The 57,671-nt window shown below is 64.5% G+C and carries 51 protein-coding genes and 1 pseudogene; 23 read left to right on the plus strand and 29 right to left on the minus strand.

What is annotated here, in order from left to right; all coding sequences use genetic code 11:
* From AB4099_RS30905 to AB4099_RS30915, 3 genes are all read right to left on the minus strand, one after another.
* Positions 1-95, minus strand: a 95-nt coding sequence (locus AB4099_RS30905; protein WP_441480949.1) for a YjiS-like domain-containing protein, incomplete at its 3' end; no start/stop codon positions are given.
* Positions 96-477: 382 nt separating this feature from the next.
* Positions 478-1,503: a ribosome small subunit-dependent GTPase A gene (gene rsgA, locus AB4099_RS30910; RefSeq protein WP_441480896.1), complete on the minus strand. Its 1,026-nt coding sequence runs from the start codon at positions 1,501-1,503 to the stop codon at positions 478-480.
* Positions 1,504-1,531: 28 nt separating this feature from the next.
* Positions 1,532-1,714, minus strand: a complete 183-nt coding sequence (locus AB4099_RS30915; RefSeq protein ID WP_441480897.1) for a hypothetical protein — start codon at positions 1,712-1,714, stop codon at positions 1,532-1,534.
* 646 nt (positions 1,715-2,360) lie between these two features.
* Between AB4099_RS30915 and AB4099_RS30920 the strand changes: the two genes are divergently transcribed.
* The 5 genes from AB4099_RS30920 (at position 2,361) to AB4099_RS30940 (ending at position 8,554) form a co-directional block, all read left to right on the plus strand.
* Positions 2,361-3,242: an AAA family ATPase gene (locus tag AB4099_RS30920; protein WP_441480898.1), complete on the plus strand. Its 882-nt coding sequence runs from the start codon at positions 2,361-2,363 to the stop codon at positions 3,240-3,242.
* Positions 3,224-4,213: an ATP-dependent nuclease gene (locus AB4099_RS30925; protein ID WP_441480899.1), complete on the plus strand. Its 990-nt coding sequence runs from the start codon at positions 3,224-3,226 to the stop codon at positions 4,211-4,213. The genes AB4099_RS30920 and AB4099_RS30925 overlap by 19 nt, the downstream gene beginning before the upstream one ends.
* A 4-nt stretch (positions 4,214-4,217) precedes the next feature.
* Positions 4,218-4,658: a hypothetical protein gene (locus AB4099_RS30930; RefSeq protein ID WP_441480900.1), complete on the plus strand. Its 441-nt coding sequence runs from the start codon at positions 4,218-4,220 to the stop codon at positions 4,656-4,658.
* A gap of 6 nt (positions 4,659-4,664) precedes the next feature.
* The gene (locus tag AB4099_RS30935) at positions 4,665-5,771 is read left to right on the plus strand and encodes a DUF3800 domain-containing protein (RefSeq protein ID WP_441480901.1); all 1,107 of its coding nucleotides are present in this window, start codon (positions 4,665-4,667) and stop codon (positions 5,769-5,771) included.
* Between the two features lie 518 nt (positions 5,772-6,289).
* Positions 6,290-8,554, plus strand: coding sequence for an ATP-binding protein (locus AB4099_RS30940; RefSeq protein WP_441480902.1), 2,265 nt, complete (start codon positions 6,290-6,292; stop codon positions 8,552-8,554).
* A 307-nt stretch (positions 8,555-8,861) separates the two neighbouring features.
* On the opposite strand, the gene AB4099_RS30945 is transcribed toward AB4099_RS30940, so the two are convergent.
* From AB4099_RS30945 to hisD, 6 genes are all read right to left on the minus strand, one after another.
* Positions 8,862-10,445: an ABC transporter substrate-binding protein gene (locus tag AB4099_RS30945; RefSeq protein ID WP_441480903.1), complete on the minus strand. Its 1,584-nt coding sequence runs from the start codon at positions 10,443-10,445 to the stop codon at positions 8,862-8,864.
* 8 nt (positions 10,446-10,453) lie between these two features.
* The gene (locus AB4099_RS30950; RefSeq protein ID WP_441480904.1) at positions 10,454-11,431 is read right to left on the minus strand and encodes an aminotransferase class IV; all 978 of its coding nucleotides are present in this window, start codon (positions 11,429-11,431) and stop codon (positions 10,454-10,456) included.
* Positions 11,424-12,917, minus strand: coding sequence for a M81 family metallopeptidase (locus AB4099_RS30955; protein WP_441480905.1), 1,494 nt, complete (start codon positions 12,915-12,917; stop codon positions 11,424-11,426). The genes AB4099_RS30950 and AB4099_RS30955 overlap by 8 nt, the downstream gene beginning before the upstream one ends.
* Positions 12,918-13,023: 106 nt before the next feature.
* Entirely contained in the window at positions 13,024-13,917 is an 894-nt protein-coding gene (locus AB4099_RS30960; protein WP_441480906.1) for an ABC transporter permease, read from the minus strand.
* Positions 13,914-14,855, minus strand: coding sequence for an ABC transporter permease (locus AB4099_RS30965; RefSeq protein WP_441480907.1), 942 nt, complete (start codon positions 14,853-14,855; stop codon positions 13,914-13,916). The genes AB4099_RS30960 and AB4099_RS30965 overlap by 4 nt, the downstream gene beginning before the upstream one ends.
* Before the next feature lie 5 nt (positions 14,856-14,860).
* Complete coding sequence (gene hisD / locus AB4099_RS30970) at positions 14,861-16,165, minus strand: histidinol dehydrogenase (RefSeq protein ID WP_441480908.1); 1,305 nt, start codon at positions 16,163-16,165, stop codon at positions 14,861-14,863.
* A gap of 156 nt (positions 16,166-16,321) precedes the next feature.
* Here hisD and AB4099_RS30975 point away from each other — a divergent pair, with 156 nt between their 5' ends.
* Positions 16,322-17,125: an XRE family transcriptional regulator gene (locus AB4099_RS30975; RefSeq protein ID WP_441480909.1), complete on the plus strand. Its 804-nt coding sequence runs from the start codon at positions 16,322-16,324 to the stop codon at positions 17,123-17,125.
* Between the two features lie 399 nt (positions 17,126-17,524).
* Here the strand turns inward: AB4099_RS30975 and AB4099_RS30980 are convergent, their stop codons facing one another.
* From AB4099_RS30980 to AB4099_RS30990, 3 genes and pseudogenes are all read right to left on the minus strand, one after another.
* Positions 17,525-20,395 carry an autotransporter family protein gene (locus tag AB4099_RS30980; protein WP_441480910.1) on the minus strand — a complete coding sequence of 957 codons (2,871 nt, stop codon included), beginning with the start codon at positions 20,393-20,395 and terminating at the stop codon, positions 17,525-17,527.
* A gap of 192 nt (positions 20,396-20,587) precedes the next feature.
* Positions 20,588-20,704 (minus strand): annotated as a pseudogene (locus AB4099_RS30985) (SDR family oxidoreductase); the annotation flags it as partial.
* 165 nt (positions 20,705-20,869) lie between these two features.
* Positions 20,870-21,769: a LysR family transcriptional regulator gene (locus AB4099_RS30990; RefSeq protein ID WP_441480911.1), complete on the minus strand. Its 900-nt coding sequence runs from the start codon at positions 21,767-21,769 to the stop codon at positions 20,870-20,872.
* 143 nt (positions 21,770-21,912) lie between these two features.
* On the opposite strand from AB4099_RS30990, the gene AB4099_RS30995 reads away from it, so the two are divergent.
* From AB4099_RS30995 to AB4099_RS31030, 8 genes are all read left to right on the plus strand, one after another.
* Positions 21,913-22,686, plus strand: a complete 774-nt coding sequence (locus AB4099_RS30995; RefSeq protein ID WP_441480912.1) for an SDR family oxidoreductase — start codon at positions 21,913-21,915, stop codon at positions 22,684-22,686.
* A gap of 109 nt (positions 22,687-22,795) precedes the next feature.
* Positions 22,796-23,062, plus strand: coding sequence for a hypothetical protein (locus AB4099_RS31000; RefSeq protein ID WP_113512016.1), 267 nt, complete (start codon positions 22,796-22,798; stop codon positions 23,060-23,062).
* Between the two features lie 10 nt (positions 23,063-23,072).
* Positions 23,073-24,275 carry a low temperature requirement protein A gene (locus AB4099_RS31005; protein WP_441480913.1) on the plus strand — a complete coding sequence of 401 codons (1,203 nt, stop codon included), beginning with the start codon at positions 23,073-23,075 and terminating at the stop codon, positions 24,273-24,275.
* A gap of 13 nt (positions 24,276-24,288) precedes the next feature.
* Positions 24,289-24,876 (plus strand): DUF924 family protein, encoded by a 588-nt coding sequence (locus tag AB4099_RS31010; RefSeq protein ID WP_441480950.1) that lies wholly within the window; start codon positions 24,289-24,291, stop codon positions 24,874-24,876.
* 78 nt (positions 24,877-24,954) lie between these two features.
* Positions 24,955-26,226: a GGDEF domain-containing protein gene (locus tag AB4099_RS31015; RefSeq protein WP_441480914.1), complete on the plus strand. Its 1,272-nt coding sequence runs from the start codon at positions 24,955-24,957 to the stop codon at positions 26,224-26,226.
* A 268-nt stretch (positions 26,227-26,494) separates the two neighbouring features.
* Positions 26,495-27,334 (plus strand): MurR/RpiR family transcriptional regulator, encoded by an 840-nt coding sequence (locus AB4099_RS31020; protein WP_113512039.1) that lies wholly within the window; start codon positions 26,495-26,497, stop codon positions 27,332-27,334.
* 350 nt (positions 27,335-27,684) lie between these two features.
* A complete protein-coding gene (locus AB4099_RS31025) occupies positions 27,685-29,154 on the plus strand; it encodes an MFS transporter (RefSeq protein WP_441480915.1) in 1,470 nt (489 codons plus the stop codon).
* The gene (locus AB4099_RS31030) at positions 29,151-29,846 is read left to right on the plus strand and encodes an aspartate/glutamate racemase family protein (protein ID WP_441480916.1); all 696 of its coding nucleotides are present in this window, start codon (positions 29,151-29,153) and stop codon (positions 29,844-29,846) included. The genes AB4099_RS31025 and AB4099_RS31030 overlap by 4 nt, the downstream gene beginning before the upstream one ends.
* Before the next feature lie 86 nt (positions 29,847-29,932).
* Here the strand turns inward: AB4099_RS31030 and AB4099_RS31035 are convergent, their stop codons facing one another.
* Genes AB4099_RS31035 through AB4099_RS31050 form a run of 4 tightly spaced genes read right to left on the minus strand, consistent with a single transcriptional unit; the run spans position 29,933 to position 32,951 of the window.
* The gene (locus AB4099_RS31035) at positions 29,933-30,721 is read right to left on the minus strand and encodes an amino acid ABC transporter ATP-binding protein (RefSeq protein WP_113512008.1); all 789 of its coding nucleotides are present in this window, start codon (positions 30,719-30,721) and stop codon (positions 29,933-29,935) included.
* Entirely contained in the window at positions 30,718-31,395 is a 678-nt protein-coding gene (locus tag AB4099_RS31040) for an amino acid ABC transporter permease (protein WP_113512006.1), read from the minus strand. Before AB4099_RS31040 ends, AB4099_RS31035 begins: the two co-directional genes overlap by 4 nt.
* A gap of 30 nt (positions 31,396-31,425) precedes the next feature.
* Positions 31,426-32,250: a substrate-binding periplasmic protein gene (locus AB4099_RS31045; protein WP_113512004.1), complete on the minus strand. Its 825-nt coding sequence runs from the start codon at positions 32,248-32,250 to the stop codon at positions 31,426-31,428.
* 56 nt (positions 32,251-32,306) lie between these two features.
* A complete protein-coding gene (locus tag AB4099_RS31050; RefSeq protein WP_113512002.1) occupies positions 32,307-32,951 on the minus strand; it encodes an HD domain-containing protein in 645 nt (214 codons plus the stop codon).
* A gap of 129 nt (positions 32,952-33,080) precedes the next feature.
* On the opposite strand from AB4099_RS31050, the gene AB4099_RS31055 reads away from it, so the two are divergent.
* Positions 33,081-33,983 (plus strand): LysR family transcriptional regulator, encoded by a 903-nt coding sequence (locus AB4099_RS31055; protein WP_441480917.1) that lies wholly within the window; start codon positions 33,081-33,083, stop codon positions 33,981-33,983.
* A 499-nt stretch (positions 33,984-34,482) separates the two neighbouring features.
* On the opposite strand, the gene AB4099_RS31060 is transcribed toward AB4099_RS31055, so the two are convergent.
* The 12 genes from AB4099_RS31060 to AB4099_RS31115 form a co-directional block, all read right to left on the minus strand.
* Positions 34,483-37,308, minus strand: a complete 2,826-nt coding sequence (locus AB4099_RS31060; protein ID WP_441480918.1) for an autotransporter family protein — start codon at positions 37,306-37,308, stop codon at positions 34,483-34,485.
* Positions 37,309-37,810: 502 nt separating this feature from the next.
* Positions 37,811-38,392, minus strand: coding sequence for a hypothetical protein (locus AB4099_RS31065; protein WP_441480919.1), 582 nt, complete (start codon positions 38,390-38,392; stop codon positions 37,811-37,813).
* 285 nt (positions 38,393-38,677) lie between these two features.
* On the minus strand, positions 38,678-39,724 hold the full coding sequence (locus tag AB4099_RS31070) for an extracellular solute-binding protein (protein WP_441480920.1): 1,047 nt from the start codon (positions 39,722-39,724) through the stop codon (positions 38,678-38,680).
* A gap of 5 nt (positions 39,725-39,729) precedes the next feature.
* On the minus strand, positions 39,730-40,536 hold the full coding sequence (locus AB4099_RS31075; protein ID WP_441480921.1) for an ABC transporter permease: 807 nt from the start codon (positions 40,534-40,536) through the stop codon (positions 39,730-39,732).
* A complete protein-coding gene (locus AB4099_RS31080) occupies positions 40,533-41,417 on the minus strand; it encodes an ABC transporter permease (RefSeq protein WP_113519260.1) in 885 nt (294 codons plus the stop codon). The genes AB4099_RS31075 and AB4099_RS31080 overlap by 4 nt, the downstream gene beginning before the upstream one ends.
* Positions 41,414-42,499 (minus strand): ABC transporter ATP-binding protein, encoded by a 1,086-nt coding sequence (locus AB4099_RS31085; RefSeq protein ID WP_441480922.1) that lies wholly within the window; start codon positions 42,497-42,499, stop codon positions 41,414-41,416. The genes AB4099_RS31080 and AB4099_RS31085 overlap by 4 nt, the downstream gene beginning before the upstream one ends.
* Positions 42,496-43,803, minus strand: coding sequence for an NAD(P)/FAD-dependent oxidoreductase (locus AB4099_RS31090; protein ID WP_441480923.1), 1,308 nt, complete (start codon positions 43,801-43,803; stop codon positions 42,496-42,498). The genes AB4099_RS31085 and AB4099_RS31090 overlap by 4 nt, the downstream gene beginning before the upstream one ends.
* 2 nt (positions 43,804-43,805) lie before the next feature.
* Positions 43,806-44,639 carry an IclR family transcriptional regulator gene (locus tag AB4099_RS31095; RefSeq protein WP_441480924.1) on the minus strand — a complete coding sequence of 278 codons (834 nt, stop codon included), beginning with the start codon at positions 44,637-44,639 and terminating at the stop codon, positions 43,806-43,808.
* Between the two features lie 315 nt (positions 44,640-44,954).
* On the minus strand, positions 44,955-45,278 hold the full coding sequence (locus AB4099_RS31100; protein WP_113518976.1) for a DUF4387 domain-containing protein: 324 nt from the start codon (positions 45,276-45,278) through the stop codon (positions 44,955-44,957).
* Position 45,279: 1 nt separating this feature from the next.
* A complete protein-coding gene (locus AB4099_RS31105; protein ID WP_113518977.1) occupies positions 45,280-46,623 on the minus strand; it encodes an acyclic terpene utilization AtuA family protein in 1,344 nt (447 codons plus the stop codon).
* Positions 46,624-46,725: 102 nt separating this feature from the next.
* A complete protein-coding gene (locus AB4099_RS31110; protein ID WP_441480925.1) occupies positions 46,726-47,649 on the minus strand; it encodes a LysR family transcriptional regulator in 924 nt (307 codons plus the stop codon).
* Positions 47,646-48,599 carry a LysR substrate-binding domain-containing protein gene (locus AB4099_RS31115; protein ID WP_441480926.1) on the minus strand — a complete coding sequence of 318 codons (954 nt, stop codon included), beginning with the start codon at positions 48,597-48,599 and terminating at the stop codon, positions 47,646-47,648. The genes AB4099_RS31110 and AB4099_RS31115 overlap by 4 nt, the downstream gene beginning before the upstream one ends.
* Positions 48,600-48,738: 139 nt before the next feature.
* Here AB4099_RS31115 and AB4099_RS31120 point away from each other — a divergent pair, with 139 nt between their 5' ends.
* The 7 genes from AB4099_RS31120 to AB4099_RS31150 are packed head-to-tail and all read left to right on the plus strand — an operon-like array spanning position 48,739 to position 54,865.
* The gene (locus tag AB4099_RS31120) at positions 48,739-49,629 is read left to right on the plus strand and encodes a transporter substrate-binding domain-containing protein (RefSeq protein WP_441480927.1); all 891 of its coding nucleotides are present in this window, start codon (positions 48,739-48,741) and stop codon (positions 49,627-49,629) included.
* Between the two features lie 32 nt (positions 49,630-49,661).
* Entirely contained in the window at positions 49,662-50,861 is a 1,200-nt protein-coding gene (locus AB4099_RS31125; RefSeq protein WP_441480928.1) for an alpha-hydroxy acid oxidase, read from the plus strand.
* A complete protein-coding gene (locus AB4099_RS31130) occupies positions 50,858-51,574 on the plus strand; it encodes an amino acid ABC transporter permease (RefSeq protein ID WP_441480929.1) in 717 nt (238 codons plus the stop codon). Before AB4099_RS31125 ends, AB4099_RS31130 begins: the two co-directional genes overlap by 4 nt.
* A complete protein-coding gene (locus AB4099_RS31135) occupies positions 51,571-52,368 on the plus strand; it encodes an ABC transporter permease subunit (protein ID WP_441480930.1) in 798 nt (265 codons plus the stop codon). Before AB4099_RS31130 ends, AB4099_RS31135 begins: the two co-directional genes overlap by 4 nt.
* Positions 52,369-52,370: 2 nt before the next feature.
* Positions 52,371-53,123: an amino acid ABC transporter ATP-binding protein gene (locus AB4099_RS31140; protein ID WP_113518983.1), complete on the plus strand. Its 753-nt coding sequence runs from the start codon at positions 52,371-52,373 to the stop codon at positions 53,121-53,123.
* Positions 53,124-53,148: 25 nt separating this feature from the next.
* Complete coding sequence (locus AB4099_RS31145) at positions 53,149-54,174, plus strand: C-terminal binding protein (RefSeq protein WP_441480931.1); 1,026 nt, start codon at positions 53,149-53,151, stop codon at positions 54,172-54,174.
* 37 nt (positions 54,175-54,211) lie between these two features.
* Positions 54,212-54,865 (plus strand): RraA family protein, encoded by a 654-nt coding sequence (locus AB4099_RS31150; RefSeq protein WP_441480932.1) that lies wholly within the window; start codon positions 54,212-54,214, stop codon positions 54,863-54,865.
* Positions 54,866-55,071: 206 nt separating this feature from the next.
* Here AB4099_RS31150 and AB4099_RS31155 read toward each other — a convergent pair whose 3' ends face one another.
* Positions 55,072-56,673, minus strand: coding sequence for an ABC transporter substrate-binding protein (locus AB4099_RS31155; RefSeq protein WP_441480933.1), 1,602 nt, complete (start codon positions 56,671-56,673; stop codon positions 55,072-55,074).
* 416 nt (positions 56,674-57,089) lie between these two features.
* Here AB4099_RS31155 and AB4099_RS31160 point away from each other — a divergent pair, with 416 nt between their 5' ends.
* Positions 57,090-57,509, plus strand: a complete 420-nt coding sequence (locus AB4099_RS31160; protein ID WP_113518986.1) for an OsmC family protein — start codon at positions 57,090-57,092, stop codon at positions 57,507-57,509.
* The last annotated feature ends 162 nt before the right edge of the window (positions 57,510-57,671 follow it).

A 57,671-nucleotide genomic window follows, 5' to 3' on the forward strand; every position in this document is an offset into this window, starting at 1 on the left:
TCGAGCTCACGGTTGGTCAGGCGCGACAGCTCGCGAACCGTCTCGCGATAGCGCAGGAAGGCGCGGATTTTGGCGGCAATCATGGTGACGAACATGGTGATATTCCTCTGGCGGATATTCCGGACCGGGGCGGTGCCCACAGCGACAATTTCGTTGTGCACTGCACATAAGCCGATCGGGCCGCCGCAATTAGGGGCTTTACTTCAGTTCCGATATGCATCCAGAGCATGAATCATTTGTTAATCAGTAATTTGCTGGTTTCATCATGCGTTAAGCGCAGTCATTGTTTCAAATGAAACCGATATTCTGCCTAGAAAATGGGCTGCGCGGCGGCAGGGTCACCGAGAGGTGTCGCATCCGGACGCCGGGCCACATGGTCGTCCGGATAGTCGTCGATCGTCGGGCGCTGGCGGGCGAGGGGCCGTATCACCGGCGTCAGCTCCAGGATGAACAGGCTGAGGTTTGGGCTCGGCCGAATCAGACGCCCCGCCTACCGCCCCTTCCCCTCGGCCCCTTCGCCTCCGGCGTCTTTGCCCTGTTCTCTAGATCGAGCTTGCGCCAGCGTGCCAGACGCTCAGGGTCGATCACGCCCTTGGAGACTGCCTCCTGAACCGCGCAGCCGGGTTCGTGCTCATGGGTGCAGTCGCGGAAGCGGCAGAGCGGGCTTAGTTCCGTGATCTCGGCGAACAGCGTTTCGAGACCAGACGCCGCATCGCTGACATGGAGCGTGCGCATGCCCGGCGTATCAATCACCCAGCCGCCGCAGACAATCGCATGCAGCGAGCGCGACGTCGTGGTGTGGCGCCCCTTGGCGTCGTGGTCGCGGATGTCGCCCGTCTGCTGCGGTTCGCCCTCGATGGTGCCGGCAAGCGCGTTCACAAGAGTCGATTTGCCGACGCCGGACGAACCGACCAGCGCGAGGGTGCGGCCTTCGCCACACCAGGACGCGAACGCAGCCGCCGCGTGAGAGCTGCGCGGATTGACGGTTGCAACAGCCAGCCCGCGCTGCAGGGCGGCGGCCTGGTCGAGATAGGGCTGCACGTCCGGCACGAGATCGGCCTTGGTCAGCAGGATGACAGGTTCGGCTCCGCTCTCATTGGCCAGCGCAAGATAGCGCTCCAGGCGCGCGACGTTGAAATCAGCATTGCAGGAGGTGACGATGAACAGTGTGTCGATGTTGGCCCCGGCAAGCTGCGGCGTCATGCTGCCCTCGGTGCGCCGCGCCAACACCGTCGCGCGCTCCAGCCGGCGCCGTAGCAGATGTGTGCTGGGCTCCACCAGAACCCAGTCACCCACCGTGAAGTCGCCTGTATTGGTATGGACCGGCAGCTTGAGCCTGATCGGCCCATCGGGCGTGATTGCGCTCATGCGGGTGCGGTGCACCGAGTCGATGCGCACAGGCCGGAGGCAGGCGTCATCCGGTCCGCATTGATCTGCAAAGAAATCCGTCCAGCCCAGCGCCGCAAGGGACAGTGGTGCGGAGGCAGTGTCACCTTGCGTCACAGTATCGCCCCACCGCTCGGCGTCCTCGTCATGGGCGACGATAGAGCGGGGTTTGGGCCGGGTTGCAAGCGCCGGAAGACGGAAAGTGAGCGTAGTCCGTGACGCCGATCGAGCGGATCGCGTCCGCTACGGGCTGGCCCCGCGAGACCAGAATATCGGCAGGGCGCAGCTTCGCGACGATCGCTGCGGGCTTATGACGCTTCTTCGACATTGTGGTCCACGTGTCTGCCGCTAGACATATGTCATCCTGATTGCAGATCTCCATTCGGCTCAGTCTCGTACGAGTGGCACTCGCCCTAGCCATGGCATCTTTGCTGGTCGCTGCGAAATGCAGCAGATTCTCAACCGGCGACACGAGCCTTCGCGGCATCTTCGCTAAGCTGTGTCGCAATGGAAGAGCTGGTTCGACGGGCTGTAATCCGATTTAGCGCTCCAGAAAGCTGGCAGCCGCGCTGCGCCACTTTCGGACGTTAGCGTGTTGCTCGAAAGCAGACCTTGCCGTGTGGCGCCTCTCGGTCGAAATCGACTTCAGCGTGTTGTTCGGACCGATAGTGGCTCGTAGCCGGGTAAGGCCGCCCGTCAGGCAGCCATAGTCTTTACTTCGCCGCCCTGAGCTTACTTTTCCTCAGGCTCCTCGAGGATCCGTTGTGCTTGAAGAGGCTAATTGTGCGTGTATCGGCCGTCACATGCCGGCATTTCACACAGCGAAATCGCAAAGAGCGCACTTCGGCGGCCTAGGATCACGGCTGCTTGGCCGCAAATCAGGCAGCTTGCAGGCTCCGCGTGCATGGCCATTACTTTACGTTGTATGCCATCTTTGCCTACGGCAGATTAGGCCCAATGGCCTGGGGGAAACGATGGCAAAGCCACCTGCAAAAGCAGAAGAACCATTCGCGCTGTCGAAATCGAAGCTTAAGAGACTGATCGTCAAGAATTTCAGGTGCATCGGGCCGAATCCCGTCAGCATCGATCTGGATGACATCGTCGTGCTCGTCGGCCCCAACAATGCGGGCAAGAGCACCATTTTGCGCGCCTATGAAGTGGTGATGTCGCACGGCAGCACCGACGGCCGCCTCAAGATCGAAGATTTTCCTCGCGAGATGGTCGATCCGGACAATCTGCCGGAGATCGAGCTGCAGACCTATGTCTGGGACGATCTTCCGGCAGCACAATGGCTCCATAAAGAGGAGGATACGGGCCATATTTACATCCGTGAGCGCTGGCGCTGGGAGACGCAGGACAAGGATCCGAAGCGCCAGGGCCGCCGTGCTGCTGCCGAGGACTGGGATGAGCAGGTACCATGGGGCGCACCAAACATAGCGAATGCCCATAGGCCGTATCCGCACCGTGTCGATGCATTTGCGAGCCCGGACGAGCAAGGTGAGAAGATCTCCAAGATCATGCAGGAGATCCTCACCGAACGGGCAACCCGCACAGCAGGTGAAGAGGCGTCGACGATCGAAACCCTGTCCAACGAGATCCGCCGCATCCAGCGCGAGATCGTCGAGCAGAGCAGGGAAGACATTACTGGGCTCGAGGCATCCTTGAGCTCCTATATCGGCGAGATCTTCGGTGGATTCAAAGTCCAGCTCGACACACGGCCCGACCAGTTGGCGAGCAACCCGGTCAGCCTGTTCTCAGCGAAGCCCGTCATCCGGATGGGGCCGGACGGTGGCCATATGGCGCCGCTCGACAAACAGGGAAGTGTGCGCGCCGCACCTTGCTGTGGTCGGCGCTGAAGCTGGCCGCTGAGCGCCAGCCTGCGCCTGCCAAGAGGGGCAAGAAGGCAGCCGTCGTGGAGGAGGCAGCCGAGGGTGAGGTGCTTCGGCGGCCGCATGTGCTCCTGCTCGATGAGCCTGAGATCTGCCTGCATCCTTCGGCCGTGCGTGATGCCTGCCGGGTGCTCTACGACCTGGCTGCGGCGGGCACGGGGTGGCAGGTCATGGTCACCACCCATTCGCCGCCCTTCATCGACGTCTCACGCGACAACACGACGATCGTCCGCGTCGAACGCGGCCAGGACGGCGCGATCGCCGGCACGACGGTGTTCCGGCCGGATAAGGTGAAGCTCACACCGGACGAGAAGGAGCTTCTCAAGCTCCTGAACCAGTGGGACCCGTATGTCGGTGAGCTGTTCTTCGGTGGCCGCACGATCGTCGTCGAAGGGGACACGGAGTTCTCGGCGTTCCGAGAGCTCGTCAACGCCGACCCACAACGCTACCGCAACGTCCATGTGGTCCGCGCCCGGGGCAAGTACATCATTCCGATCATTGTTAAGATCATGAACCATTTCGGCACCCGCTATGCGGTGCTGCACGACACGGACCGGCCGCTGACGAAGAAGGGCAAGGCCAATTCGGCGTGGGCTGCGAACGAGCGTATCCGGGATGCGGTAGCGGCCGCGCCCGACCCGGACCGTGTACGCCTGGCGGCGAGCACGATCGATTTCGAGCATGCGATGTTCGGCACGTCGGCAACGAGCGACAAGCCTTTCCAGACGGTGATGACGATGCGTGCGGAGGCTGTCGCCCGCGAACGCGTGCAGTGGGCCTTCGACTACCTGTTGTTCGAACGCGAGGACGCACCTGCAGGCGTGCTGGCGTGGAAAACGGTCGAAGAGCTCGAGCTGGCGGTCGCCGCAGAGCCCGCGATCGAAGAGCAGCCCGCGGCCGCGCCGGCGCAGCCGGTCATTGAAGGCGAACCGGGGTAGGGCGGTGCACGACCGGCTGACGCTTCCCTATGTGTGGGGCCAGAAAGCGATCCCTGTCGTGCTGCGGCGCACGGGCAAAGGCGAGCAGCTGCGTGTGCGCCTGCCTTTCGCCGAGAATAATCGGCAATGGCTGCAGAATGGCCGCCGCAGCAAGCCGGAATGGGTATCGGACGAAGCCTACTGGCAGATCCCGAAGGCCTGGTTCAACGACACCGTCGACCGGACTCTCGCGCGCTTCGGCAAGGTCTATATCGTCCAGCCGTTTCGCGAACAGGAGATCTGCTCCGCTTCCTGCCAGAAGGCCACGGGCCATATCTGCCAGTGCTCCTGCATGGGCGAGCATCACGGGTCCGGCAATGATGGCAGCTGGTTTGAAGTATCGGACGCGTTCTCGACGCGTTGGGGCGAGCGCTATCTGGCGTGCCGGCTGCTGACGAAGAGGTAGCGCCCCATGGACATCGACGTTCGACGCCATCGCCGCGTCGAGATCGCAATGCACGGTCTCAATCACGCCGACGACGAGTACACGCTTTATTACGACGAGACGAACAATCACCGTCTGGTGCGCATCACCGATACGGGACTCAACAACGAAGCAAAATGCTTTGTACTCGGCGGGATCGGGCACCGTGGGCCTCCGCGGGAACTCAATTTTCCGGCGCTGCGCGCGGCGCTCTACCTGCAGCCCACCAACCGCGACCTGAAGCTCCGTCATCTTGGCTCGGGCGACTTTCTGAGGCTGTTAGGAAGCGTGAAGGTCGGCACGTATCTGCAATGGCTCGAGGACGAGGGTTTTTACCTGCATCTCCAAGCGATCGATCCCATCTTCTGGTCAATCGTCGACATCATCGACTCCATCTTGGCTGAGGCGCGAGACGATCGCCTGAACGAGATGATCTGGCCACTCAAGGACACGCTCAACACGTTGGTTCGCGCGGACCTGCACGCGATCATCGACGTCTTTAGGCGGTTCGATTATCCCAATGTAGGCGCAACGCGACGGTGCCAGTTCCTCGAAACGCTGCTGGAAACAATGGAGCCTGGGCGCTCGCTTTGTCCGCCCTTCGCGTTCCAGATGCTGAAAGGTATATTGCAACTCGGCAAACAGCTCGACCGTTTGCCATTCCTTGAGGACGAGACACCCGGGGAACTGGTGGCCCAGTATCGCGACTTCTACATGGCGCGCTTGAGCATGATGATCAACGCGCACCATGTGCTTGATGCCGAGGACCAAGTCAGCCGCGAAGTTACGACGTGGCGCTTCATGGATGGCGATCGCCAGCTCGACCATTTCCGGTTTGCCGTATCGCATGAGGAACTCGGCATTCAGATGTCGGACCCGGTGGTCGGCCTGATTGGAAAACTATGCGACTTCATCATCGTGCACAGTGAGGCTGAACTGGTCGAAGCACGCGCGGAACTCAACGATCGCCAGCGATCCTCGCTTGCGACGCTATCGCGGTTAATTGACCGGTCGCTCGATGAAAGCGACATATTTGCTAACTTCGTCATGGCGCCTTCACATCAGCGCAGGCTCTGGGCATTCCTGGACGAGTAAGGGGCTGAACAGGGCCGCCCGAAGCTGGCGCGACGCCCAATGGGCTATTTCGGTCAATACTGAACGTTTAGCTGCACCTTGTATTGCTCCCGCATGTCGTAGGTCAGCGGTTGATGCCGTTATTATAAACGAGGGACAGCGACGTGATGAGCGATGCGCCCGGAGGTGCATTGGCAACCTTGCCGAGGACATAGCTGGTCGCGTGATAGCATGCGTCAGTTCCATCCGGTTTCTAGAGCTGATCCCCAGGAACCGCCCCGGGGAACGCTCCAAATCAGGGGCCTAAGGCCCCGGTTTGAATTGCTCTAACCTAATGATGGATGCGCGCCGGCATTAGACGGCGATCGCCGATAGGGTCTCTTAACCGGGCAAAACAATCCCGGCCAGAGCTCAGCCCGTACCGTGGTTCCTGAAAATCCAGTTCATAGCGGTGCGGGCGTCGTTAGCCGGATTGCGTGAACGAAGGTTAGATCGCTACTGTTACGCACCGTTCGTTGCGCAGCAGATCCATGTGAAGCATGTCCAGACTTCAGAACCTGTCGCATATTGATTTCGAGGATCTCAGCCGGGACATTGCGTATGCTGAGACAAATATGCGATTCAGCGCATTTCGCACGGGACCGGATCAGGGTGTCGACGGCCGGCATGCCAGAGCTGGCTTGAACGTCATTCTGCAGAGCAAACACTACGCGGGCTCAAGCTTCTCCGATCTCAAAAAAGCAGTCCGTCGCGAGTTGGCGAAATTGCCGGCGTTACAGGCTAGCCGCTATCTCCTGTTCACCTCGCAGTCCCTCACCAAGGCAAAGGCAGATCAGATCGTTGATCTGCTGGGCGGGCACCTCAACGAGCCCGGCGACCTTTGGAGCCAGAAGGATATTGAGGCCGCCCTCGATCGGCATCCCGAGATAGTGAAACGACATTTGAAGCTTTGGCTTTCGAGCACGGCTGTCCTGGAGCGCATCCTTCAGTCCGGTCTGGAAGCTTTCACGCAGGCGACGAAGGAAGAAATTCAAGCAGAACTGAAAGTGTATGTTCGTAATCTAAGTTTCGACGAGGCAATAGAGAAGCTAAACACGCAGAAAATCATTGTCATCTCGGGCCCGCCGGGCGTCGGTAAGACGACGCTGGCAAAGATGCTTTCTTATTCTTATTTGAACGATGGCTGGGAGTTCGTGGCGATACGCGACCTTGATGATGCATTCGAGAGGATAGACGACGAGAAACCCCGCCTATTTTTCTTTGATGATTTCCTCGGCCGCATCGAGCTGGACAAACAGTCGCTGCTAAAGCGCGAGACGGCACTCGCGACATTCGTTCGCCGCGTTCGGCAATCAAAGAACGCGCGGTTCATTCTTACTACCCGAGCGCATATTTTCGAAGAAGCGAGACTTCTGTCAGACCATATCGACGACCGAAGGTTTCAACTAGCAAAGTACCTTTTAGATGTTGGTGCATATACGCGAAAAATAAAAGCGCACATCCTGTTCAATCACCTGTCATGCTCAAGCTTGAGCAATAATCATATCGCTGCTCTACTGCAGGGAAAATGGATATCGCGCATTATCGACCACAAGAATTATAATCCACGAATCATTGCGTCCTGCTCTAGCGACTGCATTGATGATATGGAGGCGGATGGATATCCTCAGTATATTTTTAGTTCTCTTGAGAACCCTGATACGATTTGGAGCAAACCGTTCCGTTCACTTGACATGAAGTGCAGTAATCTGCTCGTCTCCTTGTTCTTCTCCAGCCAGTACGGGGTCAGCATCGAGCATCTTCGCGAGAATTTCTTCGATATGCACCGGGCTGTGAGCAGCCATTACGCGCGCAGCACCTCGCCGTCCGACTTCGAGACGGCTCTCAGGATGCTTGAGTCTGGGTTCCTTTCCATATCCGGCCAGAACGTATCGTTCGTGAACCCTTCTCTGCGGGACTTTATGAAGGCGTATCTGATTGAGCCAGAATTCCTTCTGCTGCTTCCCGCGGCGGCACGACGAGCCGATTGGGCGTCGAAAGTATGGAAACATGCGAAGGAGATCTTCAAGGCGCACCCTGAACGGATCAGGCAGTTTGCCTTTGCCTTCCAGCAATACGCTTCTCGGATACAAGACCATCCCACGCAGGACCCGGAGGGGCCTGACGATCCGTGGGGGCCGCAAAATGATCTCGCCGTTTCCGAACGTGCTGACCTCCTCATCGAATGGTTCGAAGCATCTGAGATTGACGATTATGTCCACTTGGCGATTGCAGTTCTCGACAATGCCGATCTCAAGACGCGGTCCTATCGCGATAGCGTAGAGCTGGCTCAATTTTACTGGAGCGCCGACTACATCTTGCCGGCCGACCACGATCTCAGGGAAGAATTGCTCGACGCAATTCGGCAACGGTTCTGCATAGCCGTAAAATCGGGGCTGTCCCTGGACGACATCGTCACTGTCGTGAAGAGCGTTAAGGAATATATGGGTGACCCGACTCCTGATACCGTAGAAGAGGCTTTATCGGAGGTCCTCGACTACGAGTTCCACGATACGAGGGCCGCGATCAGCGATCTGGATACACCAGATAGTTTGCAGGAACATCTTGAACATCTGGAAGAGCTTTCGAAAATTACGGGCTACAGCATAACCAAAGCCAGGGCGGCGATTGAGGACAAAATATCTATGCTGGAAGAGCCCGAGACGCCTGACTTTAGCTCCAACGTGTCGAAACGGGCGTCGGAAACCGACGAGGAATTCACGGACGCGGACCTGCGAAGCCTGTTCGGGAATCTTCGGTATTGATTCCAACCCCTCAGCGAGGGAGATCGTGTCGTCGGGCGAGGCGAGCCGCAAAGCGGGCGTTGCCAGAGTCCGAAAAGGGCCAACTTCGGTCGGCAGATACCAATCTCCCCATGTCTCTGACGAGTCGAACCCCGGTCTCGGACAGATCCAGCCGGACTATTCGCTTGCGGCCGATGGGCCACGGCCGGGTCTGGCCAATCCGATGCTCACTCTCGGCCCTGACGTCAAAACCCGCCGGATCGCTCCGGCGGGTTTGCTTGCAAGGCACCGGGCGATGCTGCCCGTCCACAATCGACCGGGCAGGGCGTCAGCCCCGGCGGACGTTCCAGAACAGCGGGGAGGAGGCCGTCAGGATGCCCTGCAGGTTGCGGCGATAGGCGGTTTTGGGAATGATCTGGCCGAGCGGCGCGACGGGCACGGTGGTGAGCGCGCTGCGCTGGACGTCGTCCAGCAGCTTTTGCGCCTGCGCCTCGTCGGTGCTGGCCAGCCATTGCGCCGTCAGCGTCTCCATCTCCGGGCTGTCATGCCACCCGAACCAGCCGGACGCGCCGGCCCCGCGGATATAGAGGTTCTCCGCCGGGTTGGTGACGGAGGAGCCGGGCCAGTTCGTGTGAAAAATGCTCCAGCCGCCGCGCTCCACCGGCTCCTTCGAGGTGCGCCGCTGGACGACCGTGCCCCAGTCCATCGTCTGCACGTCGACATTCAGGCCGAGCTTCTTCAGCAGATCGGCGGTGATGTCGCCGAGCGGGGCGATCAGCGGATGGTCGGCTGCGTGCAGCATCACGATCTTTTCGCCCTTGTAGCCTGAGGCTGCGATCGCGGCCCTGGCCGCCTTCAGGTCGGGCGGCTGCTTCATGATCTCGGCGCCGAGTTCCTTCACACCCGGCAGCCCGCAGGGGAACATCGCCTGGCAGGTGCGGAAACTCCCCGTATCGCCTGCCATCACCGTCTGCATGTAGTCGTCCTGCGTGACGGCCGAGAGAATGGCCCGGCGCAGCGCGGGATTGTTGAATGGCGCTTGCTGATGGTTGAAGCGCATCCCCAGGATCAGCCCGTAGGGATCGAGCGTGCTGGTGGCGATCTCCTTGTTCGAGGTCAGGGTCGACATCAGGTCGGGCAGGGGGCGCTCCCACCAGTCGACCTCGCCGCGCTGCAAGGCGCCGGCCGCCGTCGCCGGGTCGCTGATGACATGCCACTCGACGCGGTCGAAATTCACGCGCTTGCCGCCGGAGGTCCAGTTGGCCGGCTCCTGGCGCGGCACATAGCCCTCGAATTTCTCGTAGACCATGCGCGAGCCCGGCACGAACTCGTTGGCGACGAAGCGGAACGGCCCCGACCCCACCATCTCCTTGACCGGCGCCATCGGATCGGAACTCGCGATCCTCTCCGGCATGATGAAGGCGGCCGAGGAATGCGGCTTGCCGAGCGCGCGCAGGAATTGCGGGAAGGGCCGCTTCAGCCGCACGCGGATCGTCTTGTCGTCGACCGATTGCCATTCGTCGACGACGGCGCCGAGCGCCTGGCCAAAGCTGTCGCGCATGCTCCAGCGCTTCAGGCTGGCGACGCAGTCGCGCGCCCGCACCGGCTCGCCGTCATGGAATGTAAGGCCGTCGCGCAGTTTGATCTCGTAGGTCTTGCCGTCGTCGGAGACCGTGGCGCCGGCCGCCATCTGCGGCTGCGGCCGCAACTGGTCGTCGACGGCAAAGAGGTTGTCGAACACGCAATAGCCATGCGTGGTCGAGACCGCCGCCGTCGTCACGATCGGGTCGAGGATGGCGAGGTTGGTTTCCGGGATGAATTTCAGCGTGCGCGCGGCCGTGCCCTGGGCGATGGCGGGGCGGGCGAGGGTGGCGGCGCCGGCTGCGGCGATGAACTGACGTCTGTTGAACATGGCAGGTCCTACTCCGAGGCAGAAGGGGCGGGGACGACGTAGTCGACGGGTTCACCGAGCCAGCCATCGGCGCGGCGTTGCCAGTAAGCGGCGTGGATCCGGGCGGTGACCGGGCCCGGTCCGTTGCGAATGGCCCTGGTGCCGACCGAGGTGACCGGCAGCACGCCGCCGGCGGTCGTCGTCAGGAAGATCTCGTCGGCCTCGAGCAGCGCTGCGACGGGAACGTCGGTCGCCTCGACCGTGATGCCGAGATCGGCGCAAAGCTCCATCACGGTGCGCCGCGTCATGCCGTCGAGCATGCCGGTGCGCGGGGTCAGCAGCGTCTCCCCCCTGCGGACGAAGATATTGAAGCCCGGACCTTCCAGGACATGGCCCTGGCCGTCGGTCAGCACGACGGTCTCGGCGCCATGGTCGAAGGCCTCGAGCAGGCCGAGCTCGAAATCGAGCCAGTGATAGTGCTTGACCATCGGGTCGACGGAATTCGCCGGCACGCGATGCCGGCTGCCGACATGGAGATGCAGGCCGCGCTGCTGCACCTCTGGCGTTGCGATCCAGACATAGGGGATGCAGAAGGCCTGGAAACGCTGGGTGCAGAGCCGGATGTCGCGGCTGCCGATCGGCGGCCGGCCGCGCGTCATGATGATCTGCACATAGGCGTTGTCGAAGCCTGAGGTCGCGATCAGGGCGTGGACCGCCTTGTGGATCTCCTCGCGGCTGAGCGGCGAGGTCATGCGCAGGCGTTCCAGCGAGCGCCAGAACCGGTCGAGATGGTCGTCGAGGCGAAACAGCAGCCCGTCCCAGGCCGAGATTGTCTCCTGGCAGGCGTCCGAGCGCAGGAAACCCCAGTCGAGCAGCGGCAGGGTGGCCTCGGCCACCGGCACGATCCTGCCGTCGATCCAGGCGGTGCCTTCGGCGAAGCGTGGTTCGGCGGGCGGGCGGTTGCGGCTGCGCGTCGGCGCCGGCCAGGACAGCAAGGGGTCAGTCACGGCTCATCTCCATGAAAACGGGTTCAGCCTGGTCGTCGCAGGGCCAGAACGGGCGCGTCTTGACGTGCCAGTCGATGCTGGCGAGATCCGGGTTCGTCGGGCCCGCGCCGCCGACCATCACCCAGGATGTGTCGGCGCCGAGTAGGGTGCGGAAGTTCATCGGGTTCTTGAAAACGACGATCTTGCAGTCGCGGATGTCGATGCCCGCAGCCCGGTACTGCTCGTCCGCATATTCGTAGGTCGCATGGGTCGGCACGACGATGCGGAGTTTGCCGGCCCGCAGCACCGCGGTCGGCCCCATCTGTCCGGGCGTGCCGGCGCTGATGCCGGCGGAATAGGTGAAATGGCCGTCATGCAGGCTCTCGACCACCGCCTCGACTTCGACCGGCGGATGGAAGCGCGGGTCGAGGCTTGAGCCGATCGCGACGCGGATCGGTTGGCCGACGCCGAGCGCGAAGGCTTTTGCCGCAGCAATGGGGTCGACGACGAGCACGGCCGCCTCGACCGCGAGCCCGGCGCGCAGCAGGGCCGCCAGCACGGCCGGAGCATCCCCGGGGGCGCCGCCGCCGACGCAGTCGGGCGCATCCGAGATCAGGACCCGGCCGGGCCGGGCAATCGCCTCCGCGACCGCCTCGTCCGGGGACAGGCAGGGGATCTCGAAGGCGCGGCGACGGTCCCACATCGCCTGCACGATCTCGCTGGCCACCGCGGTTGCCCCAGCGGGATCGGCATCGGTCACCGCGACGCCGGCGATGCCGAGACCCTCGATGTCGAGCCAGGGCTGGACCGGAAAATAGCTCGCGGCGAGCGCCCGCCCGTCCGCCTCGATCCGGCGCGCGAGCTGGCGCAGCTCGGCCATCGGCGCATCGCCGTTGGTGGAGCCGCCGGCGACGGGCAGGAGCGCGTCGATGCGCCGGAGCCGGGTCACCGGCGCGATGCGGCCATGCAGCGCGCCCGCCAGCAGTTCGGCGGCGCGCCGCCCGGTGCCATGGGCGTCGACATGGGGATAGGTTTCGTAGCCGACGAGAATGTCGGCATTCCCAGCCATGCGCGGCGTGACATGGGCGTGCAGGTCGAGGCTCACGGCAATCTTGATGCCGGGGCCGAGCGCCGCGCGCAGCGCCGCGAGCAGGGCGCCCTCGGGATCGGTCTCGCCCTCGCAGATCATCGCCCCGTGCAGGGCGAGGAAGACGCCGTCCACCGGCTCCCTCAGGATACCGGCGACGATGGCCTCAAAAGTCTCGCGGTAGAAGGCGCCCTCGACGACGCCGCCGGAGCCGCCATGGGCGACGAGGACGGGAACGACGTCCAGCCCCTCCTTGCGCAGCGCCTCGAGCGCGCCGGTGACGGCAAGGTCGCGGCCCTCGATCGCCGCAAGGACGGCCTCGCCTTCGACGAGGACCTTTCGGGCGAAGCTGTCGCGCCCGTTGATCTGCTGGGAGAGCGTATTGCCCTCGAATTCAAAGCTGGCCAGTGCAACGCGCATGAACGTCCTTCCCCATTCTTGTTTGATTGTCGGCAATGCTTACGGTCAGGGTCGAAGCCGCTCCTGACGCACTCCTCGCGGTTTCACGTCCCGAACGCGCTTCCCCTCACAAGCTCTTGGCGATGCGCGGATCGAGCGAGTCGCGCAGGCCGTCGCCGAGCAGGTTGACTGCCAGGACCGTGATCGAGAGAAAGAGCGCGGGAAACAGCACGATATGCGGCCGGACCTGCCAGAGCGCGCGCCCCTCGGCCATGATGTTGCCCCAGGACGGCGTCGCAGGCGGGATGCCGGCGCCGATAAAGGACAAGATCGCCTCGACGATCATTGCGCTGGCGCAAATATAGGTCGCCTGTACCAGCATCGGCGCCATGGTGTTGGGGATGATGTGCTTGACGATGATCCGCGGCGCCCTGGCGCCGCAGGCGACGGCCGCCTCGACATAGGCCTGTTCACGCAGCGAGAGAACGACGCCGCGTACGAGTCTGGCAACGCGTGGAATTTCCGCCAGCGTGATCGCCAGGACGACATTGCCGACCGAGCCGCGCGTCAGCGCCATCAGCGCAATGGCGAGCAGGATCGGCGGGATCGACATCATGCCGTCGATGGCGCGCATGATCACGCCATCGGCCTTGCGCACGAAGCCGGCGAGGACGCCGATCGCGAGACCCGCCAGCGAGGCGAGCGCCGCCACCGCAAACCCGACGATCAGCGAGACGCGGGCGCCATAGACGACGCGCGAATAGACGTCGCGCCCGAGCATGTCGGTGCCGAACCAGTATGCTTCAGAGGGCATCCGTGTCCGCCGCGCCGGCGAGATCTGGGTCGGGTCGATCGTCCAGAGCAGCGGCGCGAGGATGGCGATCGCGACCATGGCGAGAAGCAGCCCGCCGCCGATCGCGACCGAAGGGTGCCGGCCGAGATAGCGCAGGAGGCGCTGCAGCCGCGAGGGTCTCGCGAAGAGCCGGGCCCCGCCCGCCTCGGTGCCGGTGAGCGCGGTCAATAGCGTATCCTCGGGTCGACGATGGTGTAGGCGAGGTCGATCAGCAGGTTCACCAGCACATAGACGAAGCTGAACATCAGGATGACGCCCTGGATCACCGGATAGTCGCGCTGCAGGATCGCATCGACCGTCAGCCGGCCGAGTCCGGGAATGGCGAAGACGCTCTCGGTGACGACCGCGCCGCCGATCAGGAGCGCGATGCCGACGCCGATGACGGTGATCACCGGCACGGCGGCGTTCTTCAGCGCGTGCAGGAACAGGACGTTGCGATGGCTGACGCCCTTGGAGCGGGCGGTGCGGATGTAATCCTGCTGCAGCACTTCGAGCATGGTCGCCCGGGTGATGCGGGCGATCAGCGCGATATAGACGAAGCCGAGCGCAAGCGCCGGCAGGATCAGGTTGCGCAGCCAGGGCCAGACACCCTCCGCGAGCGGCGTGTAGCCCTGCACCGGCAGCCATTCGAGCTTGAGCGCGAAGAGATAGGCGAGGAGATAGCCGACGACGAAGACCGGCACGGAAAAGCCCAGCACCGCAAAGGCCATCGCGAACTTGTCGACCCAGGTGCCGGCATTCCAGGCCGCGAGCACGCCCATCGGCACCGCGATGAGCACGGTGACGAGCAGCGTCAGCACCATCAGGGACAGCGTCGGCTCGATGCGCTGCGCGATCAGAAGCGTGACCGGCCTCGCCGTGAAGATCGAGGTGCCGAGATCGCCCTGCACGACCCGGACGGCCCATTCGCCGAAGCGGATCAGATAGGGCCGGTCGAGACCGAGCCCCTGCCGGATGCGCTCGACCTCGGCCGGCGAGGCCTGGTCGCCGGCGATCACGGCAGCGGGATCACCCGGCGCGATATAGAGCAGCGAGAAGACGAAAAGGGCGACGAAGGCCATCACCGGGATGGTCGCGACGATGCGCCTGATGATGAAGGAGAGCATCGGGGCTATTCGACCGCGGCGCCGTAGGGCACGTTGCGCCCGCCGAAGCGCCGGACGCGGATATTGGCCTGCTCGGCATGGCCGACGAAGCCTTCCATGATGCAGAGCCGCGAGCAGGCTTCGCCGATCAGGACCGAGGCCTCGTCGGTCAGGATGCGCTGATAGGTACAGGTCTTCAGGAATTTCCCGACCCAGAGCCCGCCGGTATAGCGCGCCGCCTTTTTGGTCGGCAGCGTATGGTTCGTGCCGATGACCTTGTCGCCATAGGAGACGGTGGTGCGCACGCCAAGGAAGAGCGAGCCGTAGTTCTTGAGCCGATGCTGAAAATACTGCGGGTCCGCCGTCATGACCTGCACATGTTCCGACGCGATCCGGTCGGATTCCTCAGCCAGTTCCTCCAGGCTGTCGCAGAGAATGACCTCGCCATAATCCTCCCAGGCCTGGCGCGCGATTTTTGCCGTCGGCAGGATCGCGAGCAGGCGCTCGATCTCGCGCATCGTCTCGCGCGCCAGCGTCTCGGAGGTGGTCAGCAGGATCGCCGGCGAATTGACGCCGTGCTCGGCCTGTCCCAGCAGGTCGGTGGCGCAGATCTCGCCATCGACCGTCTCGTCGGCGATGATCAGCGTCTCCGTCGGGCCGGCGAAGAGATCGATGCCGATCCGCCCGAAGAGCAGGCGCTTGGCCTCGGCTACATAGGCGTTGCCGGGGCCGGCGAGCATGTCGACCGGCTTGATCGTCTCGGTGCCGAAGGCCATCGCCGCGATCGCCTGGACGCCGCCGAGGCAGTAGATCTCGTCCGCGCCGGCCAGATACTGGGCGGCGACGATCAGGGGGGCGGGCGCGCCATTGAACGGCGGTGCGCAGGAGATGATGCGCTCGCAGCCCGCGACCTTGGCGGTGACGACCGACATATGCGCCGATGCGAGCAGCGGATATTTGCCGCCCGGCACATAGCAGCCGACATTCGCGATCGGGATGTTCTTGTGCCCGAGGATCACGCCCGGCAGCGTCTCGACCTCGATGTCGCGGAGCGCCGCGCGCTGCGCCAGCGCGAAGTTGCGGACCTGCTCCTGGGCGAAATCGATGTCGTCGCGCTGCCGGGTCGTCAGGCCGTCGACGCAGGCCCGGATCTCGGCATCGCTCAGCCGGTAGGAGGCGCGGTCGAGCCCGTCGAACCGTGTGGCCAGCGCGCGCACCGCCTTGTCGCCGCCGGTCTCGACCTGCGCCAGCAGCTCCTCCACCGCCTTGGTGAGAGCCTTGTCCTGAACCGCGTCGTCGGACCGTGCCGCCGTCTTCAAGCGCCTGATCATCTCTGCCTTCCACACCACATCTGGCCGGGGAGTGTCCGGCGCGGACGGGCCGGCTGACAATTTCGCAGTCGCTTGATTGCTGACGCGAAGTGACGCAGTGATCGCGTCAGCATGCTGCTGACGCGTGGGGGCGGGGACGCTGTGAGACCTGAAGGCGTGGAACGATTTTCGGCGAACCTGAGGTTCCTCTGCGAGCGTCACAGCTCGATCACGGCCGTCTGCCAGAAGATCGGGCTCAACCGGCAGCAGTTCAACAAATACCTCTCGGGCGTTCACCTGCCGTCGCCCGGCAATATCCGGCTGATCTCGCAGTTCTTCGGGCTGGGGCCGGCCGTGCTCTTCGCCGACCCGGACGAGGTCCGGATGCTCGTCGACGGCAATTATTTTCCGGTGCTGGAACGCCTGCGCGGCTCGCGCCAGTTCGACGCCTTCATGAATGCAGCGGTGCTCGGCGCCAAGCGGGAAACGCCTGATATCGCGGGGGTCTATGACCGCTACCAGTATTCATCGATCTACAAGGGCGCGATCATCCGCTCGCTGCTCTGCATCTACCGCAACGAGAACCTCTATCAGCATTGCTATCTCGAACGCTTTCCGAGCGCGGAAGCGCGGGGGAAGACGGATTACATCTTCAAATATCACGGGTTCACGGTGCCGCTGGCCGGGCGGATCTTCTTCTTCGATTTCGAGAGCGTCCAGAAGAACGAGCTGACGACCTCGATCCTGATGCCGGTTCAGCGCAGCAAGACCAAGTTCATGTTCGGCATCGCCAGCGGCATCGCAGCGACCATGCTGCGCGAGCCCTATGCGACCAGGACCGCCTTGCACTATCGCCGCGCCGGTCTGATCGGCAGGGACGACATGGCCATCGCCACGACCTTGCAGCCCGACGACCCCTCAATCCCGCGCGATGTCCTGCACTATCTCGGCGATGGCAGCGACATGCTGCGGGTGAGCTGAGCTGCGCTCGTGGCCTGGAGCGGGGCGGGGACAGGCCCGAGGGCTCTGTCGAAGCCGATACCGCATCGCCGCCGCACCCGAGCCGACCTCCAGCCGGCTCACGAGCTTCACGTCGATAGGCTTCGACAGCCGCGCCCGCTATGGCAGGGATACCCGACAATTCACCGCGACGGGTCGGCTTGTGCCCATAGCGGACGCCAGCAACGATCGCTTGCGGACAGCCTGATCGCGCCAACGGCAGATGCAGCGAACTGCGCCGAAGCCGGTTGCGGCGTCTGCCTGCGGGCCATGAGGTCGCGGAAACCGGTCCGACCCAGCTTGGCGTGAAAGAAGAAGCGCGGCGCCGCACAGGCCGGGCTCAACGCTCACGCGAACCGCCGGGACAGGCAACCTTCTCTCTTACCAGCGAAACCTCAGCCCTCCGCGGCCGCTGATGCTATGGCTGTCGGCAAAATGGACGAGGCTGGTCTGGGCCTCGATCTCGCCATAGAGCGAATAACGGTCCCAATCGTATTTCGCTCCGAGACCGAGGCCTCCCCAAAGCCGCTCCTCGCGGCTGGTGAAGGGGGTGCCGGCGACGGATGTCTTCGTTCCATCAAGGAACGCGTAATGCAGGTTCGCTATGCCGTAGAAGGCCGTCTTGACCTGTTTCCCGGCGCTGTCGTTCCAGCTTTGCGCATAATCGACGGACAGGCCGAGCCGTCCGCGCAGGCTGGCCCCATCGCTCAATGCGACGCGAGCACCGAACGGATCGACGAAGCTGTCGGCATCGATCCGTGCGTAAGTCAGCTGCGCCTGTGGCGTAATCGACCAGATCGCATCGATCGGTATGCGCTGTCCGAGCTCCAGCCCCAGCACGTAGCCGAAACCGCTCGTTCCCTTGGCGAGCTGACGCCCGGTCGTCGTCGAGGACAGGTCGCTATCGAACCAGCTGAGTTTGGCCTGGGCGTCGGCATAGAAGCCTGTCGCGCCATACCACGTCAGTGTCCCGCCGAATCCGCTGCCATGGGCCTTGATCTTTCCACGCCCGAAGACCGAAGCAATATCGGCCAACGCTTCGTCATGGTGCAGCGTAGCCCCTCCGACGAGCATACCGGCGTCGCTGGCGAAAAGCTGTCCGTCGGCACCAGCCTGCAGACGCCAGCTATCGATCATGTAGCCCGTGCCGCTTGTCGAGAAGCCCGGCGTAACGCGGCGATGGGCGGCATCGATGCGCGCCCAGATCGCGCGCCCTGCCGCAGCGGACGTCGCATCAACCTGGCCGTCGAAGCGCTGACCGATACGCTGGCGCAGAGTCTGCAAGTCGTTCAGGCTCTGCAGGACCTGACCATAGGCCTCATAGATCGGCACGCCCGGCTGGTTGATCGGGCGCGCCGCAGCGCTGGCGCCAGTCGGCGACGAGCCGGGTGCTGAAGGCGCGATATAGGCCGAACGCAGATACCAATCGCCATCGTCGGGAGTGCTGACGCCGTTCTTCTGCAGCGTGTAGGCATAGGCGCCGGCGACGACGGCCTGCTGGCCCTGGAAGACATAGTCGCCCTGGAGCGTGAAGGCGCCATTGGAGATCCCACCGACATCGACGACCTTGATGCCCTCGACGGTCGGGGCTCCGGCGCCCCCTTGATTCAACACCTTCACGCTGGTCGAACCTGCGGTGTTGCCGGTGATGACGAGACGGTCGGATGGCGAGGAATCGCCGCCGAGCACGGCTTCGATCTCGAGCCGACCGCCATTGCCGAGATAGTTGCCGTTGATGGTCAGCGTACCGATCGAGTTGCCCGGCGCGATCGTGCCACCCGGCTGGTTGGTCGTGGCGCCGACCGTGCCGATGCCCTGCAGGCGTCCGGCGATGACATTCATCGTCCCGCCGAGGATGCCGTTCACCGCGAGCGTACCTGCCAACACGCTGCCGGCGCCGGTGAAGGTCGAGCCGCTGTCGCCGGTCAGCGTCAGCCTGCCGGCGCCGTCCTTGATCAATGCGCCCGCTCCGGTGAAGCTGGGGGAGATGCCGATGTCATGGCCATTCGTGTCGATGACGGCGCCATTCGGGCCGACGGCGATGTTTCGCGTGCCGAAATTGTTGAAGAAGGTGGCGTTGTCACGAGTGGCGCGCAGCAGGGCGCCGTCGAGTGTGACGCTCGCTGCACCCGCGCCGCCCCGAATTCCGCTGGTTTCCAGAATTCCGCGATTGGTCGCCGTGCCCTGTAGAATCAGCGTCCCGCCGGAACCTGCGGCAACGCCGAGCAGGACACCTCCTTCGGCGCGAACCAACCCGTTATTCTCGACTGTCAGCGTACCCACGCCGTTGTTGCCGATGGTGAGGCTGTACGGCGACATCAACCATTTCGAGCCTGCTCCGGTCACCGTGACGCTGCCGGTGCTGTCGGCGCCGATATAGCCCTGATTGCTGCGGACGGTTGCGCCATCTTCGATGAGCAATGTGCCCACGCTGAAGCTGCCGACAGTAAATTGGCCCGCATTGGTCCATGTCGTGCCCGGGCCGGTCAGCACGGCATCGCCCTGAGCGCTGCTGCCAACGACGCCGTCTGCGCTCGAAACCGTCGCGCTGTCCTCGACGCGCAGAGTTCCGGCGCCGTACAAACCGACGGTCAGCCGGCCGCTGTTCTGCCAGGACGAACCTTGGCCGCTGACCAGCGCGTTGCCATCTCCGCTGATGCTGCCGTCGACATTTGAAACTCGACCGCCAGCGAGAATGTTCAATGTCCCGGTTCCGTTGTACCCGACATACAGATCACCGGCATTGGTCCAGGTTGAAGCGCTGCCATTGCTGTCGATGCCCGAGACCGTGACTGTGCCCTGGCTGCCGGAATCCCCCGCGATATAGCCGCTCTGATTGTTCACCCTGCCGCCATTGAGGATGGTCAGCGAACCGGTTCCGGACTGTCCAATGACGAGGTCGCTCGTATTGGTCCAGGTCGACGCGTTGCCACTGCCGTCGATGCCTGAAACGCTGACTGTGCCCTGGCTACCTACGTCGTAGCCGATCGTACCGAGATCATTGACCACCGTTCCGCCAGCGGTGATGTCGAGCTGGCCGATGCCGGTCTCGCCGACCCGGAGATCACCGCCAACCGTCCAGTTCGGCGATTGAGCAGGGCCCGGGCTCAGATCTCCGCTGCCCGTGACCGATTGCGCGCTCGCCGGCCGCACTCCGGCGGCGCAGACGAGCGCGGCGATAGCCGTCGACAGAAGCAGCGGCCGACCGCAGAATCCGGAGCGGACATGCGTCCTCGTGGTTCGTCTCAGCACCTTTCAGCCCCCCGGCTGTGATGTCGCATTCCATCGTCGGCTTCGCCGCATCGACCCGCCCCTAGGCGGAGAAACGCGTTGAAAGCGAATCGACGCGGCAGACTGCATACACTGGCATTTGAGAATGAATCGTAGGTAGCAAGGCTCGGTCTCTCTGGAACGTTTTTGGTTCCAGAGAGCGGCCGAATGACTTCACTTGGTGGTGCAGCCGCCGCGGACGAGCATGGTCTGGCCGGTCATCCACCAGCCGTCCGAGACCAGAAGGCGGATGCAGGGAACGATGTCCTCGATGTCGGTCAGGCCGGTCTGGTGAATGTCGCCGGAGCTTCTCCGCCACCCCGCATGGGCGATGATCGCAGGGCGGAACCGATGGCGTTTGTCGCTGATGCCCGGCCGGCTGATCCCGGACGATCTCCACGGCTCAACGCCACGCTGAAGCTGACGTGACAATGGTGGCCGGACATTGCCGCAGCCTCAGAGGGCGTCCCTCTTCAGGAGCTGGAAAAGCCAGTCGGCGAACACCTGCAACCGGCGGGCGAGATACTGACGGTGCGGATACAACAACGTCATCGGCATCGGCGCTGCTCGGTGATTGGGCATGACCTCGACGAGTTCGCCGGCATTGAGATGGAGCTGAACGTCGTAGGCGGGGATCTGAATGAGCCCGAGCCCGGCAAGGCAGCAGGCAATATAGGCTTCTGCGCTGTTGACGGTGACCCGAGCCCGCATGGGCAGCGTTCGTAGCTCGCCTCCCTCGATCCACTCCCAGTCCTCGATGCGGCCTGTGGCGGGCGAAGCATAGTTGACGGCCAGATGGGCAACGAGGTCCCCAGGCTGTTGGGGCAGGCCGTGAGCGGCGAGATAGCGAGGGCTGGCGACGTTGATCAGTGGCAGATCACCGACCTTGCGTGCGACCAGGCCGGAGTCGCTCAGCGGGCCGACGCGCAGCACACAGTCCACATTTTCCTCAACCAGATTCACGGCCCTGTCGGTCACACGCAGCTCGATGTCGAGCTGTGGGTAGAGGGCCAGGAACTCCGGCAGGGCCGGGGCAATGATCAGACGGCCGATGCGGCCGGGGACATCGATTCTGAGCTTTCCGGCCGGCCCCACCGTGCTCTGCCGGAACAGTTCTTCGGTTTCCTCGACATCGGCGATGACCCGCAGACATCGCTCATAGAATGCGGTTCCATCCTGGGTCGGGGAAACCCTTCGCGTCGTGCGATGAAGGAGGCGAGCGCCGACACGGCCCTCAAGCTCAATGATCGCGGCCGAGACCGACGAGCGCGGCAGACCGAGCGTGTCGGCAGCCCGGGTGAAGCTCGAGCATTCGACGACACGCGCGAAGGTCCGAAACAGGTCGATACGATCCACGGAAGCCCTGCCTGAAGATTGTTCGCGCATTCTGACAGGTGATGTCAGGTTCGGCGCCTTTATGATGAATTCGTAGACGATATCCTCCCTGCCTGAAAGCGGCTGCGTGGGTGGTCGCCAGGCGGCCAATGGAGGCCAACGTCATGACCGATCACAGTATCAAGGGAAAAACCGTTCTCATCGCAGGCGGCGCCAAGAATCTCGGCGGGCTGATTGCCCGTGACCTGGCCGGGCAGGGCGCGAAGGCGGTGGCCATCCACTACAACACGAGCGCGACCAAACCCGCAGCGGATGAGACGGTTGCCGCCATCAAGGCCACTGGCGCTCAAGCCGCCGCCTTTCAGGCCGACCTGACCACAGCCGGCGCGGTCGAGAAGCTCTTCGCCGACACCGTCGCTTCCATCGGCAAGCCCGACATCGCCATCAACACCGTCGGCAAGGTGCTGAAGAAGCCCTTCGTCGAGATCACCGAAGCCGAGTACGACGACATGACGGCGGTGAATTCGAAGTCCGCCTTCTTCTTCCTCAAGGAGGCTGGAAAGCACGTCAACGACAACGGCAAGATCTGCACGCTCGTGACCTCGCTGCTGGGCGCCTACACGCCCTTTTATGCCGCCTATGCCGGGACGAAGGCGCCGGTCGAGCATTTCACGCGGGCGGCGTCGAAGGAGTTCGGCGAGCGCGGCATCTCGGTGACCGCGATCGGCCCGGGCCCGATGGATACGCCTTTCTTCTATCCGGCCGAGGGAGCCGACGCCGTCGCCTACCACAAGACGGCGGCGGCCTTGTCGAGGTTCACCAGGACGGGGCTGACCGATATCGAGGACATCGTCCCCTTCATCCGCTTCCTCGTTTCGGACGGCTGGTGGATGACCGGCCAGACCATTCTCGTCAACGGCGGCTACACCACCAAGTAAGCCGGCGCAGCGCCGCGCCACTGCGGGCACCGAGCCCGATGTCTTTCCGCCTGTGCCGGCCAGGACATCGGGACGAACTCCAACATGTTTCCCGAGCAAGGGGCTGGGCATGCATATGGCAATGGTGATCGCCGGGGGCATCGTTCTGCTCGGCCTCTTTCTTCTCTTCGGCAAGCTCTGGGCAGGAACCGATCCGGATCCGGCATTCGCTGCCAAAGCCTTCCTGCCGGTTTGGCTCGCCATGTCGCTGACCAATATGTGGGTCGGCGTGGCGAAGGCCGGCTACTCCTTGCGCGACGAGCTGCCGATCCTCTTCATCGTCTTCGCCCTCCCGGCAGTCATCGCCGGGATCGCGGTCTGGCGCCTGGCGAAATGACGGAGACGAGATGACCGCTCAATCCGTCCACCACCATCCGCTGCTGCGCCGCCGGGACGGCCATCATGCCCGCGTCACCTTCGAGGAGCTGTTCTTCGACCTCGTCTATGTCTTCGCGGTCACCCAGCTCAGCCATCAGCTGCTGCATAACCTGAGCTTCACGGGCGTCATCGAGACGCTGATCCTATGGTTCGCGGTCTGGCTCGGCTGGCAATATACCTGCTGGGTCACCAACTGGTTCGACCCCGAGGCGCCGCGCATCCGCGGTCTCCTCTTCACGGTCATGCTCGCAGGCCTCGTCATGGCATCCGCCATTCCCGATGCCTTCGGCGGACGCGGGCTGATCTTCGCCGGCGCCTATGTCGCAATCCAGGTCGGACGAACCGCCTATATCGCCTGGGAACTGGGCCCAGACCACCCGCTGTCAGCCAACTACCGGCGCATGCTCGGCTGGCTCTCGATCGCAGCGATATTCTGGATCGCCGGCGCCTTCATGGACGATTGGACACGTGCCGGCCTGTGGGCGATCGCGGTGGCCTGCGAATATATCTCGCCGATGTTCGGCTTTCCCTTGCCCGGCCTCGGCCGGTCGAAGACGCGCGACTGGACCATCGAAGGCGGGCACCTCGCCGAGCGCTGCCAGCTTTTCGTCATCGTCGCACTCGGCGAAACGCTTCTCGCCACCGGCGCGACCATGGCCAAGGCCGCCGGCTGGGATGCTGCGATCCTGTCGGCGCTGCTCGCCACGTTTCTCGGCACGCTGGCCATGTGGTGGCTCTACTTCGGGACAGCGAGCAAGGACGCAACCGACACCATCACCCCTTCCCCCGATCCCGGCCGGGTCGGCGCCCATTTCCACTATATCCACGCGATCCTTGTGGCCGGCATCATCGCCACGGCGGTCGGCAACGACCTGGTGCTGGCCCATCCTCATGACCCGCTGAAGACGCCCTACGCCCTGATCCTCTCGGCCGGCCCTGCGATCTATCTGCTCGGGAGCGCCATCTACAAGAAGGCGGTCTATGGCGTGGTGCCGACCTCGCATAGCGCCGGCGTCGTGGCGCTCTTGCTCCTGATCCCCGTCGCCTCTGCCGTTGACCTGCTCGCCATGGGGTGGCTGACCACGGCCATCATGCTCGCGGTCGGCCTCTGGGAGGGCCGGATGCTTCGAAAGCGGCGGCTTTCCGGCGATCCGCGCCAGGCTGCTCATTGAGAACATGGACACCATGCCCCGGCTGCACACGAAGATCATCCGTTCGTCGCCGCCGCCGGCATGCAAGCAGGCGCGGTTCAGCGAGGTGCTGGCCTTCTGGCAAGGTGCTTCGGCCAAGTGGTTCGCAAGGGATGCACGCTTCGACGCCGCGTTTCGAGACCGCTTCCTCGCCCTGCACCTGGAGGTCGCTACGCGGCGGCACGACGACTGGCTCGACACGGCCGAGGGTGCGCTGGCGCTCCTGATCCTCACCGATCAGTTCCCCCGCAACGCCTTCCGGGGAAACGGCCATATGTACGCCACCGATCCCCTTGCCAGATATTACGGCGGGCAAGCCGAGGCCGCCGGACATATGGACCGCGTCACGCCCGACCTGCGCCTCTTCTTCTGCCTGCCCTTCGCCCATTCGGAAGATCTGGACGACCAGGATATCTCCGTCAGGCTCAACGCGAGATTGGGTCAGCCGTGGCTGTCCCACGCCGAGGGGCACCGCGCCATCATCCGCCGCTTCGGCCGCTTCCCGCATCGCAATCCGATGCTGGGACGCGAGACGACGCCGGCGGAAGCGAGATTCCTCCAGGGTGGAGGTTTCCGGGGATAGCAGCGGAAGATCGGGTTGTGGGGGGACGACGTCGCCTTGAGCAGAGAAGGTGAGGCGGACGTCATCTGGGGGCTTATTGTGTCAGGTTTTCTTGTTCTGCTTGCGCAGGCGGTCATTTATTCCATCGTCATGGGGGCGGTTTTCCTCAAGCGGAAGACGATCGGCATCGGCGTCTTCTACTGCCTCCTCGGCACCATGCATTTCCTTGAGACCTATCTGGCCGCCGTCTTCTTCATCGAGCTGCCCTTCGGGCTGATTTCCCCCGGCTCAACGGTGATGTTCGCAGGCAAACTCGCCTTCTTCCTGCTGCTCTATATCAAGGAAGACGCCGAGGCGATGCGCCAGCCGATCTACGGCCTGCTGAGCGGCAACATTCTGATGATCGCGCTCGGGCTCATCCTGCGCTTCTACAGCGACCCTGCGAGCTTGCCCGGCTACAACCCCGATCTACGCTTCATCGACCAGATGGGCCTGCTGATGATCTGGGGAACCATCCTGCTGTTCGTCGACCTCCTCGCCCTCGTCATCGTCTATGAGCGACTGGGCGCGCCGGTGACGAACACCATTCCGGGCCGGATCTTCATCAGCCTGGCGATCGTCCTGAGTTTCGACCAGTTGCTCTTCTTCGCCGGCCTGCACAGTCTCGCCGGCGTGCCGACACTGGCCTTCTACGGGGGCTGGATCGCCAAGATCGGGGCGGCCGGCTTCTTCAGCCTTATGCTCACCGCCTATCTGCGGCTCCTGGAGCGCGACGCCTCGCGCGCCGCGACGCAGGGCATGGCCGACATCTTCGATCGCCTGACCTACCGGCATCGCTATGAGAAGCTGGCCGAGCAAGTCGGCAGGGATGCATTGACCGGCCTGCAGGACCGCGGGCAGTTCGATGCGAAGGGGGCGGCCATGCTGCAGGCTGCCTCCACGGCAAAGCTGTCGGTCAGCCTGATGATGGTCGATATCGACCACTTCAAGGCGATCAACGACAGGCACGGCCATGTCGAGGGAGACCACGTGATCCGCAAGGTGGCCGCCACGATCGCTGCGGCCAAGCGTGAGGGCGACCAGCTCTTCCGCTATGGCGGGGAAGAGTTCGCGTTGCTCTGCCCGGAAACGCCGCCAGGCGCCATGGTCCTGGCAGAACGCATTCGAGCCGCCGTGGCCAACCGCGCCGCCGCTGGATTAGCGCAGCCCGTGACGATCAGCATCGGCATCGCCACTTTTCCGGCGGATGCCAGAGACTTTCGCGGGCTCCTCCTCAAGGCCGACGCTGCGCTCTACGAAGCAAAGACGCTGGGACGAAACAGGGTCGTCAGCTCCTCCGCGGCAGGCGCGCGACCGATCAGGTCAGCCTGACCTCGCGGCCCCCGCGCGATGTCCTGCACCATCTCGGCGACGGCAGCGACATGCTGCGGGTCAGCTGAGTTGCGCTCGCGTGGCCTGCATGGGGGAAGAGCGTTCGGCCTGGACCGCAGCGCCTCGCTTGGAGCCGCGGGCAGCTCCTCCGAAGAGCTCAATGTGGCTCCGAATGGTCGGGCGAATGAGTTCGCTACGCCAGCTGCTGCTTGCAAAGAAAGCCATGACGGAAGAGGTTGCGTTACCTCCCATTCTTGCGGCGCCGGTCATGAATTCCAAGGAAAAGTCGTTTCTGAACCGCGTGCGCAGCATCCTGTCCGATCTATCCCCTGCCGAGCGGCGCCTCGGCGATTTCGTCTGCGACTTTCCCGGCGAGGTCGCGACCTATTCGGCCCAGGAACTGGCGGCGCTGGCCCATGTCTCGAAGGCCACGGTCTCCCGCTTCGTCCAGCGGCTGGGCTATGAGAGCTACGAGGAGGCCCGCCGGCACGCCAGGCTCGACCGGCAAAGCGGCTCCCGCCTGTTCCTGACCACGACGGAGACGACCGGCGAGCAATCGATCTCCGCCAATCTCTCCCAGGGCATCGCCAATCTCGAGGAAACGCTGCGGCCCATCGGGGAAACCCAGATCAGCAGCGCGGCCGAAGCGATTTTGGCGGCGCGCAAGGTCTGGGTCATCGGCTTCCGGGCGAGCTTCGCCTTCGCGACCTATCTGCAATGGCAGCTGACGCAGGTCATCGAGAACGTCGTCGCCATTCCCGGCGGCGGCCAGACCTTTGGCGAGCATCTGGCCAGCCTCTCTCCCGACGACGTGGTGATCTTCTTCGGCTTGCGCCGGCGCGTCTCGCAGACCGAGGCGCTGCTCGATCAGATCGGCCGGTCGGGCGCCCGGCTGCTTTTCGTGACGGATGAGAGTGCCGATTACGAGACGCGCAGCCAGTGGCATTTCCGCTGCCAGACCCTGGCTCCGGGACCGCTGTTCAACCACACGGCGGTGATGGCGCTCTGCCATCTCCTCATCATGCGCTGTATCGAGATCGCCGGTGCCCCGGGGCGCACGCGCCTGCGCAATATCGAGGCGCTGAACGACGCGCTCGACGAGCTCTGAGATCGTCCAGAGCATGCTGCGAAAAAGTGGCAACGGTTTTTCGCGCTAAGCACGCTCTAAACGATGAGCCGCGGCCTAGCCGGAACCTCGCCCTCGTGAACCGCCTTGCCATGCCTGCCGCAAGAAGCGGCAGGCATGGCGCATTTATGGTGCTTTACGAAACTACAGTTTCAGGTAGCTTTGAATGAACGGATTGTTCCAACGATACCCGAAGGAGACGGGTGGTTCTTGGAACCAGAGGGAGCATACGACCCCTTCCAGGGCAGCAGCAGACGGCGCAAGCCTCGCACCAGCCGAAAAAAACAGCGGGAGGCCTGCGCGAACCATCACGAACGATCAGGGGAACGATCATGGCAATGGACATCTCGCAGCCACCAGGCGCATCGACGCCGATGTCGCGTCAATTGGAAACCGCATTCAGCAGGATCGGCGTCACCGGCGCTCACAGGAAGATCCTGGCACTGGTCCTTATCGGCTGTCTGTTCGACAGCTTCGAACAGAACACCATCGGCGTTGCCGGCCCGCTCCTGCGCCAGCACTGGGGCCTGACGGGCGCCGATATCGGCCTGCTCAACACCATCACCTTTGGCAGCGCCGCGATCGGGCGGCTGATGTCGGGCATTCTCGGCGACCGTTACGGGCGCCGCGTCATGCTGACCATCAACCTGTTGCTGTTCTCGATCGGCTCGGCCGCCTGCGCCTTGGCGCCGGACTTTTTCACCCTTTGCATCGCGCGCGCCATCGTCGGCTTCGGCGTGGGCGGTGAGATCTCCACGGCCGTGACGATGCTCTCCGAATTCTGCTCCTCCAAGTTCCGGGGCACTGCGGCGGGGCTCGTCAATGTCGGCGCCGGCGGCTTCGGCAACTTCCTCGCCCCGGCCTTCGGTCTGCTGATCTTTACGCTGTTCCCAGGCGAGGATAGTTGGCGCTGGCTCTTCGCCGCCTTGGCCGTGCCGGCGCTGCTGGCCGTGTTCTATCGGCGCTACGTGCCCGAGACGCCGCGTTTCCTGGCGTCCCGGAACCGGTTCGACGAGGCCAACAAGGTCCTGTCGATCCTCGCGTCCGGAAGCCTGCGGCCGCGCAATCTCGTCGTGCACCCCTATCTCACCGCCGATGCGACGCAGGCCCCGGTCAAGTCCGACTGGCGCGAGCTGTTCCGCCAGCCCTTCCTCGGTCGGACGATCCCGGTCGCCATCGCCATCCTGATGAGCTACGGCGCCCAGCTCTCGGTACTGACGCTGATGCCGTTGATCTTCGTCTCGATGGGGTATTCGCTGCAGGGCAGCCTGCTCTACAGCATGATCATCCAGAGCGGCAGCGTGCTGGGCGCGATCGCCGCTTCGACCCTGGGCTATTATCTGCCCCGGAAGCTGGTTCTCACCGTGGGCGCGGGCCTGGCGTGCATCGCAGCCGTGTCGATCGCCTATCTCGGCAGCAATATCTACATGGTGCTGCTGTTCGGTGCGATCTTCCAGTTCTTCGTGCTGCTGCTCAACACCTCGATATGGATCTATGCTCCCGAGTTGTTCCCGACACGGATCCGTGCCTTCGGCGTCGCGCTGATCCTGGCGACCGGTTCGGCCGCCGGCTCCTTCGTGCCGCTCATCTCCGGCATGCTCTTCGACAAATACGGCATGGTCGGCGTCTTCTCGCTGGCGGCGGCGATGTATGCGGTCTTCGTGCTCTGCATCCAGATGGGCCCGGAAACCTATGGCCGGTCGATGGAAGACATCACCCAGCCGGCCGAGACCGATGTCCCGGCGGCGGCCGAACCTCTTGCCCAACCTCTTTCCGAACCAGCGAAGGCAGCGAGGGCGTGACCCGGCATATCCTGTTGATCAATCCGAACAGTTCGCAGTCGACCAGCGCGATGATGCAAGCCATCGCGCAGCGGGCGACGAAGAACGCGCTGGCCGTGGCAGTCGCCACGGCCGAGCGCAGCCCGGCCATGATCGTGACGGAGGACGACCTGCTCGCCTCGGCCGAAGAGGTGGTCGAGATCGGCCTGCGGCACGCCGCCGATTGCGTCGGCATCGTCGTCAGTGCCTTCGGCGATCCCGGGCTCGACGATCTCAGGCGACAGGTCGCGATTCCGGTCGTCGGCATCTGCGAGGCCTCGATGCGGGTGGCGTCGCAGGGCGGTCGCCCGTTCGGTGTCGCGACCACGACGCCGCTTCTGGTCGACGCCATCGCGGCGCGGGCGCGCGCGCTCGGCTTTGCCGAACTCCTGACCGGAATCCGCTGCACGGCAGGCGATCCCACAGCGCTGGCCGACGACAAGGCCGCACTGACGCAGGCCCTTGGCGAGATGGTCGAAGCCTGTATCGCGGCCGACCAGGCTCAGGCCGTCATCATCGGAGGCGGCCCGCTCGGCGAGGCGGCCGGCGCCTTGCAGCCGAGATTCTCGACCCCGGTCATTTCGCCGATCCCCTGCGCGATCGCATTCCTGCTCGAGCAGATCCCGAGCGCGCGACGAGAGGCTCCGATCGTAGCGGCAACGGCCGGGGAATAATCGGATTCGGGCTGCCAATCGTTTGTCGGCACGATCGGCGGCGGGCAGGCACGGTCCTGATCGACCATGGCGTCCCTGCGCTGAGCTTACGTCAACCCGCCGCTCTCGAAGAAGCGCTTGGTTCGCTCCGATGTCGGGGCCCGAAAAATCTCTCCCGCAGGCCCGAATTCGGTCAGCCGACCGCGATCGAGCACCATGACATGGGAGGCGACGTCCCGGGCGAAGGCGAGTTCATGCGTCACGATCAGGGATGTGCGGCCGCCCAGTGCGAGCCCCTTCACGACGTTCAGCACCTCCGCTGTGAGCTCGGGATCGAGCGCCGATGTCGGCTCGTCGAAGAGCATGATCGAGGGTTCCATCATCAGCGCGCGGGCGATCGCGATCCGCTGCTGCTGGCCGCCGGAGAGCCGGGCCGGATAGGCCTCCTCCTTGTCGGGAAGTCCGACCTTGGCGAGCAGGTCGCGGGCGCGCTCGACCGCCTTGTCCCTGCTCCAGCCGAGCACGCCGATCGGCGCCTCGATCAGGTTCTTCAACACGGTGAGGTGCTGGAACAGGTTGAAGGACTGGAAGACCATGCCGATGCCGGTGCGGAATTTCGCGACCTGCCGATCGTTCAGCGTCCTTGGGCCACGCGCCAGCCCCTGCGGCGTCAGGCTGACATCGCCGACCGTGATCTCGCCGCCCTGAAAGCCCTCGAGCCGGTTGACGCAACGCACCAGCGTGCTCTTGCCGGAACCGCTCGAACCCAGGACCGCGACGGTGGCGCCGCGGGGAATCTCGGCGCTGACGTCGTGCAGGACCTGCACCTCGCCGTAGGACTTGCTGATCGACCGGAAAGCGATGGCGGGGCCGGCCGCCATGGGAGCCTCAGTCATGCCGCAGCTCCGAAATAGCCGGTCGTCGGCAGCTTGCGCGTGGCCCAGCGAACCGAGCGCGAGATCGCAAAGACGACGACGAAGTAGATCAACGCGACGATCGTATAGATCGGCATGGTCAGGAACGTGGCGCTGACGATGAGGCCCGCCTGATACATGAGATCGGGCACCGCGATCACGGAGACGATCGACGTCGACTTGAAACAGGTGACGAACTGGTTGAGCAGGCCCGGCACCGATCGCATGATCGCCTGCGGCAGCACGATGCGCGCCATCAGCCGGGCATGCGTCATGCCGAGCGACTTCGCGGCCTCGACCTGTCCCTTGTCGACCCCCTCGATGCCGCCGCGATATTCCTCGGCGAGATAGCCGCTCGTCTGCAGCGTCAGCGCGACGAGCGAGCTGTAGAAGGCCGTGAATTTCAGCCCGAAGATCTCGGGCCAGGCGTAGTGGACCCAGACGAGCTGCACCAGGATGGGCGTGTTGCGGCAGAACTCGACATAGAAGGTCGCCGGCACGCGGACCCAGCGACGGCGCGAGAGCATGCCCAGCGCCGCGATCAGGCCAACGACCAGCGCCAGCAGCATCGACAGCACCGAAAGCGAAATGGTGATGCCGAGCCCGTAGAGCAGCGCGTCGCGAAACTCGTAGAGGATGGTTAGAGTCCGCTCCATCGCTGCTCTCTCTTTCAGGCTCGGGCAGAATTACTTCTTGGTGTCGAAGAGCGAGGTCCGCGACAGATAGGAATCGTACAGCTCGGCGGCCCGGTTATTGGCGACGATCCAGGCTGCGAAGGAATCGAGGAAATCCTTCCAGTCCGAATCTCCGTAGCGGATCGCCCAACCATTCTGCTGCGTGCTGAAATCGCCCTCGAAGGCGGGCGCAGCCCATCCGTTGCCCTGCACCTTCGTCCACCAGCGAATGGTGATGCCGTTGGCGAGCGCGATATCGGCGTCGCCGCGGCGAACCGAGTCGAAGGCGGCGAGATCCGTGTTGACCTGCAGCGCCAGGAGCTTCGCCTTGGGGAAGATGCGCTGCGACACTTCATGATCGCGGCTGCCGGCGACGACCGCGATCGTCACGGACGGATCGTTCAGATCCTCGACCTTCTTGAACCTGGCGGCCTTCTCCGTGCTGACCACGCCGTTGATGCCCTTGGCGGCGAAGGGCCGCACGAAGTTGATCTCGAGCGCACGCGGGGCGTTGTAGAGCAGGCTCGCGCCGAACAGGTCGCAATCGCCGCGGTTGAGCGAAAGCGGCGCCATGCCGAACTGAACCTCGACCGGCTCGACCTTGACCTTCATCCAGCTCGCCAACTCGTTGACGAGATCGACGAAGACGCCGGTCCACTGGCCATTGCGCGGATCCTTGTAGCTGTCCGGCGTGACCTGCGCGTAGCAGACCTTGAGCACGCCCTCGCGCTTGACCTTGGCGAGCACGCCCTCCTTGGGTTGCGCTGCGGCTGGCAATGCCAGCGCGAGCACGCCGGCGGCGAGCACGGCACCTTTCAGAAACCTGGATCCGATCATCGACTTGTCCCCTCGTTTGGTTGTTCTTTAGTCAGAGCGCTTCATTCGGCTGCTCTTCATTCAGCCGCTCTTGGCAGATCCCGTGCCTTGCGCGGCTCGAACATCCTGGCGAAATGATCGGGAATCGTGCCGTCCTGGGTGAGACCGGAGGCGGCGCTGATTTTCCACCATGCGACATCGGCCTCATGCACGACAATGCATTCAAGGCTGCGCTTGACGTTGTCGCCCTCCGGCGAATGGCAGGCGGCAATATGGGCGATCGATTCCGGCAGGCCGACCGTCAGGCAGATATAGGCGCCGTAGACCGGATGGCGCAGCGAGGGCCGGCCGACCAGGCTGGCATCGGCCTTCCACCGCGCCTGGTTCTCGGGGTCGCACTCCCAGGCCTTGCCGACATCGTGGCAGAGGCCGCCGCAAATCACGACGTCCCGGTCGATGACCGCCTCGGGATAGATCTCGGCGAAATAGTCGACCGAGGCCAGCGCGAGCCGGGTCACGCCGCTGAGATGAAAATTCTGGCCGCCGCGCCTCATCACCATGATGCCGGGATTGGCTTCTCCCGGGATCTCGCTGATGCGCGAGAAGCTCGACTTCTCCAGCGCCAGCGCCCAGGCCTCGATCGCCCCCTGCCGCAGCGTCGGATCGCTGATCCACTCGATCTCGGGCAGATCCTCCAGAATGCTTTTGCGTAACCGATCCATGCGCCGCCCTTCCGTGGCCGAAAGTTCCGTTGCAGGGAAGCTAGATGGCAAAGAACGCATCGTAAAATTTGATTTTCGGATATCACATCATTGCATAATGCAATGTATGGCCCGTGCGAGGATCAGCCCATGCGACCGACGACGGCGCAGCTCGAGACGTTCTTCTGGATTGCCCGGCTGGGCTCGGTGAAGGAGGCCGCGCAGCATCTGAACCTCGCGCAGCCGACCATCTCGCTGCGCCTTCAGGAGCTTGAAGCGCAGTTCCAGCGCTCGCTGTTCGACCGTGGCGGGCGGCGGCTGGCCCTGACCTCCGCCGGTGAGGCGCTCCTGCCGCGCGCGGTGGCGCTGGTCCAGGAATTGACGGGCATCCGCGAACTCATCACGGGAGAAGCGCAAACCACGGGCGGCGTGGTTCGCGTCGGATTATCCGAGACCTTTGCGCATATCTGCCTGTCCCGCTGGATGAAGCTGCTCGCCCGCGATGTGCCGGGCGTGCAACTCGACATTGCCGTGGGAACGAGCGCTGAACTCGAGCATCAGGTGGTGGAGCGGCGCCTCGACCTGGCATTCGTCATCAATCCCGTCGGCGATCCCAAGCTCGCGGTCATTCCGCTCGGCATCCAGGAGGTGACCTGGGCCGCATCGCCGGAGCTCGCACTCCCACGGCAGATCACGCCGCAGCTGCTCGCATCCCGGATCGTCATCACCAACCCGCACCCATCGCCGATGTACCGCCAGATCATCGACTGGTTTCGCGAAGACGGGATTGAACCGGAGAAGATCTGCCGTTGCACGAGCGTGACCCTGGCGACGGAACTCGTTCGGCAGGGGCACGGCGTCAGTCTGCTGCCGACGCCGTTGATCGAACCCTACCTGCGGGACGGAGCGATCCTGTCACTCCTGCCGAGCAGGCCACCCACACCATCCCGACTGTATTGCATCTATCGATTTGCGGAGCAGAACCGGCTCCTGGACGCGGTGCTTGCGGCGGCGCGGTCCGCGATCGAGACGCTGAATTTCCTGCGCAATTGACGCCGTCGCCCTAGGGGCGACGGTTTTTCGCACCAAAGCATACCCTGATGTGGAAACAGGCATAACGTTGCCGCAGGGCAGGGCGTAAGATACTAAAATCATTGAATCTGGAATTTCGATTCTTTGGCATCGATTCCGCATTTCAGGGCATAATCTTACCTCAGTTTGACGCTGAGAAAGTTCGTTCCAGGCACGAAAAAGCCGGGGCTTTGGGAGCGCCGGCACAAAGAATTCGGTTGAGGCTCTGGCTCTATAACGTGGTCGGTATTTGCGCGCGCAGGTTGAACCGCGCGTGTATCAGCGCCGGGCCAATCGCCGGATTTATGCTGAGTCTCAACCTCTACAAATGACGAGCACAGTATGCGAGCGATCCATCGGTTCTGTGCGCCAGAAGCAGACATTGGCTCCTTGCCCGAAAGCGGACTTACGCCGCGGAGTATGCGCGGCTGAAATAGACCCATTTCGGACGGCAGGAGGTTCCGCTATCCCGGCGCCCCGTTCACCACCTGTATCGAATGGCGCCCTTGCCGCCGAGGCTGCGGCTGTTCTCGCCGAATTCGCCGTCGAAGGTGGCGGCGATGGAGAAGCCGTTCCTGAGGTCGAGCTCGGCGGTCGCCGTGGTGCGCAGTGCGTTGCGGTCGAGCGCCGCGCCGCTGACCAGGAAGGTCGCGCCCGGCAGCGACTGGAAGCTCGCGGTGACGCTGTTGGCCGTGTCGAAATTGTGCACCCAGGCGACCGCGCCCTGCAGCGAGAGCGGCAGCCCGGCGATGCTGACATTGGCGTCGGCCCGCAGGCCGAGCTCGCTGCGCGTCGTGGTGACGTCGCGCGAGGCGTAGGACAGCGCGAACAGGCTGGTCCCTGCAAGCGCCGTCTCGGTATAGTTCGGCAGTGCGATCGCGGTGAACTGCGCGGCAGCGTAGGGCGTCAGTGCCGCCGGGCCGAGCGCGAAGCGATGCCCGGCCTCGAGCCTGCCCGACCAGCTGTTGACGTCGAAGCGGGCCTCAAGGCGCTCACCGCCGACGCTGCGGTCGGTGGTGACGTCCTGCCAGCCATAGGCGAGGCCGGCCGAAAGATAGCTCTGGCCGAAATGCTGGCGCAGGAAGACACCGGCCTGGTACAGGTCGGATTTGCCGGAACCGAGGCCATAGGTGTTGAAGCTGGTGGCGCCGCCGGCCAGCGCGAAGCCGGCAATCGTCGAGGGCGTCAGCCTGTAGTCGGCGCCGGCGGCGGCGCCATAGACGCGGTTGGTGTTGGCGGCGGTGCCGGCGCTGGCATCGGCGCCGGTGAACTGCGCGCCGCCGAAGCCGCTGCCCCAGACGCTCCAGCGCCAGGCATCGGGATCGGCGGTCAGCACGGCCCTGCGGGTCGGCAGGTCGGCTGCCTTACCCGCGCCCGCCTTGCCGGAGCCATAGGCGGCATAGGAGGCGAAGCTGCTGGGCGCGGGCGCGATCGAGACGCCGCGGCCTTCCGGCGAGGCGTCGACCAGCGCACCCATGAACTGGGTCATGGCGCCAATCGTGGCAGTCTGCGTTCCGGTCGCCGGCTCGCCCGACGCGTGCGTCAGGCCCTCAGGCGTCAGGCCGCCGAGTTCCAGCGGGATACTGCCGTTGCTGTCAAAATAGCTCTCGACTGCGTTGGCGACGCCACTTTGGTTGGAAGTGAAGCTGGTGCCGGTAGGTGGCGCCATGGCCAACGTCAGATTGAGATAGACGTTATGAAAGCCATAGCTCAGGGCTGCCTTGAAGCCGGCGGGCAGGTTAGTGTCGGTCTGGCTGACGAATTGGCCATAAATACCGCCGCTCGACTGGAGGATGGTGTACTGCTTGGAGACATAGGTGCCGGGAGCGAAGCGCGCGCTGACCTTGCCGCCGTCGAGATGGGCCGAGGCGGAAACATTGACCCGGCTTGCGTCAGATGACGAGACTTCCACCGCATAGGTCGAGCGCGAGTTGAGCCTCAGGACGCCGTTGACGTTGAGCGTGCCGATCGGGTTGCCGGGCGCGAGCGTGCCGCTGATGATGGTCTGGCCGACCGTGCCGGTGCCTCCAAGCTCCCCGCTTGACACGATCACCGCATTGGCGAGCGAGCCGTTTACCTCCAGCCTGCCGCCGTAGACCGCGGTTACGCCCGAGTAGGTGTGGGCGCCCGAGAGCGTCAGCGTGCCGCTGCCGGTCTTCGTCAGGTCGCCGGTGCCTGAGATGACGCCCGCGTAGCTGGTGTTGATCGACTGGTCGACGGTCAGCCTGCCGCTGCCCAGGGCGATAGTGCCGCCGGTGCCGGAGAGCGAGGAGGCTGTCAGGAACCTCCCGCCGAGATCGAGCGTACCGCCGTTCACCGTATAGGCCGTGGATTGGACGGCGGCGGCGAATCCGCTCAATCGCAACGTGCCGGCTTCGACCGTCGTGCCGCCGGTATAGGTGTTGGCGCCGGTCAGCGTCAGCACGGACGTGCCGATCTTGGTGACACCGCCTGAGCCCTTGATGACGTTGGATAGGGTGGCGTCAGTGGGGCTGTCGAGGGCAAGCGAGCCAGCGAGTTCGATATCGCCTCTCAACGTCGTCGAGCTGTTCAGGGTCAGAGCGTTTGTGCCGCCGGTGAAGGTGATGGCGTTGGCGCGCACGGTGCCGGAACCATTGAGGCCGCCACTGATAGTAGAATTGGAACCAAGGATAAGGGACAGATTGCTGCCGACGATGGCGGCGCCGCCCACGCCGTGCGAGCCATTGACCGCACCCCCGGCGCCGCCCATTCCGCCATTGCCTCCGGTCACCTGCGCAGAGGAGCCAATGAAAACGGTTTTGGCGCCGGTGGATGTGAAGTAAAGCCCGGCACCGCCGCTGCCTCCAGCGCCGCCGTACCCCTGCCCATTCGTGGCCCCACCACCCGCACCACCATTGCCGCCTATGAGAGTGCCGGTGTTCGATTGGGTCCATGTCCCGCTGCCGGTGACGATTGCGGCCGTGCCGCCGGCGCCGCCACCACCACCGCCGCCGTACCAAGGCGAAGGCTGACCTTGCCCGCCGTTGACGCCCCAGCTTGAGCTAGTCAGACCGGGGCCGAGATACCCATGGGTGCCGCCGCGGCCGCCGGCGCCGCCAAAGGCCGAACTGCCGCCTGAGCCACCGGTCGTCAGGCCGGCCCCACCGCCACCGCCACCGCCACCTTGGCCACTATTGTTGTCGCCGCCAGCTCCGCCAGCGCTGGTAAGAGAGTCCGTGCCGCCCGCACCACCGATGCCACCAGCGCCACCATCGGCCCAGCCGGGCCCAGCCGCCAACATCAAGGTGAGAGACGAGACCGCGATGAGCGCGGAGGAGGGTGTCAAAGCGCAGCGAACGGGCGGGGGCTTCCGCGTCGGCACAGGCAGGTCGGCAAGCATAGAGAGAGACAGCCCCATAGTCCGCATTGATGCAAATGACCTATAGTAACAGATCGCGGCTAACGATTATCTCGAAAATCGCGGCCAGGCGATGCCGATTCAGAAAATATCAAAAAAAGTCAGAGCATCGCGCCCCCCCGATTCACGGACATTTTGGTGTGCGATGGTAGGGATGGCCGGCGAGGACCTAGTTATAAGGTCAGAAAGCCGACCTGCTAAAGATCCGCTGTGGACCCGGAAGCGGACGTTGGCACATGGCCGGTTTCGTCGATCCCCTCACGCAAAAAGCGGCCGGCTTAGCCGAGCGCTTTTCTTGCTTGCGGAACTCAATGTAAAATCGCGGCAACACTATGCCTCGATTTTCACCTGAACGGTGAGAGGCGAACACGCTGCACTGGGACGATGTCGTCCAAACGCAGCGTGATCCAGCCTATCCAGGCCGATGGGCTCAGTTCTTCTGGAAGTGGAAGCCTTCAGCGAAGGTCAGCTCCACCATATCGCCACGCCTCAGGCGCCTGAGCCCGTCCTGAATGCCGGGATCCACGACTTCGCGCGCCCGCGGTCCAAGCGGCCCGACATAGTTCACGACACCTGTCGCCGGATCGAAACTCTCGAACCTCGCGGTCACGGTCAGTGTCCGCACGATGAACTTGTCCGGCAGGTTCTGGAAGCTGGGGCTGCTGACCGCCTCGGTATAGATGATCGTCGGCTTGGCGCCCTTGCGAGCGCGCTTGGCACCAAGGATCACGCCTTCGACGCGTCGGATCCGGACGTTGTCACCGGCGTTGATATTCTGCAGATCGCCGAACACTTCCGGCACCGCGACGGGCCAGGTCTGGCGGCCCTGCCGGACGATCACCATGCGCTCGGCGGGATTCACAGCGGCGACCTCGACATCAAGCTGCTCGACTTCCACCGGGCCGACGCCGGCGACGATGACTGTCTGGCTTGTCACAGTCGGGCCGGTCGCGCAGCCCGCAACCCCCACCGCCAGCGAGACTGCAAGGACCAAGCTCATTTGCTTCAACATCGGGCTTCTCCACTTTCAAAGGCAATCCGGTTTGAGACCTTTTGCCGGCCTCCGGATTCGATCGGCAGATTATGGAAGGCAGGAATGGATGACTGGGCGAGCTTCAGGAAGAAGAGGCCAAGTTCGGCCGCAACACAATAGGCTCTCGAATGACTTGCCTGGGGCGCGATGAGACGTAGCCGCAGCGGTCGGCGGGGGCCGCGGGATACTGAGGTTGCTCGTTGGCGAGCCTGGCGGGAGCGAAGAAAACGGAGAGGCGACTTCGGCACGCCTCTCCGTGCTTGGTCAGCGGCGCAGGCGCGTCCAGACGCCGTCGCGCAGCTCGCGCGCCTTGAGTGAGCAATCCTTCACCGGCCGGAAACGCGTCATCAACGCTTCGGGCGGGTTGATGGCTGGATTGTCGCGCAGCTCGGCCGTCATGAACGCATCCGAACCTTTGATGGCGTTGTTGTAGCCGCTGAAATTCGACGCTTCGGCGGCGTTCCTGGGGTCCATCATCCAGTTCAGGAACAGCTTGGCGTTTTCCGGGTTCGCAGCGCCCTTCGGCACGGCGAAATTGTCGCCCCACAGGTTCATCCCTTCGGTCGGATAGACGAAGACCGCGGTCGGCAATTTGGCCCTGGCGCGATGCGAGGCGCCGTTCCACTGCTGATGCAGCGTCACTTCACCGGCTGCGACGCGATCGATCGTGCCGGTCGAGGAGTAGATCTTCACATTCGGCTTCTGCTTCGTCAGAAGCTCCAGGATGCGCTGCGCGTCGGCGGGGTTCTCGGTGCAGGTATCGAGGCCGAGATAGATCGCAGCAGTGCTGAACATTTCGCCCTGGTCATTCAGCGCGGCGATCTTGCCGACGAGTTCGGGGCGCGGTTCGAAGAACTCCTTCCAGCTCTCCGCCAGTTTGCCGCCGGGAACCTTCGCGGAATCATAGGTGAAGCCGGTCGAGCCCCAGAGATAGGGAACGGAGTATTCGCGGCCCGGATCGGCATCGGGGCGATCATGCGGCGCCTTCACATTCCCAAAGTTCGCGAGCTTCGCCGCATCGACCTTCTGCAGCAGGTTGGAGCGGATCATGGTGGCGAGCACGGAATTGGTCGGCACGACGATATCGTAGCCGCCACCGCCCGCCTGCAGCTTGGCCAGCATGGTGTCGTTGCTGTCATAGACGTCGACGCTGACCTTGACGCCGGTTTCGGCTTCGAAGCGCTTGAGCAGATCCGGCGGCACGTAATTCGCCCAGCTGTAGAGCAGCAGCTGCTTGGACTGGGCCAGCGCGATGGTCGGTGCGCTGGCGAGCGCCAGGGCCGCCACCGCGAGACGGAAATAATGTTTCAAGACGCTTATCCTCCCTTGTGTTGACTGGCGGGCCGCCGTCCGAGCAGGAAGGCGACGCCGATCACGGCGATCGAGGTGAGAAGCAGGATCGCCGAGAGTGCGTTGACTTCGGGCGTGACGCCGATGCGGATCATGCCGAAGATATAGACGGGCAGCGTCGTGGCGCCGGGACCGGCGACGAAGTAGGTGATGACGAAATCACCCAGCGAGCTGATGAAGGCGAGCAGCGCGCCTGCGAGAATGCCGGGGCCGAGCAGGGGCAGCTCGATGCGCAGGAAGCGCTGCCAGGCCGAGGCGTAAAGATCGCTCGCGGCCTCGATCAGAGCGGGGTCGAGGCCCGCAAGGCGCGAGCGGATCGGATAATAGGCGAAGGGGATGCAGAACACGGTGTGCGCAAGGATGACCGAGAGCAGGCCGAGCGGCGCCCCGACGAGCACGAAGAGCAGCAGCAGCGCCACCGCCGTGACGATTTCAGGGACCAGCAGCGGCAGTCCGAGCAAGCCTTCGACGACACCGCGATAGGCCGAGCGCGTGCGCGCGACGCCAAGCGTCGCGGCGGTCGCCGCTGCGGTGGCCAGGACCGTGGCAATGCTCGCCGTGATCAGCGAGTTCTTGGCAGCGCGCAGCATATCGCCATTGTCGAGGACTGCCGCGTACCATCTGACGCTGAAGCCGGTCCAGATCGTCGTCAGGTCGCTGGCGTTGAACGACAATGCGACGAGCGTCACGATCGGCAGATACAGGAAGACGAGCGCCAGCGCGGCGATGACGCTGGCGCCGGGAATGCGCAGCAGGCTCTGGTCGCGCATCATGACAGGCGCTCCGCACGCCGCCGCACCAGCGCAAGCAGCGCGAGCGACAAGAGCAGGATGAGCACGAGCACCAGCGCCAGCGCCGCACCGAACGGCCAGTTGCGCGACGCGCCGAACTGGGCCTGCACGAGATTGCCGATCATCAGCGACTTGCCGCCGCCGAGCAGCTCCGGGCTGACATAGGCGCCGAGACAGGGCACGAAGACGAGAACGGCGCCCGCAACGATGCCGGGCATCGCCAGGGGCAGCACGACGCGCGTCAGGACGCGGAGACGGTCGGCGCCGAGATCAAAGGCCGCTTCGATCAACCGCCGGTCGATCCGCTCCAGCGCCACATAGACGGGCAGGATCATGAAGGGCAGGAACGAGTAGGTCAGGCCGATCCCGGTCGCCCAGGGCGTGTAGAGGATGTCGAGCGGCTGGCTGGTGATCCCGAGCCATAGCAGCAGGCTGTCGAGCTGGCCGCCATTTCGAAGGATCAGGATCCAGGCGAAGTTGCGCACCAGGAGATTGGTCCAGAACGGCACCGTCACCAGAAACAGGATGATGGCAGCGCGGCGCGGCGACAGCGTGGTCATGTAGAGCGCGGTCGGCAGGCCGATGGCGAGCGTCAGCGCCGTGGTGATCGCCGCGAGGCGGAATGAGCGGGCGAAGATCGCGATATAGTCGCTGTTGAAGGAGAGGGCGCCGAGCAGGTCGCGCTCGAGCAGCAATTTCTCGTAGGCGACAGCGGTATGGCTGCCCCAGAGCACGCCGCCAAAGGGGGCGCGCTCCAGCGTCGAGACGTAGACCATCAGCAGCAGCGGCGCGACCATGAAGGCCACGAGGAACAGCGCGGCCGGCGCGGTGAGGGCGATATCGCGGGGGCGGAGCTCGTTCATGCCGCAAAGGCCCTGACAGCGTCGCTCGGAAAGGCGAAACCAGTGACTTGGCCGATCAGGGCCGTGGCGTCCGCGTCTCCCGGCAGGCGGGCCCGCAGCATGGCCCCGCCCGGCAGGGTCGCATGCAGCATCAGATCGCTGCCGCGATAGACGGCTTCGCGGGCCTGACCGCGCAGGCGCGTCGTCTGCGCCGGCACGAGGGCGACGCGCTCGGGGCGCACGACTAGCGTCGCTGTTTGGCCCGGTGCAAGCGTGCCGGCATCTGCGACGGCGATCGCGCCGTCATCGTCGGAGGCGCCAGCCAGGCGGAAGGTGCCGCCATGCCCGGTTCGATCGACGCATATCGCCGGCAGGAGATTGGCCTCGCCAATGAACTCGGCCACGAAGAGATTGGCCGGGCGCTCGTAGATATCGGCCGGTCGGCCGATCTGCATGACGGCGCCGCCGCGCATCACCGCGACGCGGTCGGACATCGTCAGCGCTTCCTCCTGGTCATGGGTGACGAAGACGAAGGTGATGCCGGTCTCGGTCTGAAGCCGCTTGAGCTCGATCTGCATCTCCTTGCGCAGCTTGAGATCGAGCGCCGAGAGCGGCTCGTCCAGCAGCAGCACCTTTGGTTCAGGCGCCAGCGCCCGCCCGAGAGCGACACGCTGCTGCTGTCCGCCTGACAGCTGGGCCGGGCGGCGGTCGCCGAGGCCGTCGAGGCGCAGCAGGCGCATCATCTCCGCAACGCGGGCGCGAATGGCGTCACGCGGCCGGCCGAGCATCTCGAGCGCAAACGCGATGTTCTGCGCCACGCTCATATGAGGAAACAGGGCGTAGCTCTGGAAGACCGTATTGACCGGCCGGCGGTTCGGCGGCGTGCGCGCCATCGCCGTGCCATCGAGCAGGATCGCGCCCGAATCCGGATTTTCGAACCCGGCGATCATGCGCAGCAAGGTTGTCTTGCCGCAGCCTGACGGGCCCAGGAGCGTGAAGAACTCGTTCTTCAGGATGTCGAGCGAGACGCCGCCGAGCGCCGGCTGGCTGGCGCCGGCAAAAGTCTTGCGTACCGACGAGATGGCGACGGCTGCATCGGTCATGGGGATTCCTTTGCCGGCCGCGATGCCCGCCGCCGCATCTGCGAGACCTGGTCGCCGAGCTGATGGCGCCAGTAGATGAACTGGAATGCGGCCCGCCCTGCCGAGCCGGCGGCGAAAGGCAGCCCGAACGGCGCGAAATGCCGGTAGCGGTCGTCGCCCTCGGTGATGGCGCCGGCGATCAGTTCGCCGGCAAGCGTGGTGTTCACCAGACCCAGGCCGCCAAAACAGGCGGCAGCCCATAGTCCCTGTTCCAGGGGGCCGATCACGGGCATGCGGTGCCGGGCGATCGGCATCAGGCCACCCCACGCCATCTCGACCTTCAGATCGGCGAGTTGCGGATAGATCCGCGCCATGTCGCCACGCAGCAGCCGCGCCAGCCGCGCCGCGTTGGGTTCAAGCGCGCTCGCCCGCCCGCCCCAGAGCAGACGTCCGTCGGGCAGGACGCGATAATAATCGGTGGCGACGCGCGTATCGGAGACGGCGGCGTCGGTCGCGATCGCCTGCCTGATGCGCTCGGGTGCGGGCTCCGTCGTCATCACGAAACTCGCGACCGGCACCGTTGCGAGCCCGAGGCGCCTGTGCAGCAGGCCGAGATGCGCGCCGCCGGCGAGCACGACATGACGGGCCGTGACCGCACCGGCCTTTGTGGTGACAGTCCAGGCCGTACCGCGGCGCTTCAGAGAGACGACGGCAGCGCCTTCGTGCAGGCGCGCGCCGCGCTGCGCAGCATCGGTTGCCATGCCACGCGCCAGATTCAGCGGATGCAGCTGAAGCGACGAGGGGTTGAGATAACCGTCGGCATAGCGATCGGTGGCGAGCATCGCGCCGAGCTGGGCCGCCGGCAGATGAACGAGGCCGGCGTCGAAGCGCTCGTTCATGGCTGCGACATAGGCGTTCAGGCTGTCGGGGTGTTCCGACATCCGGCAGCGCAGGGCGCCGTGGCCGACGAGCACCGTCGGACCGAGCGCCTGCGCCCGGCGACGAACGGTCGCGAGCGCCTCGCTGCTCAGCTGCCAGAGCGCCCTGGCTTCGTCGATGCCTAGGCGATCGGCCAGGGCCGGCATCGCAATCGGATAGCCGCGCGTGGCAAGACCACCATTGCGTCCCGATGCGCCCCAGCCAATGCGCTGCGCCTCCAGCAGGATGACGGACCGCCCGCGCTCGGCCAGCGCCAGCGCGGCTGCGACGCCGGCAAGACCGCCGCCGACAATGCAGGTCTCGGCCTCGTGATCTCCGTCCAGCCCCGGCCAGCGCGCGTCGTCGGTTCGCGTCGCCGCGTAATGCGTGGGTGGGTAGCCGCTCATCGCTAGTAGCCACCACCGGCGATCAGGCGCGCGGTCGCGACAGCCATCGGCGCGAAGCGCTCGCGCACCGTGCTCTCGTCATATTCGGCATAGGCCATGGCGATGTGAACCGCAGCGCGCGGCAAGCCGCGCATATCGACCACGGGTGCCGAGACCACGATCTCGCCAACCAGAGTTTCCTGCACGGAGATCGCAAACCCATCCGCGCGGGCTCGGCTGATCGCCGCCATGATCTGATCGACATCGGTGACGGTATAGGGCGTCAGTTGCCTGCGGTTGCTGCGTTCGACCAGGGCCAGGGCTTCCGCCTCCGGCAGGCGCGACAGCATGGCCCGGCCGCCGGACGCGCAGAAGGCGGGGATTCGGCGGCCGATCAAGGTCGCGCCGAACGCCTCCCGCTGGCTTTGCAGACGCACGACGTAGAGAATGTCGGTGCCGTCGAGAACGCTGAGATCGACCCGCTGCTGGCAGTTTTGGCGGAGGTCGGCGAGATAGGGGGTCGCCACCTCGACGAGCGGATCGCTGCGCAGATAGGCATAGGCAAACCCGAGCGCGCGCCGCGACAGACTGTATTTGCGGGTCGCCGGATTCCTCTCGAGATAACCGAGCGCATAGAGCGAGAACGTGAAGCGCTGCGCTGCGCTTTTGTCGAGCCCGGTCGCGGCTGCGATCTCGGTGATGCCCATCTCGCGCTGATCGGGGCTGAAGGCTTCCAGCACCGCGAAGCCGCGCTGCAACGAGCCGACGAACATCGGGCTGGCAAGCATGCGCGCCCGATTGTCCTCCTCGCCCTCGGAACGCTCAGGTGCCTCAGCGGCATCCTGCTCATCACTCATCGCGCTTTCCCCCGTTTCCCGGAGCTTATTCGCGCACATGAATATCGCAATAAGATTTTTTGTATTTTTATTGAGAGACAACTCTGCCGCTATGAGCGGGGAGGGGCGACGACCCGATGAATTTGGACGCGCCCGACCAGAGCGCGGGACGCTCTGGGCTTCGCTTCGGGGGGCGCATGCGAGCGCATCGCCGAGATGGTCGAGAGCGGAACTCCGGCCCGCACACGCGTCGCGTCTGCTCCTGGGCCATGCGCCACTGGTTGCAACTGGCGCAATCCATGCGGTCGCTGCTGATGAACGGGCGCTTCTCGCGCTCTAACGTAGGGGGACGAGCATGTTCATCAACGGAACGTGCTGCTGACAGCCATACATGTCGCCCTCGCCCGCGGAACCCTGCGCGCGCGGGCGCCTGATCGTGATCTTGATGGCGTTGGCCATGTCGATCTCGAAGAAGGATGAGATGTCCGAGGGGGCGAGACCGTAAGCTCTCGCGACCGTCTCCGGCGTTATCGCGCCGGAATTCCGGATGGTCTCGTAGTTCGCCTTCTCCCTGCACAGGATGTCGAAGGTGATGCGGTAGGGACCGGCATTCTTGCTGCGAACGATGTCGGCGATCTCGCGGAGCGGACGGGCGGCCATATCACAAATCCTCCAGCGTGACTGGGAAAAGCTCGGTCGGCGAAGCCACCTTCATCAGGTGATAGGCGCTGAACTCGTAGACGGGGCCGACATCGAGGTCGGACGGGGAATAGGGAAAGGCGAGGTTTCCGGAGGGGTTGATGATGCCCTCGTAGTGATGGTGCAGCATGGCTCCGCTGATCTGGTGGCAGGCGGCATGCGCAAGTTCCTGCGAAGCGGCGGTGACCTCGATCACGAGGCCGATTTCCCGCGCTGGCGAATGCTCCCGCTCCAGTTCCTTCATCACGCCGTCACGGCCATAGACATGGAACTGCACCGAAATCGGATCGGGCGCGAAATAGTCGCGTGCCCGCTCTTCGAGCTGGTCCAGGATGCCGTCGAGCGCCGCGATCGTGGTCGGACAGCGAATGCCGGCGATGGCGATCGAGCGATAGCCGGCGAGTCGCGCGCCCTCCAGCTTGACATAGTAGTCCTCGGTCTCGGTCAGCCTGGCACCGGTGACGCGCACCTGCCTGTCGCCGAGTTGCTCGAAGGAGCAGCCGGTGAGGTCGATCTCATGCCCCGGGCCGCCTTGCCTGAACGGGTTCTCGCGCTCGTAGAGCGAATGCGCGGATACCGATTTGACGGAAGCCCGCCGCCTGATGCTGCCGGGCTCCAGCACGAAGCCGTCCTCGTCCACCGTGCCGAGCATTACATCCATGGCGAATGGCTCGGCAGAGAATGCGCCGCATTCAAGAATCTTGCCCATGTGGATGGCGAGGGCCGGATCGGCCCCCTTCCAGATCGGATAGGCGGCGATAACGGAGTCGTCGCAGGCGCGGCCGGCAATGATCACGTCGGCGCCTGCGCCGAGCGCCTCACAGATCGGTTCATGCCCCATCTGCGCGACGAGGGCGACCGTTTCGTCGAGCGCGCCCTCCGTCAGGGGGTAGCCGGCCTCGAAGTCGAGCACCTCGTTCGCCGCCACCGCCTGTTTCGCGCGCTCGATCGGGATATCCGAGCGGATGGTGGCCAGCCTGAGCTGCAGCCCGTTCTCGCTGGCGATCTCGCGGACCAGAGCCGCAGTGCGATCGACCTGGACACCGGATCCAGCGCCGCCGACGCTGCCGACGATAACCGGAATGCCAGCCGCACGCCCGGCACGGATCAGGGCGGTCAGCTCGCGCTTGATGCTGACGTCCGAGACGAGGGGCTTGCCCGAGCCAAGATAATGCGGACCCGGATCGGTTGATCCGGCATCGACGGCGATCACGGCTGGGTTGAGCGACATGCCCCGCGCGAGCGCTTCTTCGCCGAAGCCATAACCTAGCGTTCCGGTGGGGGTGAGGACTGTGATGGGTGGCATTCCTGCCTCTCTTTCGCGGAAAAGTTCCTTCCACGTAGAGGCTGTCGCACGAGGCCTGCGGTCAAATCGCTTCTGCGGCCTCAGACATAACGAAAGGATATGCTAGATCGCAGGCTCCCCGATGGCAGTGGCCATGGCGGCGAGCTTGCGGGTCAAGCCGGCCCTGACATGCGCGACGAGAGCGCGCGTGCCGAGCGCGGCATCGCGGAAGCTCGGCAGGGCGACCCAGATGTCGTAATCCACGGCGGGCCGGAAAGGGCGAACGACCAGTTGGCCGCTCGCGAAACCTTCGGTACTCAACGGATCGACGACCGACACGCCGACGCCGGCCGCGACGAATGAGCAGCAGGCCTCGGTGAGTTGCGCCGTCAGGACGGTGTTGGGCCGGGCTCCGGTTTCGGCGAAGGCCTTGTCGACCTGCAACTGCGCGCGATCCTCCTCGACCATGCCGACGAAGCGTTCGCCGGTGAGATCGGTCGCATGGACCACGTCCAGTCCGGCCAGCCTGTGGCCCGGCGGCAGTGCGCAGACGGCGCGCATGGTGCAAAGCTTCTCGAACCGCACGCCCGGCCTGTCAGCCGCGAACATGCCGAAGCCGACGTCGACGGCTTGCGTGGCGATGCGCTCGACCAGCAGCCAGGAATTGCGACTCGACATCTCGATCCGCAGGCCAGGCCGCGCCTCCAGGAATTCGGCAAGGATCGGCGGAAGGATGCGGGTGGCGAGCGAGGGAAAGGCCACGAGCCGGATTTCGCCATAGTCAAGCCGCTGGATCGCCCTGGCGTGCGCCTGGATCGAATCGACGCCGAGGAAGACCCGTTCGACCTCCGCATAAAGCATCTGCGCCTCGGCGGTGGGGATGACGCCGTTCCTCTGGCGATGGAACAGGCCGAAGCCGCATTTGCGTTCGAGCAGCAGAACGAGCTTGCTGACGGCGGGCTGAGACAGCCCGAGCCTCTCACCCGCCCGAGTGAAGCTGCCGAGTTCCATGATCGCCTTGAAGGCCTCGATCTGGCGGATATTCATGCTCGCGGCGCCTCGGCAGGTGCAGGCTTTTCATCGCTCATGCCGTCCCCGTCCGCGACGTGGTCGGCGAAGCGTTCCAACTCGGCCAGGGCATGCGCGACGAAGCTGTCGACAAGGTTGAAGGATCGCGCCGCCTTCGGGCGAATGAGCCAGATGTCGAACTCGACCGCAGGCGAGAAGGGCCGGATGATGACGGCGGGGTTGGTGTTGTTGTAGGCGCTGATCGGATCGACCACCGCCACACCGGCACCGGCCGCGACGAAGGAAAAGGCAGTCTCCGACTGGCCGACCTCGATGCGCAGGCGCCGCTGGATCTTTCGCTCCTCGAAGATCCTGTCGATGACGAAACGCGAATGGTCCTGCGGCCCGAGCGAGATGAAATCCTCGTCCGTCAGGTCGTGAGCCTCGATGGATCGGCGCGTGGCCAGGCGATGGCCGGTGGGCAGGATGCAGAGCCCGCGCAGCCGGTGGAGATGCGTGCTTTCGACTTCCGGCCGATCGCTCGGCAGAAAGCTGAAGCCAACATCGACATGCTGGGTGGCGACGGCGTCGATCAGGCTGCGGGAACGCATGCTTTCGATGCGAAAACGCGTGTCGGGCCTGTCCTTGCAGAAGCCCCACAGAATGTCGGGCACGACGCGACGGGCGATGGCGGGAAAGGCGGCGATGCTGAGTGCCCCCCAGGACTGGTCGCGCAACGCCGTCGCGACCCGGGCAATCTGACCGACGCCTACGAACATCCGTTCCACTTCAGCAAACAGCGCCTGGGCCTCTCGCGTCGGGGCCAGCTTGCTGCCTTGCCGCTCGAAGAGGCGAAAGCCGCAATGGCGTTCGAATTGGGCGATGAGCTGGCTGACCGCCGGCTGCGAGATGCTCATCCTCTCGCCGGCGCGCGTCACACTGCCCGTGGTCATGACGGCACGAAAGGCCTCGATCTGGCGGACGTTCATGTGGCGACATAAGCTCCAGTTATTCTGCAGCGATAATTTTCTATTGGAAAATTATATTCTGCAAGATGATCATCTCCTCAAGGACGCACGAGGATGTCCGAGGGACATTCCGGCAAGCGTCCGGACAACGGGGATCGTCATGTTCATCGAAAACGCCCAGCGGCGCCTGCGCGCCATGATGTCCGCCTCGGCCGGCACGGTTCGCAGCGCACGCTACCTCACCGGCGCATCGCTCATCGGGCTCAGCCTCGCCGCCTCGCTCGGCGCCGCGCAAGCCGACCAACTCGACCGCGTCAAGCAGCGCGGCAAGCTCATCGTCGGCATCCGCAACGACTACATCCCCTTCGGTTATCTGGACGCCAAGGCCCAGAATGTCGGCTTCGAGGTGGATCTCGCCCGGGCCGTCGCCAAGGACCTCCTGGGCTCGGAGACTGCGATCGAATACGTCCCCGTCGTCGCCTCGAACCGGATCGAGTTCCTGAATGCCGGCCGCATCGACGTGATCTTCGCGACGCTCGGCGTCACCGCGGATCGCGGCAAGGTCATCGACTTCACGCAGCACTATTATTCCATGGCCGGTATCGTCCTGATGGCGCCGAAGGAAGCGACCTACCAGAGCTGGGACGACATTCGCGGCAAGAAGATCTGCGGCAGCCAGGGCAATCTTTACAACCGGACGCTGAGCGAGAAGATGGGCGCCGAGCTGGTGCTGTTCACCGGAACCTCCGAAATCTTCAGCGCCTTCCAGGGCGGCCGCTGCGACGCCATCGCCTTTGACGGCCCGAACCTGAACATGAAGGTCATGGAGGACGGCTGGAAGGACAAGTACAAGATCGCGCTGCAGACCTTCGAATACGTCCCGATCGCCGGCGGCGTGCGCAAGAACGAGCCCGCATTCCTCAAGGCCGTCGACACGGCCATCATCAAGGCCGAGGCCGGCGGGCTGATGGTCGAGGGCGAGAAGAAGTACAATCTCGGCGAGAGCGAATACGTCCAGAAGCGCGCCGCCGATGCGAAGAAGGCGCAGTAGCGCGAGCGCGGGCGAGCGGGGTTCGGCTCATCATGCATGCGTTGAAGGTCGCTCCTCGCAACAGGCGCTGCGCCATCGATGGCGGCGCCGGCCTCGCCGGCCTGGATGCCGGCGCGCGACGCATGCTGCCGCCGGCGCTCTATCACTACCTCGCCGGCGCCTCCGACGACGAGGCGACGCACGCCCGCAACCTTCGTGCATTCGGCGAGCTCGCCTTCCTGCCCAAGGTGCTCGTCGATGTTTCGCGGCGCTCGCTTGCCAAGACGCTGTTCGGCGTCGAAAGGCGCCTGCCCTTCGGAATCGCGCCGATGGGGTTCAGCCGGCTGATCGCCCCGGATGGCGACATTGCACTCGCGCGGGCCGCGGCCGATGCCGACATCCCCTTCATCCTCAGCGGCGCTTCATTGACACCGATGGAAGAGGTCCGGGCGGCCGGCGCGACGAGCTGGTTCCAGGCCTATGTTCCAGGCGAAGCGGACCGCATCGCGGGGCTGATCGACCGCGTCGAGGCGGCCGGCTTCGACACTCTGGTGATCACCGCTGACACCGCCGTGCACCCCAAGCACGAGCGCGCCGCGCGGCACGGCTTCCACTCACCGGTGAAGCCGAGCCTGGGCCTCGCCTGGCAGGGGCTGTCGCGTCCGGGCTGGCTCCGGCGCGTTTTCTTGCGCGACCGCCTGGCCGCGCTGAAATTCCGCTTCGAGAACATGGATGCCGGGCAGGGGCCCCCGATCTTTTCCGCGACCCTGGTCCGCGACATCGGCCGGCGCGATGCCCTGTCCTGGCCGCATATCGAGGCGGTGCGCCGACGCTGGAAGGGCAAGCTGGTCATCAAGGGCATCATGGCGGCCGGCGATGCGGCCACGGCCGAGAAGGCCGGGGTGGACGGCATCATCGTTTCCAATCACGGCGGCCGGCAAGTCGACTGCGCCGCCAGTTCGCTGGCCGCCCTGGAGCGTATCGCCGAGCGCGGCCTGACACTGACTGTCATGCATGACGGCGGCATCCGGCGTGGCGCCGACGTGCTGAAGGCGCTCAAGCTCGGCGCCGATTTCGTCTTCGTCGGACGGCCGATGCTGATGGCGGCGGCCATCGGCGGTCGGCGTGGCGCCGCCGAGGCCATCGCCTTGCTGGCAGAGGAGATCGACATCGCCATGGCGCTACTCGGCATCGATGACCTGCCCGGCCTGGCGGAGGTCGAGCTATTGCGGGATCGGAGACCTCTGTCATGAGCCTCGACTACAGCTGGCTCAGCGACGGCCTCTACCAGACCTGGCTGCTGCGCGGCCTGGGAACGACAGTCCTGATGAGCCTGCTCGGCATCGTGTTGATGCTGGTGATCGGCGTGGCGGGCGCGCTGTGCCTGCATTTCCGCCTGCCGGTACTGGAGACGCTGACGACCGTTCTGGTCGAGCTGTTCCGCAACACGCCGCCGCTGGTGCAGCTCTTCTTCCTCTATTTCATGCTCTCCGAAGTCGGGCTGAAGCTGACAGACCCGGCGACGGGCCGCAGCGTGCCGTTATTCTCGGGCTTCACCTGCGTGGTGCTGTCGCTGGGTCTCTACAACGGCGCGATTGCGGTCGAGATCATCCGCTCGGGCCTGCTCGCCGTGCCGTCTCAGACCGTCGAAGGCGCGCGTTCGCTCGGATATACGCGCTTCCAGACCTTTCGCCATGTCGAGCTGCCGATTGGCTTCAGGCTGTCGATGCCGGCGATGACGAACAACGTCGTCAGCCTGATCAAGACCTCGTCGCAGGCGGCGCTCGTCGCGGTTCCCGACATCATGTACGGCGCGACGCAGATCTCCCTCGAGACCTTCAGGAACCTCGAGGTCATGCTGCTGATCTGGATTCTCTACGTCGCCCTGGCGAGCCTCGCCGTCGTCATCCTGCGCCGGCTGGGCGACGTCTTCCGCATCCCCGGATACGGAGTCCAGGCGTCATGAGCCGCGAATGGCGCGCCTTCCTGCTCGGCATCATCGGCGTTCCGGCCGTGCTCGGCGCCTTGCTCTTCGCCGTGTATGGCGCCGAAACGCCGGCCATTCTCGCGAAGATCTGGCTGCGAACGCCGCTGCTGCTCACCGGTTCGGCCGACTTCAGCAGCACGACCGGGGGCTTTGCAGCGAACATCCTCATCAGCCTGTGGGCGATGGCGATCGCCGCAGCCGTCGGCGCCGTTCTCGGGATCGGACTGATCTCCCAAGGCAAACTCATCCGCATTCCCTCCGAATTCGTGATGAACGTGCTGCGAAACTCGCCCTGGCTGGTCGTGCTCTACGCGATGCTCTACCTGCTGCCCTTCGAGGTCACGGTCTTCGGCGCCACGGTCTTCCTGTCGCCGATGGTGAAGTCGATCGTCGGGCTCGCCCTGCCGGTGACTGCAAACATCGCCGAGGTGTTTCGCGGCGGCGTCGAGGCCATCGCCAGCGGGCAGTGGGAATCGGCGCGTTCGCTCGGCTATCGCCGGCTGCAGATCCTGCGGCATATCGTGGTGCCTCAGGCGCTGCCGCTGATGACGCCGAACCTGATGACGATCTATGCGATGCTGTTCATCGGCACGAGCCTCGTCGTGGTCACCGGGACCTCCGACGTGATTTCGGTCGCGCGCACGGTCATCGGCAGCGACGGCGATCACATCGCCACGGCTGTCTACATTTTCGTGCTGCTGCTCTTCTTCCTCTTCAGCTTTCCGATCGCGATCCTGACACGCTGGCTCGAACGGCGCGTGCGAGCGAGGTGACCATGACGACCGCCATTCCGAAAACCTTCATCGAACTGCGCGACGTCCACAAGTCGTTCGGCGCCTTCCCCGTGCTCAAGGGCGTCTCGCTCTCTGTCAACGATGGCCGCGTTGTCTGCATCATCGGCCCCTCGGGCTCCGGCAAATCGACGATCCTGCGCTGCATCAACGGGCTGACGCCGATAAACAGCGGCAGCATCCGCGTCGGCGATTTCCAGGTGGAGAAACTCCGGACCGACCGCGCATTCATCCCGCTGCGTCATCAGGTTGCGATGGTGTTCCAGCAGTACAATCTCTTCCCCCATCGCACGGTACTCCAGAACCTCACCATGGCGCCCATCCAGGTGCTCGGCGAGAAGCCTGCGGAGGTGACGGAGCGGGCCCGCGCCCTGCTCGCCAAGGTTCGGCTGACCGGCAAGGAAAGCGCCTATCCGGGTGAGCTTTCCGGCGGCCAGCAGCAGCGTGTCGCGATCGCGCGGGCGCTGGCCATGCAGCCCCGCGTCATCCTTTTCGACGAGGTCACCGCCGCGCTCGACCCCGAGATGGTCAGCGAGGTGCTGAGCGTCATCCGCGATCTCGCGCGCGAGGGCATGACCTGCGTGCTGGTGACCCATGAGATGCGCTTCGCGCAGGAGGTCGCCGACGAGGTGTTCTTCACCGACCGCGGCGTCATCGTCGAGCACGCGCCGCCGGCGACCCTCTTCAAGGCCCCCTCCGACCCTCGCCTGAAAGACTTTCTCGACAAGGTTCTCTGAAACGCTGCGATCAGGATTGATTCCGATGACTGCCCTCAAGGTATTGGTTCCCGACGCGCATCTGCGCGATCTCGACGTCGAGCGCGGCGTCTCGGGCGACAGGCTGGACTACATCGTCTTCGACGAGACAGATCCGGGCGCGATCCCGGACGAAATCTGGCGCAGTTGCGACGCGGTGCTGGTCTGGCACCGCATGAAGATCACGGCCGACGTGGTCGCCAAGCTCGATCGCTGCAGGCTGATCGTGCGGGTGGGTGTCGGCTTCGACAATGTCGACGGCGCCGCCTGCCGCGCCCGCGGCATCCCGCTCTCGAACGTTCCGAACTACGGCACCACCGAGGTGGCCGACCATGCGCTGGCGATGTTGCTGCATCTCGTGCGGGGGCTCGGCAGCTATGAGGCGCGGCTGAAGGCCGATCCGGTCGCCGGCTTCGTCGCCGAGGACGTGCCGGTGGTGCGCCGTATCCGCGGATCGACCTTCGGTGCGATCGGCATGGGGCGCATCGGCACGGCGGTCGCCCGCCGCGCCGCGGCCTTCGACATGAAGGTCATCTATGTCGATCCCTTCCAGCCGGAGGGACATGATCTCGGCCTGGGCATCGAGCGCGTCCGCACGCAGGAGGAACTTCTGCGCCGCGCCGACATCGTCAGCCTGCATGTGCCGCTCTCCGCCGACACGCGCAATCTTATGGGGGCAGCCCAGTTCGCCGCGATGAAACCCGGCAGCATCTTCATCAACATCGCCCGCGGCGGGCTCGTCGATGTCGATGCCCTCCACGACGCGCTCAAGAGCGGCCACATCGCCGCCGCCGGCCTCGACGTGCTGCCCAAGGAACCGCCGGTGCTGCCGACGCCGGCGCTGATCGAGGCCTGGCGCGGCAACGCCTCCTGGCTCGCCGGGCGCCTCGTCGTGACGCCGCACGCCGCCTTCTACTCGGAGGCCGGCTATCGCGACATGCGCACCTTCTCCGCCGAGATCCTGCTCGAATTCCTGTTCGAAGGACGGCTGCGGAACAACGTCAATCCCGGTTGGGACGCCAAGGCGAACTGACGGCCGGCAAACATCTCTCGCACACGGGAACTAGACAATGGCCTTTCAGCAGAGCGAAACCGACTTCAGGGCGCTCAGCGCCGAAGAACTCCAGGCCTGGCGGGCAATCCCGCCGGCCGTAGCCTCCGACTGCATGAACCGCACGCAGGTGATGAAGGCGGCGATCAAGCCAATCGCTGCCGACACGATCCTCTGCGGCCAGGCCCGCACCGTAACGACGATGGTCGGCGATTGCGGGCCGATCTGCTCGCTGATCGGTGCGGCCAGACCGGGGGAGATCATCGTCGTCGATGCCGGCGGCGTCGAAGACACGGCCGTCTGGGGCGGGGTCATGACGGAAGAGGCCGTTCAGCGGCGGATCGGCGGGGCGGTCATCGACGGGGCGGTGCGGGACGTCTCCGATCTGCGCAAGGCCGGTTTCGCCATGTTCTGCCGCGCCATCGTGCCGAGGGGACCGCATCACGGATTTGGCGGAACGATCGATGGCACCGTCGCGGTCGCGGGCGTGCCGGTTCGATCGGGCGATATCGTCCTCGGCAATGACGACGGCGTTGTTGTCGTGCCGTTGGAACGCGCTGCGGAGGTCCTGGCCGCCGCGCAGGCGCATCTGCTCAAGGAGGAGGACTGGATCAAGACGATCCGTTCCGGCGGAACGATACCTGAAATGTTCTCCATACCGGCCGCAAAATAGCAGCGGAATGACGATTGGTTGAGGGCGGCGGCCATCGTTCTGCGCTGGAGGTCCGCATGGCCCGATAGCGAATATCGGGTTTTAGGCGAGGCTCGACCGTCTGGAGTTGGCGCGCAGCAGGCGCCACGGGGCGAAGCGCGTCGACGCAAAACCCAGGCGGCCGTTGCGGCCGCCTGGGCTGAATGACCGTCGCTGATATCGACGTCTTAGTTCGTGCTGCTCGGGCGGATATTCATCGCCAGGGTGTCTTCATCGACGCGCGGCCGGATCGTCACCTTGGCCTTCTGCGAGGCCCATGCCGTGCCGATCAGCACCAGCGGCAGGCGCGGCCGGTCCTTGCCGATCAGCGCTCCGGCCTGCTCGAGCAGGTTGCGCCGCTTCGCCTCGTCGAGTTCGATGCCGGCGGCGTCGATCAGCCTGTCCAGTTCGGCATTGCTGTATCCGGTGACATTGTAGCCGCCCAGTCCGCGCGCGATATCGGCGGTATGGGTCAGGGCCGCCAGCGTGTAATGCGCTTCGCCCGTGGACGTGCTCCAGCCGTAGAGGGTCAGCGAATACTCGCCGCGCTGCCGTGCCGGGAACAGGATCGTCGTCGGCTGCCCGTTGGAGACCGCATCGATGCCGATCCTGGCGAGCATCTGGACGACGGCGGCGCCGACCTCCTTGTCACCCGGCAAGCGGTCGGTGGTGAAGCTCAGTGTCACCCTGAAGCCGGCGGGAAACCCTGCCTCTCCGAGAAGCTGCTTTGCGCGTGCGGCATCGGGCCTGGTGATCGGCAGGTCGCGGTTGAATCCAAAGATGTTGGGTGTCACGAGCTGCCCGACGGGCTTGCCAAAACCTTCCATGGCGATCTCGGCGAGAGCCTGGCGATCGATCGCGAGGTCGAAGGCCTCCCTGACGCGCGGATCGAGGAACGGGTTCTTCGCCAATGGCGAGCCGTCCTTGGCGAAGACCTGAGGGCTCTTCTCGCGGAAATCGAAGTCGACATTGAACAGATAGATCGTATCCGTCTTGGTGACGGCGAGCTTGGGATCGCGGCCGAGCGAGGCGACGTCCGAGAGCGGCGCGCGTGCGATCAGGTCGACCTGTCCCGCCTTGAGTTGCGCGACCCGCGAGGCATCGTTTGGGATCTCCTTGCGCACCACGCGCTGCCAGGGCTCCTTCTCGCCCCAGAAGCCGTCAAAACGCTCCAGGATCAGTTCGGAGCGCGGCGTCCACGAGACGAATTTATAGGGCCCGGTCCCGATCGCGGCCTTGCCGGAGTTGAAGGCGGGATTGGCTGCCTCCGCCGTCAGCAGGTCCCTGGCTGCCTTGGACGAAACGATGAAGAGGCGCACGAAGTCGTTGGGCAGCGTCGGGGCCGGGCCGTCGGTCTCGACCCGCAGCGTATAGGGATCGATGATCGTCACGTCCTTGACGCGGCGGACATAGACGGAGACCGGGCTCGGTCCCTTGATCTGGCGCGAGCGCTCGATCGAGAACTTGACGTCCTCGGCCGTGAAGGCGCTGCCGTCATGGAAGACGACGCCCTGGCGCAGCTTGAATTCCCAGGCGGTGTCTCCAACCGGTTTCCAGCTCAGCGCCAGCCGCGGCTCGAGCTGAAGCTCGTCACCCGCCCAGACCAAGGTGTCGAAGACATGCTTCAAGGTCTCGGCATGCGTCCCCGTCGAGGTGAAATGCGGATCGACCGATTCCGGGCCGGCGCGAACGCCGATCGTCAGGGTTTGGGCGAGGCCCGGGCCGGCGAGCGAGAGGGCCGTGCCGAAAGCCAGGGCGGCAAGCGAAAGGGAAAAGCGCTTCTTCATCATGGAACCGTTCTTGGAGCCTGGGGCGGCCGAGATCTGGCCATGCTGACGCGTTCGGAGCGTTCCGAGACGTCGGCAGGAGGGCGGTGGTGGGGGAGGGCATCTGTCGCGACGCAGCGTTGTGACAGATGTGTGGGTGAATTAAGTAAGAATTAAAACTAGTGATTTGTGTAATCGAGATTGAATTGCTTATGTAAGAATTCGATCGCGATCAGTTCGAATGATATCGATTGGATTGATTGCCCGTCAACGAAATTGAATTGGCGATTATGCGATCAGAGGCAGAAATTAAATCCATATGCAGTTGCTGTTCGGAAAGTTATTTCTTTTTTCAAAATGAGACGTCGCAAACTCTTATGCGTCAAAGCTTGGGCGGCTAGTGTGCCCGTCCAGCCAGTCGAACAGCAGGACAAGAGACGATGAGCGGACAATACAGCGTCACGGCTTCCACCTCCGGGGCGCCCGGTCGCTATGTGATCGAGGGGCACGGCAAGGTCCTGCTGTCCGATTCAGCCATGGTCCGGCAGATCCCTTCGGTCGCCCCGGGGCCGATCGAGCTCCTGGTCGCGGCTTTGGGGTCCTGCGCTCTCGCGAGCGCCGAAAGTGATGCGCTGGAGCACGGCATCGCCTTCCGGACGATCTCCGCAGTGGTGGATGCGACGCGCGATGAGCAGGACGAGACGCGCTTCTCGGCGATCCATGTCGCCATTTCGGTCACGGGAGTGTCCGCGTCCGAGGCGCCCAAGCTGCTCGGCCACCTTCTCAATCAATGCCCGATCTTCAACACTTTGCGCCGCGGCGGCGGCGAGGTGACCGCCGCAATCGCCGCGCTGCCCTGAGCGGCCCCCAAGGGGACGCAGGCGGGCGGATGCTTTGACGGGTGTCGAGGGTCTGAGATCAACGCGCCAGGGTTTTGTCGCTGCCCGGTGGGGAGGCTCTTCTTCTCCTGCGATCCAGGTTGAAACCCGGGTCGCAGGAGCGCGCCCCTCGCCGCGAGAGGC

The organism is Allobosea sp. 2KB_26 (genome assembly GCF_052115715.1).
GTDB lineage: Bacteria > Pseudomonadota > Alphaproteobacteria > Rhizobiales > Beijerinckiaceae > Allobosea.

Coding starts and splice junctions, on each gene's coding strand:
- AB4099_RS30915 (WP_441480897.1), bottom strand. CDS start 1,714: ATGTCGAAGAAGCGTCATAAGCCCGCAGCGATCGTCGCGAAGCTGCGC.
- AB4099_RS30920 (WP_441480898.1), top strand. CDS start 2,361: ATGGCAAAGCCACCTGCAAAAGCAGAAGAACCATTCGCGCTGTCGAAA.
- AB4099_RS30935 (WP_441480901.1), top strand. CDS start 4,665: ATGGACATCGACGTTCGACGCCATCGCCGCGTCGAGATCGCAATGCAC.
- AB4099_RS30940 (WP_441480902.1), top strand. CDS start 6,290: ATGTCCAGACTTCAGAACCTGTCGCATATTGATTTCGAGGATCTCAGC.
- AB4099_RS30945 (WP_441480903.1), bottom strand. CDS start 10,445: ATGTTCAACAGACGTCAGTTCATCGCCGCAGCCGGCGCCGCCACCCTC.
- AB4099_RS30955 (WP_441480905.1), bottom strand. CDS start 12,917: ATGCGCGTTGCACTGGCCAGCTTTGAATTCGAGGGCAATACGCTCTCC.
- AB4099_RS30965 (WP_441480907.1), bottom strand. CDS start 14,855: ATGCTCTCCTTCATCATCAGGCGCATCGTCGCGACCATCCCGGTGATG.
- hisD (WP_441480908.1), bottom strand. CDS start 16,165: ATGATCAGGCGCTTGAAGACGGCGGCACGGTCCGACGACGCGGTTCAG.
- AB4099_RS30995 (WP_441480912.1), top strand. CDS start 21,913: ATGACCGATCACAGTATCAAGGGAAAAACCGTTCTCATCGCAGGCGGC.
- AB4099_RS31000 (WP_113512016.1), top strand. CDS start 22,796: ATGCATATGGCAATGGTGATCGCCGGGGGCATCGTTCTGCTCGGCCTC.
- AB4099_RS31005 (WP_441480913.1), top strand. CDS start 23,073: ATGACCGCTCAATCCGTCCACCACCATCCGCTGCTGCGCCGCCGGGAC.
- AB4099_RS31010 (WP_441480950.1), top strand. CDS start 24,289: ATGCCCCGGCTGCACACGAAGATCATCCGTTCGTCGCCGCCGCCGGCA.
- AB4099_RS31020 (WP_113512039.1), top strand. CDS start 26,495: ATGAATTCCAAGGAAAAGTCGTTTCTGAACCGCGTGCGCAGCATCCTG.
- AB4099_RS31025 (WP_441480915.1), top strand. CDS start 27,685: ATGGCAATGGACATCTCGCAGCCACCAGGCGCATCGACGCCGATGTCG.
- AB4099_RS31035 (WP_113512008.1), bottom strand. CDS start 30,721: ATGACTGAGGCTCCCATGGCGGCCGGCCCCGCCATCGCTTTCCGGTCG.
- AB4099_RS31040 (WP_113512006.1), bottom strand. CDS start 31,395: ATGGAGCGGACTCTAACCATCCTCTACGAGTTTCGCGACGCGCTGCTC.
- AB4099_RS31045 (WP_113512004.1), bottom strand. CDS start 32,250: ATGATCGGATCCAGGTTTCTGAAAGGTGCCGTGCTCGCCGCCGGCGTG.
- AB4099_RS31050 (WP_113512002.1), bottom strand. CDS start 32,951: ATGGATCGGTTACGCAAAAGCATTCTGGAGGATCTGCCCGAGATCGAG.
- AB4099_RS31055 (WP_441480917.1), top strand. CDS start 33,081: ATGCGACCGACGACGGCGCAGCTCGAGACGTTCTTCTGGATTGCCCGG.
- AB4099_RS31065 (WP_441480919.1), bottom strand. CDS start 38,392: ATGTTGAAGCAAATGAGCTTGGTCCTTGCAGTCTCGCTGGCGGTGGGG.
- AB4099_RS31075 (WP_441480921.1), bottom strand. CDS start 40,536: ATGATGCGCGACCAGAGCCTGCTGCGCATTCCCGGCGCCAGCGTCATC.
- AB4099_RS31080 (WP_113519260.1), bottom strand. CDS start 41,417: ATGAACGAGCTCCGCCCCCGCGATATCGCCCTCACCGCGCCGGCCGCG.
- AB4099_RS31085 (WP_441480922.1), bottom strand. CDS start 42,499: ATGACCGATGCAGCCGTCGCCATCTCGTCGGTACGCAAGACTTTTGCC.
- AB4099_RS31090 (WP_441480923.1), bottom strand. CDS start 43,803: ATGAGCGGCTACCCACCCACGCATTACGCGGCGACGCGAACCGACGAC.
- AB4099_RS31095 (WP_441480924.1), bottom strand. CDS start 44,639: ATGAGTGATGAGCAGGATGCCGCTGAGGCACCTGAGCGTTCCGAGGGC.
- AB4099_RS31100 (WP_113518976.1), bottom strand. CDS start 45,278: ATGGCCGCCCGTCCGCTCCGCGAGATCGCCGACATCGTTCGCAGCAAG.
- AB4099_RS31105 (WP_113518977.1), bottom strand. CDS start 46,623: ATGCCACCCATCACAGTCCTCACCCCCACCGGAACGCTAGGTTATGGC.
- AB4099_RS31110 (WP_441480925.1), bottom strand. CDS start 47,649: ATGAATATCCGCCAGATCGAGGCCTTCAAGGCGATCATGGAACTCGGC.
- AB4099_RS31115 (WP_441480926.1), bottom strand. CDS start 48,599: ATGAACGTCCGCCAGATCGAGGCCTTTCGTGCCGTCATGACCACGGGC.
- AB4099_RS31120 (WP_441480927.1), top strand. CDS start 48,739: ATGTTCATCGAAAACGCCCAGCGGCGCCTGCGCGCCATGATGTCCGCC.
- AB4099_RS31125 (WP_441480928.1), top strand. CDS start 49,662: ATGCATGCGTTGAAGGTCGCTCCTCGCAACAGGCGCTGCGCCATCGAT.
- AB4099_RS31130 (WP_441480929.1), top strand. CDS start 50,858: ATGAGCCTCGACTACAGCTGGCTCAGCGACGGCCTCTACCAGACCTGG.
- AB4099_RS31135 (WP_441480930.1), top strand. CDS start 51,571: ATGAGCCGCGAATGGCGCGCCTTCCTGCTCGGCATCATCGGCGTTCCG.
- AB4099_RS31140 (WP_113518983.1), top strand. CDS start 52,371: ATGACGACCGCCATTCCGAAAACCTTCATCGAACTGCGCGACGTCCAC.
- AB4099_RS31145 (WP_441480931.1), top strand. CDS start 53,149: ATGACTGCCCTCAAGGTATTGGTTCCCGACGCGCATCTGCGCGATCTC.
- AB4099_RS31150 (WP_441480932.1), top strand. CDS start 54,212: ATGGCCTTTCAGCAGAGCGAAACCGACTTCAGGGCGCTCAGCGCCGAA.
- AB4099_RS31155 (WP_441480933.1), bottom strand. CDS start 56,673: ATGATGAAGAAGCGCTTTTCCCTTTCGCTTGCCGCCCTGGCTTTCGGC.
- AB4099_RS31160 (WP_113518986.1), top strand. CDS start 57,090: ATGAGCGGACAATACAGCGTCACGGCTTCCACCTCCGGGGCGCCCGGT.